59 protein-coding genes and 4 pseudogenes (1 of these 63 only partly in view) are annotated in these 54719 nt (G+C 70.7%); 28 read left to right on the forward strand and 35 right to left on the reverse strand.

Annotated features, from left to right (window positions below; all coding sequences use genetic code 11):
* The first annotated feature begins 61 nt into the window (after window positions 1-61).
* The 3 genes and pseudogenes from ABD932_RS36375 (at window position 62) to ABD932_RS36385 (ending at window position 5349) form a co-directional block, all read left to right on the forward strand.
* A complete protein-coding gene (locus tag ABD932_RS36375) occupies window positions 62-1828 on the forward strand; it encodes a glycoside hydrolase family 35 protein (RefSeq protein WP_345019655.1) in 1767 nt (588 codons plus the stop codon).
* A pseudogene (locus ABD932_RS36380) lies at window positions 1828-4181 on the forward strand (beta-galactosidase). Before ABD932_RS36375 ends, ABD932_RS36380 begins: the two are co-directional and overlap by 1 nt.
* Before the next feature lie 100 nt (window positions 4182-4281).
* Window positions 4282-5349: a LacI family DNA-binding transcriptional regulator gene (locus ABD932_RS36385; RefSeq protein WP_345019657.1), complete on the forward strand. Its 1068-nt coding sequence runs from the start codon at window positions 4282-4284 to the stop codon at window positions 5347-5349.
* 93 nt (window positions 5350-5442) lie between these two features.
* Here ABD932_RS36385 and ABD932_RS36390 read toward each other — a convergent pair whose 3' ends face one another.
* The 5 genes from ABD932_RS36390 to ABD932_RS36410 form a co-directional block, all read right to left on the reverse strand.
* A complete protein-coding gene (locus ABD932_RS36390) occupies window positions 5443-7422 on the reverse strand; it encodes a heavy metal translocating P-type ATPase (RefSeq protein WP_345019659.1) in 1980 nt (659 codons plus the stop codon).
* Window positions 7423-7504: 82 nt separating this feature from the next.
* Window positions 7505-8377 carry a metal ABC transporter permease gene (locus ABD932_RS36395; protein ID WP_345019661.1) on the reverse strand — a complete coding sequence of 291 codons (873 nt, stop codon included), beginning with the start codon at window positions 8375-8377 and terminating at the stop codon, window positions 7505-7507.
* The gene (locus ABD932_RS36400; protein ID WP_345019662.1) at window positions 8374-9180 is read right to left on the reverse strand and encodes a metal ABC transporter ATP-binding protein; all 807 of its coding nucleotides are present in this window, start codon (window positions 9178-9180) and stop codon (window positions 8374-8376) included. The genes ABD932_RS36395 and ABD932_RS36400 overlap by 4 nt, the downstream gene beginning before the upstream one ends.
* Before the next feature lie 17 nt (window positions 9181-9197).
* A complete protein-coding gene (locus tag ABD932_RS36405) occupies window positions 9198-10139 on the reverse strand; it encodes a metal ABC transporter solute-binding protein, Zn/Mn family (RefSeq protein WP_345019836.1) in 942 nt (313 codons plus the stop codon).
* 146 nt (window positions 10140-10285) lie between these two features.
* Window positions 10286-11032 (reverse strand): SOS response-associated peptidase, encoded by a 747-nt coding sequence (locus ABD932_RS36410; RefSeq protein ID WP_345019664.1) that lies wholly within the window; start codon window positions 11030-11032, stop codon window positions 10286-10288.
* 121 nt (window positions 11033-11153) lie between these two features.
* Between ABD932_RS36410 and ABD932_RS36415 the strand changes: the two genes are divergently transcribed.
* From ABD932_RS36415 to ABD932_RS36425, 3 genes are read left to right on the forward strand one after another with little or no spacing between them, the layout of a single operon-like run.
* Window positions 11154-12521, forward strand: coding sequence for an MFS transporter (locus ABD932_RS36415; protein ID WP_345019666.1), 1368 nt, complete (start codon window positions 11154-11156; stop codon window positions 12519-12521).
* Window positions 12518-13903: an alpha/beta hydrolase family protein gene (locus tag ABD932_RS36420; protein WP_345019668.1), complete on the forward strand. Its 1386-nt coding sequence runs from the start codon at window positions 12518-12520 to the stop codon at window positions 13901-13903. The genes ABD932_RS36415 and ABD932_RS36420 overlap by 4 nt, the downstream gene beginning before the upstream one ends.
* A gap of 52 nt (window positions 13904-13955) precedes the next feature.
* Complete coding sequence (locus tag ABD932_RS36425) at window positions 13956-14816, forward strand: PaaX family transcriptional regulator (protein WP_345019671.1); 861 nt, start codon at window positions 13956-13958, stop codon at window positions 14814-14816.
* A 442-nt stretch (window positions 14817-15258) separates the two neighbouring features.
* On the opposite strand, the gene ABD932_RS36430 is transcribed toward ABD932_RS36425, so the two are convergent.
* From ABD932_RS36430 to ABD932_RS36445, 4 genes are read right to left on the reverse strand one after another with little or no spacing between them, the layout of a single operon-like run.
* A complete protein-coding gene (locus ABD932_RS36430) occupies window positions 15259-16644 on the reverse strand; it encodes an NAD-dependent succinate-semialdehyde dehydrogenase (RefSeq protein WP_345019672.1) in 1386 nt (461 codons plus the stop codon).
* A complete protein-coding gene (locus tag ABD932_RS36435; RefSeq protein WP_345019674.1) occupies window positions 16641-17078 on the reverse strand; it encodes a cupin domain-containing protein in 438 nt (145 codons plus the stop codon). The genes ABD932_RS36430 and ABD932_RS36435 overlap by 4 nt, the downstream gene beginning before the upstream one ends.
* A gap of 22 nt (window positions 17079-17100) precedes the next feature.
* On the reverse strand, window positions 17101-17403 hold the full coding sequence (locus ABD932_RS36440) for a putative quinol monooxygenase (protein WP_345019676.1): 303 nt from the start codon (window positions 17401-17403) through the stop codon (window positions 17101-17103).
* Window positions 17400-18479 carry an Ldh family oxidoreductase gene (locus ABD932_RS36445; RefSeq protein ID WP_345019678.1) on the reverse strand — a complete coding sequence of 360 codons (1080 nt, stop codon included), beginning with the start codon at window positions 18477-18479 and terminating at the stop codon, window positions 17400-17402. Before ABD932_RS36445 ends, ABD932_RS36440 begins: the two co-directional genes overlap by 4 nt.
* Before the next feature lie 136 nt (window positions 18480-18615).
* On the opposite strand from ABD932_RS36445, the gene ABD932_RS36450 reads away from it, so the two are divergent.
* From ABD932_RS36450 to ABD932_RS36460, 3 genes are all read left to right on the forward strand, one after another.
* Window positions 18616-19485: an NmrA family NAD(P)-binding protein gene (locus ABD932_RS36450; protein ID WP_345019679.1), complete on the forward strand. Its 870-nt coding sequence runs from the start codon at window positions 18616-18618 to the stop codon at window positions 19483-19485.
* 136 nt (window positions 19486-19621) lie between these two features.
* Window positions 19622-20305, forward strand: coding sequence for a nucleoside deaminase (locus ABD932_RS36455; RefSeq protein WP_345019681.1), 684 nt, complete (start codon window positions 19622-19624; stop codon window positions 20303-20305).
* 279 nt (window positions 20306-20584) lie between these two features.
* Window positions 20585-22540, forward strand: a complete 1956-nt coding sequence (locus ABD932_RS36460; RefSeq protein ID WP_345019683.1) for an ATP-binding SpoIIE family protein phosphatase — start codon at window positions 20585-20587, stop codon at window positions 22538-22540.
* Between the two features lie 9 nt (window positions 22541-22549).
* Here the strand turns inward: ABD932_RS36460 and ABD932_RS36465 are convergent, their stop codons facing one another.
* The 3 genes and pseudogenes from ABD932_RS36465 to ABD932_RS36475 all read right to left on the reverse strand — a co-directional run bounded on the left by ABD932_RS36465 (window position 22550) and on the right by ABD932_RS36475 (window position 24162).
* Window positions 22550-23074: a substrate-binding domain-containing protein gene (locus ABD932_RS36465; protein ID WP_345019685.1), complete on the reverse strand. Its 525-nt coding sequence runs from the start codon at window positions 23072-23074 to the stop codon at window positions 22550-22552.
* An 82-nt stretch (window positions 23075-23156) separates the two neighbouring features.
* Window positions 23157-23492, reverse strand: a pseudogene (locus tag ABD932_RS36470) (nitrate reductase); the annotation flags it as partial.
* A 193-nt stretch (window positions 23493-23685) separates the two neighbouring features.
* Window positions 23686-24162: an SRPBCC family protein gene (locus tag ABD932_RS36475; RefSeq protein WP_345019686.1), complete on the reverse strand. Its 477-nt coding sequence runs from the start codon at window positions 24160-24162 to the stop codon at window positions 23686-23688.
* Between the two features lie 200 nt (window positions 24163-24362).
* On the opposite strand from ABD932_RS36475, the gene ABD932_RS36480 reads away from it, so the two are divergent.
* The 4 genes from ABD932_RS36480 to ABD932_RS36495 all read left to right on the forward strand — a co-directional run bounded on the left by ABD932_RS36480 (window position 24363) and on the right by ABD932_RS36495 (window position 28259).
* On the forward strand, window positions 24363-25889 hold the full coding sequence (locus ABD932_RS36480) for an FAD-dependent oxidoreductase (protein WP_345019688.1): 1527 nt from the start codon (window positions 24363-24365) through the stop codon (window positions 25887-25889).
* A gap of 432 nt (window positions 25890-26321) precedes the next feature.
* Complete coding sequence (locus ABD932_RS36485; RefSeq protein ID WP_345019690.1) at window positions 26322-26999, forward strand: HemK2/MTQ2 family protein methyltransferase; 678 nt, start codon at window positions 26322-26324, stop codon at window positions 26997-26999.
* Entirely contained in the window at window positions 26983-27228 is a 246-nt protein-coding gene (locus tag ABD932_RS36490; protein WP_345019692.1) for a CDGSH iron-sulfur domain-containing protein, read from the forward strand. Before ABD932_RS36485 ends, ABD932_RS36490 begins: the two co-directional genes overlap by 17 nt.
* The gene (locus ABD932_RS36495) at window positions 27225-28259 is read left to right on the forward strand and encodes an iron-containing redox enzyme family protein (protein WP_345019694.1); all 1035 of its coding nucleotides are present in this window, start codon (window positions 27225-27227) and stop codon (window positions 28257-28259) included. The genes ABD932_RS36490 and ABD932_RS36495 overlap by 4 nt, the downstream gene beginning before the upstream one ends.
* A gap of 168 nt (window positions 28260-28427) precedes the next feature.
* Here the strand turns inward: ABD932_RS36495 and ABD932_RS36500 are convergent, their stop codons facing one another.
* A complete protein-coding gene (locus ABD932_RS36500; RefSeq protein WP_345019838.1) occupies window positions 28428-29090 on the reverse strand; it encodes an ANTAR domain-containing response regulator in 663 nt (220 codons plus the stop codon).
* 231 nt (window positions 29091-29321) lie between these two features.
* On the opposite strand from ABD932_RS36500, the gene ABD932_RS36505 reads away from it, so the two are divergent.
* The 4 genes from ABD932_RS36505 to ABD932_RS36520 all read left to right on the forward strand — a co-directional run bounded on the left by ABD932_RS36505 (window position 29322) and on the right by ABD932_RS36520 (window position 31401).
* Window positions 29322-29732 carry a hypothetical protein gene (locus ABD932_RS36505; protein WP_345019696.1) on the forward strand — a complete coding sequence of 137 codons (411 nt, stop codon included), beginning with the start codon at window positions 29322-29324 and terminating at the stop codon, window positions 29730-29732.
* Window positions 29733-29815: 83 nt separating this feature from the next.
* Complete coding sequence (locus ABD932_RS36510; protein WP_345019698.1) at window positions 29816-30535, forward strand: DUF6766 family protein; 720 nt, start codon at window positions 29816-29818, stop codon at window positions 30533-30535.
* A gap of 156 nt (window positions 30536-30691) precedes the next feature.
* Complete coding sequence (locus ABD932_RS36515; RefSeq protein WP_345019701.1) at window positions 30692-30919, forward strand: DUF6480 family protein; 228 nt, start codon at window positions 30692-30694, stop codon at window positions 30917-30919.
* Window positions 30920-31014: 95 nt separating this feature from the next.
* Window positions 31015-31401 carry a hypothetical protein gene (locus ABD932_RS36520; RefSeq protein ID WP_345019703.1) on the forward strand — a complete coding sequence of 129 codons (387 nt, stop codon included), beginning with the start codon at window positions 31015-31017 and terminating at the stop codon, window positions 31399-31401.
* 64 nt (window positions 31402-31465) lie between these two features.
* Here the strand turns inward: ABD932_RS36520 and ABD932_RS36525 are convergent, their stop codons facing one another.
* From ABD932_RS36525 to ABD932_RS36545, 5 genes are all read right to left on the reverse strand, one after another.
* Window positions 31466-32767, reverse strand: a complete 1302-nt coding sequence (locus tag ABD932_RS36525; RefSeq protein WP_345019705.1) for an MFS transporter — start codon at window positions 32765-32767, stop codon at window positions 31466-31468.
* Window positions 32764-33909 (reverse strand): PLP-dependent cysteine synthase family protein, encoded by a 1146-nt coding sequence (locus tag ABD932_RS36530; protein WP_345019707.1) that lies wholly within the window; start codon window positions 33907-33909, stop codon window positions 32764-32766. The genes ABD932_RS36525 and ABD932_RS36530 overlap by 4 nt, the downstream gene beginning before the upstream one ends.
* Before the next feature lie 142 nt (window positions 33910-34051).
* The gene (locus ABD932_RS36535; RefSeq protein WP_345019709.1) at window positions 34052-34489 is read right to left on the reverse strand and encodes a hypothetical protein; all 438 of its coding nucleotides are present in this window, start codon (window positions 34487-34489) and stop codon (window positions 34052-34054) included.
* 177 nt (window positions 34490-34666) lie between these two features.
* Complete coding sequence (locus ABD932_RS36540) at window positions 34667-35146, reverse strand: hypothetical protein (protein ID WP_345019711.1); 480 nt, start codon at window positions 35144-35146, stop codon at window positions 34667-34669.
* Between the two features lie 138 nt (window positions 35147-35284).
* On the reverse strand, window positions 35285-36121 hold the full coding sequence (locus tag ABD932_RS36545) for an endonuclease/exonuclease/phosphatase family protein (RefSeq protein WP_345019713.1): 837 nt from the start codon (window positions 36119-36121) through the stop codon (window positions 35285-35287).
* 967 nt (window positions 36122-37088) lie between these two features.
* Between ABD932_RS36545 and ABD932_RS36555 the strand changes: the two genes are divergently transcribed.
* On the forward strand, window positions 37089-37649 hold the full coding sequence (locus ABD932_RS36555) for an SRPBCC family protein (protein WP_345019715.1): 561 nt from the start codon (window positions 37089-37091) through the stop codon (window positions 37647-37649).
* Window positions 37650-37671: 22 nt separating this feature from the next.
* Here ABD932_RS36555 and ABD932_RS36560 read toward each other — a convergent pair whose 3' ends face one another.
* Window positions 37672-38199 carry a TetR/AcrR family transcriptional regulator gene (locus ABD932_RS36560; RefSeq protein ID WP_345019717.1) on the reverse strand — a complete coding sequence of 176 codons (528 nt, stop codon included), beginning with the start codon at window positions 38197-38199 and terminating at the stop codon, window positions 37672-37674.
* A 25-nt stretch (window positions 38200-38224) separates the two neighbouring features.
* Between ABD932_RS36560 and ABD932_RS36565 the strand changes: the two are divergent.
* A pseudogene (locus ABD932_RS36565) lies at window positions 38225-38647 on the forward strand (peroxiredoxin-like family protein); the annotation flags it as partial.
* 50 nt (window positions 38648-38697) lie between these two features.
* Here ABD932_RS36565 and ABD932_RS36570 read toward each other — a convergent pair.
* The 7 genes from ABD932_RS36570 to ABD932_RS36600 all read right to left on the reverse strand — a co-directional run bounded on the left by ABD932_RS36570 (window position 38698) and on the right by ABD932_RS36600 (window position 42347).
* Window positions 38698-39027, reverse strand: a complete 330-nt coding sequence (locus tag ABD932_RS36570) for a TfoX/Sxy family protein (RefSeq protein WP_345019719.1) — start codon at window positions 39025-39027, stop codon at window positions 38698-38700.
* Window positions 39027-39485, reverse strand: coding sequence for an SRPBCC family protein (locus ABD932_RS36575; RefSeq protein ID WP_345019840.1), 459 nt, complete (start codon window positions 39483-39485; stop codon window positions 39027-39029). The genes ABD932_RS36570 and ABD932_RS36575 overlap by 1 nt, the downstream gene beginning before the upstream one ends.
* A gap of 383 nt (window positions 39486-39868) precedes the next feature.
* Window positions 39869-40540 (reverse strand): CDP-alcohol phosphatidyltransferase family protein, encoded by a 672-nt coding sequence (locus ABD932_RS36580; RefSeq protein WP_345019721.1) that lies wholly within the window; start codon window positions 40538-40540, stop codon window positions 39869-39871.
* 123 nt (window positions 40541-40663) lie between these two features.
* Entirely contained in the window at window positions 40664-41107 is a 444-nt protein-coding gene (locus tag ABD932_RS36585; protein ID WP_345019723.1) for an SRPBCC family protein, read from the reverse strand.
* A 2-nt stretch (window positions 41108-41109) separates the two neighbouring features.
* Entirely contained in the window at window positions 41110-41460 is a 351-nt protein-coding gene (locus ABD932_RS36590; RefSeq protein WP_345019724.1) for an ArsR/SmtB family transcription factor, read from the reverse strand.
* Window positions 41457-41915, reverse strand: a complete 459-nt coding sequence (locus tag ABD932_RS36595; RefSeq protein WP_345019726.1) for an SRPBCC domain-containing protein — start codon at window positions 41913-41915, stop codon at window positions 41457-41459. Before ABD932_RS36595 ends, ABD932_RS36590 begins: the two co-directional genes overlap by 4 nt.
* Before the next feature lie 261 nt (window positions 41916-42176).
* Window positions 42177-42347 carry a hypothetical protein gene (locus ABD932_RS36600; protein WP_345019728.1) on the reverse strand — a complete coding sequence of 57 codons (171 nt, stop codon included), beginning with the start codon at window positions 42345-42347 and terminating at the stop codon, window positions 42177-42179.
* Between the two features lie 26 nt (window positions 42348-42373).
* Between ABD932_RS36600 and ABD932_RS36605 the strand changes: the two genes are divergently transcribed.
* The 4 genes from ABD932_RS36605 to ABD932_RS36620 are packed head-to-tail and all read left to right on the forward strand — an operon-like array spanning window position 42374 to window position 43954.
* Window positions 42374-42604, forward strand: a complete 231-nt coding sequence (locus tag ABD932_RS36605) for a hypothetical protein (protein ID WP_345019849.1) — start codon at window positions 42374-42376, stop codon at window positions 42602-42604.
* Window positions 42492-43481 carry a radical SAM protein gene (locus tag ABD932_RS36610; RefSeq protein WP_345019730.1) on the forward strand — a complete coding sequence of 330 codons (990 nt, stop codon included), beginning with the start codon at window positions 42492-42494 and terminating at the stop codon, window positions 43479-43481. The genes ABD932_RS36605 and ABD932_RS36610 overlap by 113 nt, the downstream gene beginning before the upstream one ends.
* 2 nt (window positions 43482-43483) lie before the next feature.
* The gene (locus ABD932_RS36615; RefSeq protein ID WP_345019732.1) at window positions 43484-43645 is read left to right on the forward strand and encodes a hypothetical protein; all 162 of its coding nucleotides are present in this window, start codon (window positions 43484-43486) and stop codon (window positions 43643-43645) included.
* A 21-nt stretch (window positions 43646-43666) separates the two neighbouring features.
* Window positions 43667-43954, forward strand: coding sequence for a hypothetical protein (locus ABD932_RS36620; protein WP_345019734.1), 288 nt, complete (start codon window positions 43667-43669; stop codon window positions 43952-43954).
* Window positions 43955-44253: 299 nt separating this feature from the next.
* Here ABD932_RS36620 and ABD932_RS36625 read toward each other — a convergent pair.
* From ABD932_RS36625 to ABD932_RS36640, 4 genes and pseudogenes are all read right to left on the reverse strand, one after another.
* Window positions 44254-44682: pseudogene (locus ABD932_RS36625) on the reverse strand (IS30 family transposase); the annotation flags it as partial.
* A gap of 21 nt (window positions 44683-44703) precedes the next feature.
* Entirely contained in the window at window positions 44704-44865 is a 162-nt protein-coding gene (locus tag ABD932_RS36630; RefSeq protein ID WP_345019736.1) for a helix-turn-helix domain-containing protein, read from the reverse strand.
* 195 nt (window positions 44866-45060) lie between these two features.
* Window positions 45061-45684, reverse strand: a complete 624-nt coding sequence (locus ABD932_RS36635) for a LysE family translocator (protein ID WP_345019738.1) — start codon at window positions 45682-45684, stop codon at window positions 45061-45063.
* Between the two features lie 28 nt (window positions 45685-45712).
* Window positions 45713-46453, reverse strand: coding sequence for a metallophosphoesterase (locus tag ABD932_RS36640; protein WP_345019740.1), 741 nt, complete (start codon window positions 46451-46453; stop codon window positions 45713-45715).
* A 173-nt stretch (window positions 46454-46626) separates the two neighbouring features.
* Here ABD932_RS36640 and ABD932_RS36645 point away from each other — a divergent pair, with 173 nt between their 5' ends.
* Entirely contained in the window at window positions 46627-47244 is a 618-nt protein-coding gene (locus tag ABD932_RS36645; RefSeq protein WP_345019742.1) for a CGNR zinc finger domain-containing protein, read from the forward strand.
* A 418-nt stretch (window positions 47245-47662) separates the two neighbouring features.
* Here ABD932_RS36645 and ABD932_RS36650 read toward each other — a convergent pair whose 3' ends face one another.
* From ABD932_RS36650 to ABD932_RS36660, 3 genes are all read right to left on the reverse strand, one after another.
* Complete coding sequence (locus ABD932_RS36650; RefSeq protein WP_345019744.1) at window positions 47663-47812, reverse strand: Tn3 family transposase; 150 nt, start codon at window positions 47810-47812, stop codon at window positions 47663-47665.
* A gap of 99 nt (window positions 47813-47911) precedes the next feature.
* Complete coding sequence (locus ABD932_RS36655) at window positions 47912-48754, reverse strand: Tn3 family transposase (RefSeq protein WP_345019746.1); 843 nt, start codon at window positions 48752-48754, stop codon at window positions 47912-47914.
* Between the two features lie 495 nt (window positions 48755-49249).
* Window positions 49250-50215 (reverse strand): pirin family protein, encoded by a 966-nt coding sequence (locus tag ABD932_RS36660; protein ID WP_345019748.1) that lies wholly within the window; start codon window positions 50213-50215, stop codon window positions 49250-49252.
* A gap of 113 nt (window positions 50216-50328) precedes the next feature.
* Here ABD932_RS36660 and ABD932_RS36665 point away from each other — a divergent pair, with 113 nt between their 5' ends.
* The 3 genes from ABD932_RS36665 (at window position 50329) to ABD932_RS36675 (ending at window position 51704) form a co-directional block, all read left to right on the forward strand.
* On the forward strand, window positions 50329-50820 hold the full coding sequence (locus tag ABD932_RS36665; protein ID WP_345019752.1) for a MarR family winged helix-turn-helix transcriptional regulator: 492 nt from the start codon (window positions 50329-50331) through the stop codon (window positions 50818-50820).
* Entirely contained in the window at window positions 50817-51281 is a 465-nt protein-coding gene (locus tag ABD932_RS36670) for a MarR family transcriptional regulator (RefSeq protein ID WP_345019754.1), read from the forward strand. Before ABD932_RS36665 ends, ABD932_RS36670 begins: the two co-directional genes overlap by 4 nt.
* Before the next feature lie 75 nt (window positions 51282-51356).
* Complete coding sequence (locus tag ABD932_RS36675) at window positions 51357-51704, forward strand: tetratricopeptide repeat protein (RefSeq protein ID WP_345019756.1); 348 nt, start codon at window positions 51357-51359, stop codon at window positions 51702-51704.
* A gap of 103 nt (window positions 51705-51807) precedes the next feature.
* Here the strand turns inward: ABD932_RS36675 and ABD932_RS36680 are convergent, their stop codons facing one another.
* Window positions 51808-53208: a PepSY-associated TM helix domain-containing protein gene (locus tag ABD932_RS36680; protein WP_345019758.1), complete on the reverse strand. Its 1401-nt coding sequence runs from the start codon at window positions 53206-53208 to the stop codon at window positions 51808-51810.
* A 162-nt stretch (window positions 53209-53370) separates the two neighbouring features.
* Here ABD932_RS36680 and ABD932_RS36685 point away from each other — a divergent pair, with 162 nt between their 5' ends.
* Window positions 53371-54018, forward strand: coding sequence for a peptide deformylase (locus tag ABD932_RS36685; RefSeq protein WP_345019760.1), 648 nt, complete (start codon window positions 53371-53373; stop codon window positions 54016-54018).
* A gap of 58 nt (window positions 54019-54076) precedes the next feature.
* Here the strand turns inward: ABD932_RS36685 and ABD932_RS36690 are convergent, their stop codons facing one another.
* Window positions 54077-54719: the final stretch of a dihydrolipoyl dehydrogenase family protein gene (locus ABD932_RS36690; RefSeq protein WP_345019762.1), read on the reverse strand. Its footprint extends 791 nt past the window's final position; only the last 643 of its 1434 coding nucleotides appear in the window; its start codon lies beyond the right edge, outside the window; it ends in the stop codon at window positions 54077-54079.

Below are 54719 nucleotides of genomic sequence, written 5' to 3' on the forward strand. Positions count from 1 at the left end.
CCGCCCCCCCCATCCCGCTGAGCCTCACCCCCGTCCGCCCGAACCGAAGGGAACTCCCCGCGTGTCCGCTCTGACTGCGTCGTCCGACGGTTTCCTGCTCCACGGCGAGCCGTTCCGGATCGTCTCCGGCGCCATGCACTACTTCCGGATCCACCCCGACCAGTGGGCCGACCGGCTGCGCAAGGCCCGTCTGATGGGGCTCAACTCGGTGGAGACGTATGTGCCGTGGAACCTCCACCAGCCCGATCCCGAGGGGCCCCTCGTCCTGGACGGCTTCCTGGACCTGCCTCGCTATCTGAGCCTCGCCCGTGACGAAGGTCTGCACGTCCTGCTGCGCCCGGGGCCTTTCATCTGCGCCGAGTGGGACGACGGCGGCCTGCCCTCCTGGCTGATCGCGGACCCCGACATCCGGCTGCGCTCCAGCGACCCGCGCTTCACCGAGGCGTTCGACCGCTACCTCGACCTCCTGCTGCCCCCTCTGCTGCCGTATCTGGCCGCGGCGGGCGGCCCGGTGATCGCGGTGCAGGTGGAGAACGAGTACGGCGCCTACGGCGACGACAAGGCCTACATGCTCCACGTCGAACAGGCCTTCCGGGCCAGGGGCGTCGAGGAACTGCTCTTCACCTGCGACCAGGCCGACCCCGAGCATCTGGCCGCCGGAACCCTCCCCGGTGTCCTGGCGACCGCCACCTTCGGCAGCCGTGTCGACCAGAATCTGGCGGAGCTGCGCCGGCACCAGCCCGAAGGCCCGCTGATGTGCGCGGAGTTCTGGATCGGCTGGTTCGACCACTGGGGCGGCCCCCACCATGTGCGGGACGCCTCCGACGCGGCCGCCGACCTGGACCGTCTGCTGTCCGCGGGTGCCTCGGTCAACATCTATATGTTCCACGGCGGCACCAACTTCGGCTTCACCAACGGCGCCAACCACAAGCACGCCTACCAGCCCACCATCACGTCCTACGACTACGACGCGGCCCTCACCGAGTGCGGCGACCCCGGCCCCAAGTACCACGCCTTCCGCGAGGTCATCGCCCGCCACGTACCGGTCCCCGAGGAGCCCGCCCCTGCCCCGGCGCCCAAACTCTCGCCCCGCGCCGTCGAGTTGAACCGTCGCGCGCCTCTGCTGACCCATGTGAAGGCCCTCGCCGAGCCCGTCCGCACCGAGCACCCGGCGACGATGAACGACCTGGGCCTGCAGACCGGTTACGCCCTCTACCGCACGACCTTCGACGCCACGGGCGACGGACTGCTGCACTTCGCCGGCGGTGTCGGCGACCGCGCCCAGGTCTTCGTCGACGGCGCCCCCGTCGGCGTACTGGAACGCGAACGCCACGACGAGACCCTGCCCGTCCGCGTCCCGCACCCCGGGTCCACGCTGGAGGTCCTCGTCGAGAACATGGGCGGCGTCAACTACGGCCCGCGCATCGGCGCCCCCAAGGGCCTGCTCGGCCCCGTCACTTTCAACGGCACCGCCCTGCACGGCTGGGACTGCCACCCCCTGCCCCTGGACGACCTGAGCGCGCTGCCGTTCGCCCCGTCCGACACTCCCACGGCCGTCGAACCCGCCTTCCATCACGGCACGTTCGACGGCGACACCCCGGCCGACACCTTCCTCGCCCTGCCCGGCTGGACCAAGGGACAGGCCTGGGTCAACGGCTTCCACCTGGGCCGTTACTGGAACCGCGGCCCGCAGCGCACCCTCTACGTCCCCGCCCCGGTGCTGCGCCCGGGCACCAACGAGCTGGTCCTCCTGGAGCTCCACGGCACCACCGCTGCACGGATCCGGCTCACCGACACCCCCGACCTCGGCCCGGAGAACACCTGGTGATGCACGTGCTGCGCGTTCCCACGCCCGCCGCTCCCCCGCTGACGGGCCACCTCCCCTTCACCGACGCGCCCGGCGTCCCCGACCCGATCGAGGTCACCGGCCGCTGGCTCACCCGAGGGGGCCGGCCCTGGTTCCCGGTCTCCGGCGAGTTCCACTACTCCCGCTGCCCCGCAGGCGAGTGGGAGGAGGAACTGCTGAAGATGAAGGCGGGCGGGGTGACCGCCGTCGCGAGCTACGTCATCTGGATCCACCACGAGGAGATCGAGGGCCGCGTCCGCTTCGACGGCAACCGCGACCTGCGCCGCTTCGCCGAGCTGTGCGCCCGGCACGGCTTGGACTTCATCCCCCGCATCGGCCCGTGGTCCCATGCCGAGGTGCGCAACGGCGGACTGCCCGACTGGCTACTGGCCCGCGACTGCACACCCCGCACCGACGACCCGGCGTATCTGGAGCCCGTGCGCGCCTGGTTCACGGCCATCGCCGAGCAGTTGCACGGCCTCGACCGCGGCCACGGCGGCCCGATCATCGCCCTCCAGATCGAGAACGAGCTCTACGACCAGCCCGGTCACCTGCTGACGCTGAAGCGGATGGCGAAGGAGGCCGGACTGAGCGCGCCCATGTGGACGTCGACCGCGTGGGGCGGCGTCCAGCTCCCGCCCGACGAGCTGCTTCCGCTGTACGGCGGCTACCCCGAGGCCTTCTGGACCGAGGCGGACGGCGGCTGGCCCGACACCTGTCGCAAGCACTTCTTCTTCACCCACCAGCGCAACGACGAGGGCATCGGCGCCGATCTGCGGCCGACCACCGTCCGGGGCGGCGGCCCGGACGCCCTGGCGGACCGATTCCCGTGGGCCACCTGCGAGCTGGGCGGCGGCATGGCGGTGGCCTACCACCGGCGGCCGCGCCTGGACGCCGCCGACATCGGCGCGCTCGGCCTCACCAAGATCGGCTGTGGCTCGGTGTGGCAGGGCTACTACATGTTCCACGGCGGCACGAATCCGCTCGGCGAGCGGACCACCCTCCAGGAGTCCCACGCCACCGCCTACCCGAACGACCTGCCCGTCCTGACGTACGACTTCCAGGCGCCGCTCGGCGAGTACGGCCAGTACCGGCCCTCTTACGACGAACTCCGCCTCCAGCACCTGATGCTGGCCGACTTCGGCCACCTCCTCGCCCCGATGGAGTCGGTGCTTCCGGAGCGCCTGCCCGACGGTCAGCACGACCGGGAGACCCTGCGCTGGGCCGTGCGCGGCGACGGCACCTCCGGGTTCCTCTTCGTCAACAACCACCAGCCGCACGAGCCCCTGCCGGATCGGCCGGACATCTCCTTCGCGGTCGAACTCCCGGTCAATGCCCCGGTGTTGACGCTGCCCAGCGCTCCGGTGACCGTGCCCGCGGGCGCGTACTTCTGCTGGCCGCTGCGGCTCGACGTCGCGGGCGTCCGGCTGGAGTGGGCGACCGCACAGCCGGTGTGCACGGTCGACCTGGAAGGGCGGACGGTCCTGGTGCTCGCCGCCACCGACGGCATCGCGCCCGAACTCGCCCTGGACACGGGCACGGTGACGTCCGTCAGCGCGCCGACCGGGGACATCGCCGACCTCGACGGCCGGATCCTGGTGAGCGGTCTGCGGCCGGGCACCGACGCGCTGGTCGAGGTCGAGGCGGCGAACGGGGGGCGGATCGGGCTGCTGGTGCTGGACGCGGCGACGGCCCGTACCGTCTACCGGGGCGCCGCATGGGGCGCCGAGCGGCTCGTGCTCTGCGCGGACGGGGTCGTGTTCGACGGCGACGAGGTACGGGTGCACAGCACTGCCGTACGGCCGTCGTTCGCCGTACTGCCCGCGCCGGAGCAGCCGTTGGTGGTGGACGGGGAGACGGTGGCCGGCGAGGCGGACGGGGTGTTCGTCCGCTACAGCGTGGGGGCCGTTGGCGTGCGGCTCCCGAGGCGGCGGTGACCTCGGTCCGGCCCGCGGGTCCGGCGCCCGAGCCCGCGACGGGTGTGCTCGGGCGGGCGAGCGCCCCAGCGGACAAGTACTTCGACACGGTGGCCGCCGAGTACCTCGTCGACGTACCGGAGGACCTCCCGGAGGGGAGCGTGCTGCGGCTGCGGTGGAGCGGCGACGTGGGGCGGGCGTACGTGGGCGACAGGCTGGTCGCCGACCAGTTCTTCTCGGGGCGGGACTGGGACATCGGACGGCTCCCGGCGGGGGCGGCGCTGCGGGTGCGGGTGCTGCCGCTGCACGCCGATGCCGAGGTGTGCGTGCCGCAGGGTGCCGGTGACGCGGCGCGGACGGCCGCCGTGGCCCATGCCGAGTGGGTCGTCGGCCGTACCTGGTCGGTCCGGTCGGGCTGAGGCGGCGCCTGTGCGGGATCCCGCCCCGTGCGCCTGCCTATGCTGGGGATCTGCCGGGGCGGGACTCCACCGCCGTGCCGACGTCGAGGAAGCAGCCATCATGACCCGAAGCTCCGCCGACGGCTCCGCTCCGAGAGGGCGCAGCAGACGGAACTTCGCGGGCGCGCGGCCCGTGATGGACGACGTGGCACGGCTGGCCGGGGTCTCCAAGCAGACCGTCTCCCGCGTCCTCAACGACCATCCGTCGGTGCGGCCGGAGACCCGCGAGACGGTCCTGACGGCCATGCGGACGCTGGGCTACCGGCCGAGCCGCAGCGCCAGGTCGCTGGCCAGCGGGCGGACCCGGATGGTCGGCGTGATCTCCTTCGACGCCGCCCGCTACGGCCCCGCCAGCATCCTGACCGCGATCAACACCGCGGCCCAGGAGGCCGGTTACCTGCTGAGCTCGATCGCGCTGGACACGGCCGAGCCCGACACGGTGGTCGAGGCGGTGAACCGGCTGTCGGCCGAGGGCGCGGACGGCGTGATCGCCATCGCCCCGCAGCTGTGGGTGGGCAAGACGCTGGCCGACACCCGCCTCGACACCCCGCTGGTCGTGCTGGAGAACGGCCTCGCCGCCGACACCCAGCAGGTCACCGGCGACTCGCGGACCGGGGCCCGCAAGGCCGTCGAGCATCTGCTGGGCCTGGGCCACCGCACCGTGTGGCACATCGCGGGCCCGACCGGCTGGACCTCGGCCGATCACCGGACGGGCAGCTGGCAGGCGTGTCTGGAGGCGGCCGGAGTCGAGGTACCGGCCCCGCTGATCGGCGACTGGAGCGCCGACTCCGGTTACGAGCTGGGGCGACGGCTGGCCGGACGCCCGGATGTCACAGCCGTGTTCGCCTCCAACGACCAGATGGCCCTCGGCCTGCTGCACGCCCTGCACGAAGCCGGACGCTCCGTCCCCGGCGACGTCAGCGTCGTGGGCTACGACGACATCCCCGAGGCCGCGCACTTCCTGCCCCCGCTGACCACCGTCCGCACGGACTTCGCCGAGATCGGCACACGTTCGCTGCGCCTGCTGCTGGACCGGCTCGACGGGACCGATGAGCCGCTCCGGGTCGACTCACTGGTCCCGGTCGACTTGGTGGTCCGCCGCAGCAGCGGCCCGGCGCCGGGGCACTGACGACGCCCTCCTGACCAAGGGGGGTTGGGGAGACCGTGCGTCACCGCGGATGAGCCCGCGCCCCGTCAGCCTCCCCCTTGAGTCCGCACCCCGTCAGCCGGTCCCGTCGGTCGCCGCCCTCTGCCAGGCCGCGTCCCGCAGCAACCGCAGCCCGTTCAGGCCGACGAGGACCGTGGAGCCCTCGTGGCCCGCGACGCCGAGCGGTAGGGGCAGCGTGCCGAGCAGGTCCCAGGTGACGAGGCCGGCGATGAACACCCCTGCGATGACGAGGTTCTGCACGACCAGTTTCCGGGCGCGGCGGGAGAGGGCGACGGTGGTGGGGACGGCGGCGAGTTCGTCGCGGACGATGACCGCGTCGGCGGTCTCCAGGGCCAGGTCGGAGCCCGCCCGGCCCATGGCGACGCCTATGTGGGCGGCGGCCAGGGCGGGCGCGTCGTTGACGCCGTCCCCGACGACCATCACCTTGCGTCCCGCGCCCTCCAGCTCCTTCACCGCGTCCATCTTGTCCTGCGGCAGCAGCCCGGCGCGCACGTCCTCGATACCGGCCTCGGCCGCCAGATGGGCGGCGGCGCGCGGGTTGTCGCCGGTGAGCAGGACCGGGGCGGTGCCCGTGAGCGTGGTGAGGGCGGCCACCGTGGCGGCGGCGTCGGGGCGCAGCCGGTCCGCGACGGCGAGCAGTCCGGCGGGGGTGCCGTCGACGACCACGAGGACGGCGGTCCGGCCGGACGCCTCGAGTTCCTCGGCCGGTTCCACGACCGCGCCGTCGGGGTCGTCCAGCAGCCGGGCCGGGGCACCGACCTCGACCGTACGGCCTTCGACGACGGCCTTCACGCCGATTCCGGGCGCGGACGTGAAGTCCTGTGCGACCGGCAGGTCGAGACGCCGTTCGCGTGCGGCGTCCACCACCGCCCTGGCCAGCGGGTGTTCGCTGGGGTGCTCGGCGGCCGCGGCGAGCGTCAGGAGCTCGCCCTCGTCCAGGCCGCCTGCGGGCAGCGGCCGTACGTCGACGACACGTGGCGTGCCCTCGGTGAGCGTGCCGGTCTTGTCCAGGGCGACGGTGTCGACCTGGCCGAGGCGTTCCATCACGACCGCCGACTTCACCAGCACACCGTGCCGGCCGGCGTTGGCGATGGCCGACAGCAGGGGTGGCATGGTGGCCAGGACCACCGCGCACGGCGAGGCAACGATCATGAAGGTCATGGCGCGCAGCAGCGCCCCGGAGAACTCCTCGCCGAACGCGAGCGGGACCCCGAACACGGCGAGCGTCGCGGCCACCATGCCCAGTGAGTAGCGCTGTTCGACCTTCTCGATGAAGAGCTGGGTGGGCGCCTTGGTCTCGGACGCCTCCTCCACCATCCGCACGATCCGGGCGATCACGGAGTCGGAGGCGTCGCGTTCGACGCGGACGCGCAGTGCGCCGGTGCCGTTCAGGGTGCCCGCGAAGACCTCGTCGCCGGGCTCCTTCGGCGCGGGCAGCGGTTCACCGGTGATGCTCGCCTGGTCGACCTCACTGGTTCCGGCCAGCACCCGGCCGTCGGCTCCGACGCGTTCACCGGGCCGTACGAGGACGGTGTCGCCGACCGTCAACTCCTCGACGGCGACGGCCTGTTCGGTGCCGTCGGGGGCGAGCCGGGTGGCCGTGGCGGGGGCCAGGTCGAGCAGGCCGCGTACCGAGTCGGCGGTGCGGGCGGTGGCGAGGGCCTCCAGGGCGCCCGAGGTCGCGAAGATGACGATCAGCAGGGCGCCGTCCATCACCTGCCCGATCGAGGCGGCGCCGAGCGCGGCGACGACCATCAGCAGATCGACGTCGAGGGTCCTGTCCTTGAGTGCCTTGAGCCCTTCCCAGCCCGGTTCCCAGCCACCGGTGGCGTACGACAGCGCGTACAGCGGGCCCCAGGTCCAGGCGGGTGCCCCGGCGAGCTGCAGGGGCAGCGCGAGCAGGAACAGTGCGGTGGCCGCGACGGCCCAGCGGACCTCCGGCAGCGCGAGCAGCCTGGTGCGCCGCCGGGGCACGGAGCAGGCCCGCGCGGACGCGGCCCGGTCGGCCGACGGCGGGGTGAGCGTGGAAGTCATGCACGGCACGATACAGGAACGAATGAATACCCATTCATGTCTTCATGCCACGTGAGGGAGGAGCCGGGCTCGTGGCCGCACGTCAGGTGGTGGCTCGCGCGGCTCCCCACCGCCGGATCCGGTGGCGGCCCACCCATCGGCAGACCACGTAGATCGTGAACGAGATGGTGGTGACATACGGGCTGATGGGGATGCTGCCGCCCAGGGCCAGCAGGATGCCGCCCTCGATGGAGGCCACCGCGAAGAGGACGCTCAGCGCGGGCAGCAGCACCGGTGAGGCGGTGGCCCGGCCCGCGGCGGCCGCGGGCGTGACGACGAGGGTGAGGACCAGCAGCGCCCCGACGACCTGCACGGAGAGTGCGACCGCGAGGCCCAGCACCAGCATGAACGCGAACGACAGCGCCCGCACCGGCACGCCCCGCGCCTCGGCCACCTCCGGGTCGGCGCCGGCGAAGGTGAGCGGTCGCCACATGACCGCCAGCGCCGCGAGCACCACGGCCGACGTGCCGAGGAGCCAGGACATCTGCGGGGTGTCGACGGCGACGATCTGCCCGGTGAGGATGCCGAACTTGTTCGCCGCCCGGCCCTTGTACAGCGCGAGGAAGAGCACACCGAGGCCGAGACCGAACGGCATGACGACGCCGATCACCGAGTTGCGGTCCCGGGCGCGCGAACCGAGCAGGCCGATGGCGCCGGCGGCGATCAGAGAGCCGACGATCGAGCCGCCCACGATGTTCACCCCCAGCAGCAGAGCGGCCGAGGCTCCGGCGAACGACATCTCGCTGATCCCGTGCACCGCGAAGGGCAGGTCCCGCATGAGGACGAAGACCCCGACCAGTCCGCCGACCAGGCCGAGCGCGGCGCCGGCGACGAGGGAGTTGCGGACCAGGGCGAGCAGTTCGCCGTAGTGGTCGAAGTTGAAGATCTGCTGCCAGATTCCGTCGGCGATCGTCATGGCCGTACTCCGTGCCGCGGTTCGGGGTGGTGCGGCGGCCGGCCCACCTCGTCGGGCACGCCCACCACCGTGATGCGGTCCCGGACGCGGATGACATCGACCTGGGTGCCGTAGAGCCGCGACAGCGCCTCCGAGGTCAGCACCTCGTCGGGGGCGCCGACCCGGAAGCCGCCGCGGGCGAAGTACAGCACGCGGTCCACGAGTCCCAGCACGGGGTTGATCTCGTGGGTCACGAACACCACAGCCGTGCCGTGGGAGCGGCGCCGGGCGTCCACCAGTTCCGTCACGGCCCGCTGGTGGTGCAGGTCGAGGGAGAGCAGCGGTTCGTCGCACAGCAGGATCCGCGGGTCGGTCGCGAGCGCCTGCCCGATGCGTACGCGCTGCCGTTCGCCGCCGGAGAGCAGGCCGACGGGGACGTCCGCGTAGACGGCGGCGCCGACCGAGGTGAGGATCTCGTCGACGCGGCGGCGTACGGCGCCCGCGCGCGGCCGGGGTCCGAAGCGGTGGCCGTCGATGCCGAGGCGGACCAGGTCCCGGGCGCGCAGTGTCGCGTGCGGGGACAGCGTTCCCTGCTGGGGGACGTAGCCGATGTCCCGGCTGCCGCCTCGGGGCGGACGGCCCAGGACCGTCAACGTGCCGGCGGACAGCTGCCGCTGCCCCAGCAGGGCGCGTACGAAGCTGGTCTTGCCCGATCCGTTGGGGCCGAGCACGGCCAGGAACTCGCCCGGCGCCACGTCGAGATCGAGGCCCTGCCACAGGGCCCGCTCGCCGTAGGAGAGAGCCGCGCCACGCAGGCTGATCACGGCTCCGGGGTCCGGCCTCACTTGGCGAGCGCGCTCGCGAGCGCGTCGACGTTGGCGGTCATCCAGCCGACGTAGTCCTTGCCCTTGGGAAGGGTTTCGGTCACGGGGACCACCGGGATTCCTGCGGCCTTCGCCGCCTGCTCGGCCTTCTCGGTCTGCGGGCCGGAGGTCTGCTCGTTGTAGACCAGCGCCTTGACTTTCCTGGCGCTGAACAGCGCCAGTGTGTCCCGCAGGGTCCTCTCGGAGACGTCGTCGCCCTCCTCGATGGCTTCGCTGAACGCTTCGGGGGTCGCGTTCCGGAGCCCACTTGCCTCCAGCATGTACAGCGGCACGGGCTCGGTGATGGCCACCGCGTCACCGCTGTGGTCGGCCTTGATGCGGGCTTCCTTCCGCTCCAGCGGCGCCAGCTTCGCCTTGAAGGCCTTCGCCTTGTCGGTGAAGGTGGCGGCATCGTCCGGATCGGCCTTGGCGAGGGCTGCGGCGATGCGGTCGGCGAGCTTGGCGGCCGTGGGGAAGTCGTACCAGACGTGCTCGTTGAGCTCCCCGCCCGCCGGGGCGGTCCTGCCGGAGACGTCGACCGCGTTGATCACCTCTGGGGACGAGCCACCGCTCTTGAGCATGCGGTCGATGAAGTCGTCGTAACCGCCGCCGTTCTCGATGACGACCTTCGCCTTGGAGAGCGCCAACTGGTTCTGCGTGCTTGCCTCATAGGAGTGCGGGTCCTGGTCGGGGTCGCTGATGATCGAGGTGACCGCCACCTTCCCGCCGCCTATCCGCTCGGCCATGTCCCCGTAGACGTTCGTCGAGGCCACGACCGGGATGACGGAGGCCGCGGCAGGACTCTGCGAGGCGTCGGTCCCGCCGCCGGAGTCGGACGAACTGCCGCAGCCCGCAAGGAGGATGAGGCAGGCGCCGGTTATCAGCGGCGGCGCGAGACGTCGGTACGAGGACATGGGCATGGGCATGGAACCCTCCGGGGCAGGGCGAAATGGTCCGCCGAGCTCCATCCGTCCCGGCTTCGGCCCACGCTAGATGAAAACGGATGTCAAAAGCGGCTCCCGGCCGTCCACCGAGGCAACCCTTACCGAGAACTCACCTTCCGAGGTCAGGGAGCGGCGACCTCGTCCAGGAGCTGGGGGCCGTTGTTGCGGACGCTGTTGACGGCCGGCGAAACGGGCCGGGCGTCCAGGTGGCCACCCGCCGGCGGGGTGAGCAGGGTGCGCAGGTCGTCGGTGCTCCGATGCCGGGGATCGAGCCAGGCGTCGTAGTGCTCGGGAGTGAGCGCGAGGGGCATGCGGGGGTGAATGCGGCCCGCCGCGTCGGTGGCCTCGGTGGTGATGATGGTGCAGGTCATCAGCCAGGCAGCGGGGTCGTCGGGATCCTTGATCCCAGGATCGCGCCAGTACTCGTACAGCCCGGCCAAGGCCATCACCTGCCCGTCCTCCGGGTGGATGTAGTACGGCTGCTTGCGCACCTTGCCCGACTTGGCGTCCTTGACCTGCTCCCACTCGTAGAAGCCGTCGGCGGGCAGCAGGCAGCGGCGCGTGACGAACGCGCGGCGGAAGGCGGGCTTCTCGTGCACGGTCTCCACCCGCGCGTTGATCAGCCGTGCACCGGTCTTCGCATCCTTCGCCCACGAGGGGACCAGACCCCATCGCAACGGCCGCAGCCTGCGGCGCGCCGGGGCGTCCTCGTCGGCGCCGCGCGGGGTGCGCTCCAGGACGGCCCACACCTCGTCGGTCGGGGCAACGTTCCAGCTCGGCGCCAGGGTCTCCTCCGGATACCAGTCGGCGACCTGGAACATCTGGGCGAGGTCCTGGGGGCTGCGGGTGGAGGCGTAGCGGCCGCACATACGGCCACTGTGCCACGGCGCGGCGGGCGGGACCCAGCACCCAATGTTGTGCACTTTCTTGACGGCAGTAATCAGAGAGCCTACCTTCACGGTGTCCTTCCCCCGGTCAAGGGAGACCGCGATGCCCCCGTCCCCCGCCGCATCACCGTCACCGGCACCCTCCGCGCACCCCGAACACACCCGCCAACTCCGCCGTGTCGCCCTCTCCGGGCTGCTCGGCACCGCCGTGGAGTTCTACGACTTCCTCGTCTACGGCACCGTCGCCGCCCTCGTCTTCGGCGAGCTGTTCTTCCCCGGCGCGGATCCCGCCGTCGGCACCATCGCCGCGTTCGGCACCTTCGCCGCCGGCTACCTCGCCCGGCCGATCGGCGGCATCCTCTTCGGGCACTTCGGCGACCGGCTCGGCCGCAAGTCGATGCTGCTGCTCACCATGGGTCTGATGGGCGGCGCCAGCTTCCTCATCGGCCTGCTGCCCACGTACGACACGATCGGTGTCTGGGCGCCGGTCCTGCTGATCACCCTGCGCGTCGTCCAGGGCATCGCCATCGGCGGTGAGTGGGGCGGCGCCACCCTGATGGTCGTCGAGCACGCCGGGGAGCGGCGCCGCGGCCTGTGGTCCAGCTTCACGCAGATGGGCGCCCCGCTCGGCTCCCTGATCTCCGCGGCCGTCGTCGCCCTCGTCTCGACCCTCCCCAAGGACCAGTTCGCGGCCTGGGGCTGGCGCGTACCGTTCCTGCTGAGCGTCGCCCTGCTCGGCGTCGGGCTCTTCGTCCGGCTCAAGGTGGTGGAGAGCCCGCTGTTCGCCGAGGTGAAGAAGGACCGTGCCGAGGCACGGCTGCCGATCCTCGACGTACTGCGCCGCCCGCGTCCCGTGCTGCTGGCCTGCTGCGTCGGCATCGGCGCCTTCACCGCCCAGTCCCTGCTGACCAGTTACCTCATCGCGTACGCCACCGGCATCGGGTACCCCCGCCCGCAGGTGCTGACCGCGCTCACGGTCTCCGCCGCCGTCGCCCTGGTCGTGCTGCCCTGCGCCTCGGCGCTCTCCGACCGCGTCGGCCGCCGTCCGGTCGTGCTCGCCGGAGCCCTGCTGTCGGCCGCGACCGCCTTCCCGGTCCTCGCGCTGGTCGACTCGAAGTCGTCGGGCGCGCTGATCCTGGCCGTCGTCCTCGGCCACGGCATCGCCCAGTCCCTGATGTACGGCCCGCTGGGCGCCCTGTTCAGCGAGATGTTCGGCACCCGGGTCCGCTACACCGGCGCCTCCCTCGGCTACCAGGGCGCCACCCTCGTCGGCGCCGGCTTCTCCCCCATGATCGCCGGAAGCCTGGTCGCCGGCAGCGGCAACAGCACCCCCGTCGCCCTGCTGCTGTGCGGCGGCTCGCTCATCACCGCGCTGACCGTCTGGTTCGTACGCGAGACCAGTCGTACGTCCCTCTCCGGCGCCGACACCGAAGTCGCCGACGCTCCCCGCACGGAGGAGATCACCGCATGACGACCGGCACCCGCACCCGCACGTCCCTGGTGGCCGCCCTCCTGCTCGCGGTCACCGCGCTGCCCACCTCGGCCGTCGCCGCCACCGCGGACACCACCCACGTGGACGGCCGACTCCCCTCGGGCGCCACCTACGTCATGGACGTGCCCGCCACCTGGAACGGCACCGTCCTGCTCTTCAGCCACGGCTACGCGACCGGCCCGGCGAACCCCGCCCAGAACGCCCCGGACGACGCCACGAAGGCGCTCCTCCTCCAGCGGGGCTACGCACTCATCGGGTCCTCCTACGCCACCACCGGCTGGGCGGTGACGGACGCGGTGCCCGACCAGCTCGCCACCCTGTCCGTGTTCACCGAACGCTTCGGCTCGGCCTCCCGGACCATCGCCTGGGGACGGTCGTACGGCGGACTGGTCACCACGGCCATCGCCGAGCGCGACCCCGGCCGCATCGACGGTTCGCTCTCCCTGTGCGGCCTGGTCCACGGTGGCGTCGCCAACTGGAACAACACCCTCGATCCGGTCTTCGCCGTCAGGACTCTCCTCGCGCCGGACTCCGACGTCCCGCTGGTGAACATCGCGGACCAGGCGGCCGCCGACGCGGCGGCGAACACCCTGACAGCCGCGGTCGACTCGGCGCAGACGACGACCGCGGGGCGGGCCCGCATCGCCCTCGCGGCGGCTCTGCACAACATCCCGGTCTGGAACCAGCCCACGCAGCCCCGGCCCGCCGCGACCGACTGGGACGCCCAGCAGGCCAACCAGTACGAGGCCGTCAAGGGCCTGCTGAAGATCGCCGCCTTCAACCGGCGGCAGGAGGCCGAGGTCCGGGCGGGCGGCAACATGTCCTGGAACACCGGTGTCGACTACGCGAAGCTGCTCGGCCGCTCCTCCGTCCGCAAGGAGGTCACCGAGCTGTACAAGAAGGCCGGCCTGTCCCTGCGCGCCGACCTCGCCACCCTGAACCGCGCCCCGCGCATCGGCGCCGACCCGGCCGCCGTGGCGTGGATGAGCGCAACGAGTTCCTTCACGGGCAGGCTGACCAAGCCCCAGTTCTCCGTCCACACCATCGGCGACGCCCTCGTCCCCGTCCAGACGGAGAGTGCCCTGAAGCGGGCGGTCACGGCCGCGGGGTCGGGGCCCCTGCTGCGGCAGGCCTACACCGACAACGCCGGCCACTGCACCTTCAGTCCCGCCGAACAACTCGCCGCCCTGCACACCCTGGAGGACCGCCTCACCACCGGCAACTGGGCCGGCACCGACCCGGCGTCCCTCAACTCCCGTGCCACGAAGGCCGATCCGACCACGCCGACCCGCTATGTCCCCTACCGCCCGACCCCGTACCTGCGCCCTTACGACCTTGCCCACCCCGCCGACGGCCGGTGAAGCCGTACGACCGCCCGCCGCGCCCTCGGCGGGCGGTCGTACCCTTGCCTCCGTGGAGGACGACGACATCCTGGACAGCCAGGACACCCGGGACAGCTCGGAGGGCCCGCAGCAGCGCCCCCAGTCGCTCATGCTCGCCTTCTTCGGCAACCACGTCCTGGAGGAAGGCGACCTGTGCGTCTACTCGGGCAGCATCATCGACGTGCTCGGCCGGGTCGGGATCGGTGAACAGGCCGTACGCTCCACCCTCACCCGCATGGTCAACCGCGGCCTGCTGATGCGCCAGCGCGAGGGCCGCAAGATGTTCTTCGGTCTGACCCCGCAGGCGACGCGCGTCCTGCAGGACGGCCGTGCCCGCATCTGGCAGCAGGGCGCGGTCAACGACGACTGGGACGGCTCCTGGACCCTGCTCGCCTTCTCCCTGCCCGACTCCTGGAAACGCCAGCGCCACGACCTGCGCTCCCGGCTCACCTGGTCCGGGTTCGGCGCGCTGTACAGCGGGCTGTGGATCGCTCCGGGGAACGTGGACGTCGCCGCCGTCGTGTCGGACCTGGGGTTGGCCTCCCACGTCAAGATCTTCCACGCCCAGGCGGACGTGGCCACCGACATCGAGCTCATGATCCGCGACACCTGGGACCTGGAGAGCATCGCCGCCCGCTACGTCACCTTCGACAAGCGCTGGACCGCCCACCTCGACGCCGGATCCGGGGACGACCCGATCGGCACCCGTCTGCGGCTGGTCAGCGAGTGGCTCTGGACCATCCGCACGGACCCCCGGCTGCCCGCCCGCCACCTCCCCCCGGACTGGCCGGCCCACACCGCCCAGGAGACCTTCCGCCGCGTCGCCGACCAGACCGCGCGGCCCGCGCACCGGATGGCCGGCGACCTGCTGGAGACCGCCCGCTTGCGGTAGACGAGGTTTCAGCGGCGACGTCCGGCACACGGTCTGTCGCCTTTCGGAGGGGGCGGCTTCAGCAGGTCCCTGGTGCGTGGCCGCCGGACGTGCGGGCGAACTCGGCGGGTGTACCCGGCGACGCTCTCCTCGGCCGCCTCGAACGCCCGGTGCAACGTCCGTACGGAGACGTTGAGTTCGCGGGCCGGCATCGACGGGGTTCGGTGCCGTCGGCCTGCTGCCGCAGCACGCCCTTGACCAGTTCGCTCAGTGGACCAGCGGTCGGAGTGGGCCGCGGGAAGGATCAGTACCTTCGCCGCCGTGCGCCGCGCCACCTAGAACGTCGACGGACCACCGTGCCGGACCATGAAGTGCCCGGTCGGCACGGTGAGTTCGGGTCACGCCGTCGGCTGAGACTCCACTCGCGGCGCCGCCCACTGACCGACAGCGGACGGCCCGTCGGTCAGGTGCTGATCCAGTACGCGCGCGTGTTGGTGAACTCGCGGATGCCGGCCGCGGCGAGTTCACGGCCGTAGCCGCTGCGCTTGGTGCCGCCGAAGGGCAGGCGTGGGTCGGAGGCCACGATCGCGTTGACGAAGGCCGCTCCGCTGGTGATCCGGCGGGCGAGGGCGGCGCCACGGCCGGGGTCGGCCGTCCAGACGCTCAGGCCCAGTCCGTACGCGGTGGCGTTCGCGAGCCGTACGGCGTCCTCGTCGTCCTGGGCGACGGTGAGGGCGGCCAGCGGGCCGAAGGTCTCCTCGTCGAAGGCGGGCATACCCGGGCCGGTGTCCGCCAGGACGGTCGGCCGGTAGAAGAAGCCGTCACCCGGGAGCGGTGTGCCTCCGGTCAGCAGGCGGGCGCCGGCGGCGACGGACTCCTCCACCTGCCGTTGGATCGACGACCGCAGGTCGGGACGGGCGAGCGGGCCGATCCGGGTGTCCCGTGCCCGCGGATCGCCGATGTGGAGGGCTTCGACGCCGGCCACGAACGCGGCGGTGAACGCGTCCGCGACGGAGGCGTCGACGATGAACCGCTTCGCGCACACACAACTCTGGCCCGAGTTGGTGAAGCGCGCCTTCACCGCGGCCTCGGCGGCCGTCTCGACGTCGGCGTCGTCCAGGACCACGAAGGCGTCCGAACCGCCCAGTTCCAGCACCGACTTCTTCGCGGCACGCCCGGCCGCCGAGCCGACGGCCGCACCCGCCCGGTTGCTGCCGGTGAGGGTGACGGCGGCGACACGGTCGTCCTCGATGAGCCGGGCGGTCACGTCGGGCACATCCTCGTCGGCGATGACCAGTGCGGTCACCAGGTCTTCGGGGAATCCCGCCTCGACGAAGAGGTCCTGCAGGGCGAGCGCGGTGCCGGTGACGTTGGAGGCGTGCTTGAGCAGGATGCCGTTGCCCGCCACCAAGGAGGGTATGGCGCAGCGCATGACCTGCCAGAGGGGGAAGTTCCACGGCATGACGGCCAGGACGAGACCGACGGGCTCATGGGCGACCCAGGCGTCGGCGCCCTCGATGTCCACGCGTTCGTCGGCCAGGATGCCCGGTCCGTGCCCGGCGTAGTAGTCGGCGGTCAGCGCGGACTTTTCCACCTCGCCCTCCGCCTCCCCGACCGGCTTGCCCATCTCGGTGACGGCCAGGCGGGCGAGGCTGTCCTTGTGTTCGCGGAGGGTCTTGGCCAAGTGGCGGGCGCGAGCAGCCCGTTCGGTGACGGGGACCAGGGCCCAGGCACGGGCGGCGGCGTGAGCTCGCGCTACGGCCGTCTCGATCCGTACGGCGTCCCAGGCTTCGTACTCGGCGAGCGGCTGGCCCGTGGCGGGATTCACGGTGCGGATGGTGACGCTCATGAAGTGGGAGCCCCTCCCTTGTCGTTCGCCGAGAGGTGCTCGAAGGTCTCGCCGGTGGCGGTGATGGTACGAGTCACGTCCCGGCCGCCGTAGACCCAGTAGATCCGCATGACGCCCTCGCCGCGGTTGAAGAACCGGTGCGGTATACCGGCCGGGACCCAGGTGGCCTGGCCGGCCTCCAGGTCGAAGAACTCGCCGTCGATCTCCGCGGTCGCCTCGCCCTCGAGGATCAGGACCGACTCCTCCACGTTGTGGCTGTGCAGGGGCAGGCCGGTGCCGGGCTGGAAGACGGTCTGTCCGGTGGTGATGACGGCCTGCTCGGAGTTCCACTTGCCGACGTAGGGGATGGTGGCCACTCCGCCGCCGCGGTCGAAGCGCTCGACCTCGTCGGGGTGGATCAGCAGGTTCGGCGGGGCGGGGCGCTGGGTGCACATCGGGTCTGCTCCGATCAAGGGGTCAGGAGTGGTGGAAGAGGCGGCGGGAGAGCGTGTTGACCTGGCTGCCCGGCACGACGTACTTCGCCGCCGCCTCGCGCCAGACCTTGAAGTGGGGCGCTGCGCGGTGGGCGGCTACGGCGGCCTCGTCGTCGTAGATCTCGTGGAAGACGAAGTGGTGGTCGTCGTCCAGATCGCACACGACGTCGAAGTAGCGGCAGCCGGGCTCGTCGGTGAAGGAACGCTCGGCGTTCTCCCCGATGGCTTGGAGGAAGTCGTCGCGGCAGCCGGGGACGACCTGGAGGGACACGGTCAGAGCGATCATGCGGGAAGCTCCTCGGGACGACTGACGGGAACGGGGACGGGCAGGGGTACGGCCGTGGCGTGGGCGATGCGTTCGAGGGAGGCCCAGGTTTCGTCGGCGAGTGTGATGCCCTCGGTGCGCAGGCGTTCGGCGGTGCGGATCTCCGGCTCGCCGGGGACGAAGACCTCGGCCGTGCCGGGAGCCGTGGGGGTGGACTTGGCCTCCTCGATCAGGGCCTCCATCCGTGCCGCGAACTCGGCCGGGTCGGCCATCGCCGCGATGTCGACACAGATCAGCAGGTGCCCCACGCCACTGCGCCCCGTGGGACGGTACGGACCGACGACCGCCGAGCCGAAGGCACTGCCGGTCAGCACGCCCGCCAGCACGTCGAACATGAAGGAGATGGCGTAGCCCTTGTGGCCGGCCATGGGCAGGATCAGGCCCTCGATCGCGCGACGCGGGTCGGTGGTCGGCACTCCGTCCGCGTCCGCCGCCCAGCCGACAGGGATGGGCTCGCCGCGCTCCCGGGCATGATGGATCTTGCCGCGCGCGACAGCGGTGTTGGCGATGTCCATCACGACCGTCCCGTAGCGGCCGCCGGGCGCGGCGATCGACCACGGGTTGGTACCGACCCGCTTCTCCCGGCCACCCCACGGCGCCATCGCCGCACTGGCGTTGGTGGCCAGCAACGCCACACAGCCCTGCCCGGCGGCCTTGCGGGTGAAGTACGCGGCCGTCCCGAAGTGCCCGGAATTGCGCACCGCGACCGCGCTGATCCCATGGCGGCGGGCACGCTCCACGCCCAAGGTCACCGCACGCTCGGTGAGCACCTGGCCGAGGCCGTCGCGGCCGTCCACGACGAGAACGGCGCCGTTGTCGCTCACGGTCTCCGGGGCGGCTACGGGCGCCGTCGCGCCGCTCGCGAGACGGTCGAGGTACCACGGCAGCCGCAGCATCCCGTGGGACGGGTGCCCCCATAGCTCCGCGGTCACCAGGGTGTCCGCGAGCAGACGGGCGTCCGCGGGGGGCACGCCGTGCGCCTGGGTGGCGGAAGCGGCGAACCGGAGCAGGTCGGCAGCGCCGACGGTGTACGGCATGAGGCTCCTCGCATCCAGTCAAACTGTATCCAAGCCTGTATACAGCAAATGCTGTGGCTCTGTATACAGCAGTCGGGCCCCTCCCTTCCGGGGCTTGCGGACAGAAACTGTCCGCAAGTCTCCCTACGGTCGCCCCATGACCCAGACACAGACACAGACACAGAAGATCCTTGTCACCGGCGCCACCGGAACCGTCGGTCACCAGGTCGTCGTCGAACTGCTCGCCCGCGGTCACGCGGTCCGCGCCCTCACTCGGGACGCGGCGAAGGCCGACCTCCCGGCCGGCGTCGAGGTCGTCCAGGGCGACCTGACCGAACCCGACAGCCTGATTCCGGCCCTGGACGGCGTCACCGGCCTCCACCTGATCACCTTCGGGGGTCCCTACTTCGCCCCGCTGGAGACCGGCCCGCGGATTCTCCAGCTGGCCCGTGCGGCCGGCGTGCGCCGGGTCACCGTGCTGCACGGCGGTGGCCCGTCTCTCCTGGAGGACGCCGTACGGGCGGACGGCGGTGTGGACTGGACCGTACTCATGCCGGTCGAGTTCATGGCCAACGCCTTGGAGTGGACGGACGGGATCCTGACCTCGGGCGAGGTCCGCGAGCCGTTCGTCTCCCGGCTGAGCGCCATGGTCCACGAGGGCGACATCGGAGCGGTCGCCGCGGCCGCGCTCACCGAGGAGGGCCACGGGGGCCAGGAGTACGTGATCACCGGACCCGAACTGCTCACCGTCGCCGACAAGGTGGCCGCGATCGCCGACGCCCGCGGCCGGGAGATCTCCCTGGTCGAACTGACCGAGGAGCAGGCCGTCGAGCAGTGGCGGGCGGCGGGCCACCCGGAAGACGTGATCGGCTTCCTGCTCGAGGCGTACGGCAACACCCCGGAGGTGGGCCGCACGGTGGTCGACACCGTCGAGAAGATCACCGGCCGACCGGCCCGCACGTTCAGCCAGTGGGCCGCGGAGCACGTGGGTGCCTTCAAGTCCCAGCCGGGCGGGGTCACGCCGTAGTCCCGGCGTGCGGCGGGGGCGGACGCGGAAGGTCCACATCACAGGTGCCGACCGCGTCCGCCGGCCACGACCGGGAGACGTTCGGTGATCATTCGCATACCCTGCGAAGTTGTCGGCGGCGGGTAGGGAGAAGCGTATGGACTCGGGCAGGCGCCAGTTCCTTGGCAGGTGGGGAGCCGTGGTGACGGGAGTCGCGGCGCCGTTCACCCTCCCTGGCCAGGCATTCCCCGAGAGCCATGCCCACCCGGACCTCGGCGCCGGTGCGACGGCCGCTGCCACGGACCCCCAGTCCGACAGCGGCACCCGCACCGACAATGGCACCCGCACGGGCACCGGCACCGGTCACGACCGGTTCATGTGGCTGGCCATCGCGCAGGCCCGGAGAAACCCCAAGTGGCCGTTCGGCGCGGTGATCGTCGGCACCCGCAGCGGCGAGGTGCTGGGGCGCGGGGTCAACACCGGGGCGGACAGCCCGGTGCTGCACGGTGAAGTGGTCGCGATGAACGACTACGTGCGGCGGCAGGGCAACCAGGGCTGGGCCGACACCACGCTCTACACGACGGGTGAGCCCTGCTCGATGTGCATGAGCGCCCTGGCGTGGGCCAATGTGCGGCGCGTCGTCTGGGCCAGCTCGATCGACGAGATCCGCAGCACCGACATCATCCAGATCGACCTGTCCGCACGGGAGGTGGCCGCCGCGGCACGGTCCTTCTACACCCCGCAGTTGCTCCTGGGCGGCGTCCTGGCTGAGCACACGAACTACCTCTTCCGGGAGGCCCAACGACTGCGCCAGAGGTTCCCGGACGCGTCAGCGGTCTAGTCGCACACGCGCCTCGGCCCACCGTCACTGTCATCGCCACCGGTCAGCGTGACGGCCGGCGCCACCTTCGAGGACACCGTCCCCACCGACTTTCTCCCCCGACCCAAGGGGCCATTCGGGTGACATCCGGGTACAGTGAGGCAGATCGCCGCCCTTGCGAGCTTTGTCCTAATGACGTCATAAAGCACACATCGTCAACATTCTACGGGGACCCCCTAGCGATCGGCTCCATCCCGCATGTCCACCCATCCCGCACCTCCCGAGGTTCCATCGCCCGGCGTGCTCCAGCCCCGGAGCGGCGCCGTCCTGACGATCGACCGCACATGGCGGGTCACGTTCTTCAACAGACCCGCCGAACGCCTTCTGGGCCTGTCGGACGAACTGCTCGGTCGCGTGCTCTGGGATGCGGTGCCCCACCTCCGCACGACAGGTGTGAATGTCGCCTGTCGACAGGCCACCACCACCGGCAAACCGACCGGTTTCAGCGTCGACTGGCCCCGAGACCAGCGCTCGCTCCGCATACAGCTGTTTCCCGTCCCCACCGGTATGGCTCTCTGGTTCACCGACGTCACCGGGCGCCGGCGAAGGGCGGAGGAAACAGCGGCCGAGAACACGGCCGCGAAGTACGCCGAGAGAATTGTCGAGCTGACTCAGGCTCTGGCCATGGCGGTGACGGGGCTGGACGTGGTCAACGTCGTCGAGGATCACGCTCAGGAACTCTTCGGTGCCGACGCCGTCAGCTTCTGGTGCCGCGACGAGGAACATCTGAATTCCTTCGGAAATGCCGGGAACTCACTGGAATTCGTCAACCGGATGAAGGGGACCCTGCCGCCGCCGCTCGATCAATGCCCAGCCGGCCGGACACTGATCGAACGTGCCCCGACGTTCATCTCCTCACCCTCGGAGTACATCGGCCGGTACCCGCACATGGCCGACGTACCGACCGTCAGCGGCAAGCAGGCCTGGGCGTTCCTTCCCCTGCTCACCCCCGACCGGCCGATCGGAGTGTGCGTCTTCTCGTACGGCCGGCCCCACGAGTTCACCCCCGAGGAACGCAACCTCTTCACGGTGCTGTGCGGCCTCATAGCGCAGGCCCTGGCCCGGGCGCGTCTCTACGATGCCGAGCACCGCCGGTCCCATGAACTCCAGCGCGGCCTCCTCCCCCGGGTCCTGCCGTCCCTCCCCGGTGTCACCACGACCGCCCGCTACCTGCCGGCCGGCGATGGCGCCGAGGTCGGTGGCGACTGGTACGACGTGATCCCACTGCCGTCGGATCGGGTCGCCCTGGTCATCGGTGACGTGATGGGCCACGGTCTGCGCGAGGCCGCGATCATGGGCCAACTGCGCACCGCCGTCCGCACCCTCGCCGACCTCGGACAAGCGCCGGACGAGCTCTTCTACCACCTCAACAGCCTGGTCAGTGACCTTGGTGACGAGTACTTCGCCACGTGTCTGTGCGCTGTCTACGACCCCACCAGCCGCCTGTGCACCCTCACCACCGCCGGCCATCCCCCACCCGTGATCGTCCATCCCGACGGCACCCACTACTTCGCCGATCTGCCCGACAACCCGCCCCTGGGCATCGCAGCCCTGCCTTACGAGACAACAACGCTCGAGCTTCCCGAAGGCAGCCTGCTGGCGCTCTACACGGACGGACTGGTCCAGGGCCCGAACGGCGACATCGACGCGGGGATGGCCGAGCTCTCCCGACGGCTCGCCAGAACGCCGGACCCCGCAAGCACCGATCTCGACACGCTGTGCGGCAGCCTGCTCACCGACTTGTCCGGCGCGTCGCGTTTCCCGGACGACGCCGCCCTGCTGCTCGCGCGCACCCGCGCTTCCGCCCCGCGGGACATCGCCTGCTGGCAGTTGCCCGAAAACCCCAGAGCCGCTGGTCAAGCACGCAAACACGTGCGGGATCAGCTCACGGCCTGGGGCCTCGAAGAGCTGGTGGTGACCACCGAACTCCTCGCCAGCGAACTGGTCGGAAACGTCATTCGCCACGCCAGAGGTCCGATCACCCTTCGCCTGCTGCGCAGCCGGGCCCTGATCTGCGAGGTGTCCGACCGCAGTCTCACCATGCCGCGCATACGCCACGCGGCGGACACCGACGAGGGCGGCAGAGGGCTCCAACTGGTCGCCGCGCTCGCCGACCGTTGGGGCGCGCGTTACACGGAATCCGGCAAGTGCATCTGGACCGAGCAATCCCTCACGGGCCCGGACGCCGGCGTGTGACCAGTGCCGTCACACGGCCTGAGAGTCCCTGGTGGTGCTGCCCCTGACGACCAACCGGTGCGGCGCCCTCACGTCCGCCGGCGGAGATGCCGTACCCGCGAAGATCCCGACCAGCGTACTGACGGCCATCTGCGCGATCCGGGCCTTGTCGGGCGCGATCGTCGTGAGACCTCGGACTGCGCGCCCCGCCACGAGCAAGCGGGGCGCGCAGCGGGCGCGTTGGTCAGGTCCGTTGATCAGGCGCGTGGCGAGGTCGGGGCTGAACACTCCGGCGGGGACGGTGCCCCCGGGTTCCGCCCGATCGGCCGCTGGTTCGTTCGGCACCGCTCTCATTGCCGGTCCCCCTCGGATGCTTCGGTGCTCTGGCGAGCCATCGCCGGCCTGCCGCCCGTGGTGGGTGGGGCGGATCGTGGGTCGGCCGGGGCGGAGGCCGTGGTGGTCGGTGCCGGGCAGAGGGCGCCCTCGGCACGCTCGACGAGGGTCAGGCGCGCGGCGGCGGTCTTGAACAGCGGCTGTTCGGAGACCGGGTCCCATGCTCGGCCGCCCCGGCTGCGGGGTCCTGCAGATGAACGGCCAGCCCACCGCCCAGAACACCCGCGAGTGCGGCGCCAACGGCCACCAGGTGCCCGCCCTCGCGGATCAGCGGGGTGGTCAGCCGGTCCCGGGAGTGGTCGGCCTGCCAGGCGAACAGGTCCTTCGGCCCGAGCCGGCCACGGTTCACCCGGTCCTGCGGACGACCGCGTACCCCGACGATCCGCCCGCCTGCGACGCCAATGTCCATCGCGTCCCCGCTGGAGTGCAGGAGCGAGGCCGTCTGCACCCATCGCGCCACGCTGTCGGCCGGCACGCCGGGATCCAGGAACGAGTCGACCCGGACGGGCCACCCCAAGTGCGGGCCGTACGGCGTGCGCTCGCCCCAGGGCCGCGCGATGCGGTCCACCTCGGATTGCATGGCCGACCTCCACGCTTTCACTCCGGTCTGTCCTGCGTACGCCCGCCCCGCCCCGTGCTTCCGCTCCCACGGACCGTGTTCCGTTCCGACGCGCGTTCCCAGGCGCTTCCGACGGCACGCTGTCCCGGCCGGCCCCCATGGGAGGGGGACCGGCCGGGATGGTGCTCCGTCGGCACGCGAGCCTGTCGAACCGTCAGAGGGTGGTGCCCGGGTCCTCCGGGCGGATGCGTCCGCGCCAGCCGCCGCCGGTACCGCCGCTCCCCTCGACGTAGTCCTTGAAGCGGCGCAGATCACCCTTCACCCGGCGGTCGATCAGGCCCAGCGCGTCCGCACCCTTCTCGACGACACCGGTCGGCTCGACGTCCAGCGTGAGCTCCACCCGGGTGTGCGTGTCGTCCAGTCGCTCGAACCTGACCGACCCGCGCTGCTGGGTGTCACCGCCGATGGACCGCCAGGTGATCCGGTCGTCCGCCATCTGGTCGACGATCTCCGTGTCGAACTCGCGCTGCACCCCACCGATGCTGGTGGTCCAGTGGTTGTGCCGGTCGTCGAGCTGCCTGACCTCTTCGACGCCTTCCATGAAGTTCGGGAAGTCCTCGAACTGGGTCCACTGGTCGTACGCCCGACGCACCGGTACGTCCACGTCGACCGTTTCCTTGACCGTGCTCATCGATCCCTCCTGGTCCGCTCCTGGCCGATGCCCGACCGCGGTGGCGGGCCGACCTTCTGTGCGTGTGCGAGACACCGGGTACCCGGGAAGCCCGACGTAAAAGACCACGAGCCGCGTGATCCGGAGATCTCCGCGGCCGGCACTCCGGCCGACCTGGCGCGGTCCGCGTGTCACCTCGCCGTGACGGGCACTCGGGGGCCATGAACGCTGAGAGAGAGTTCCGAGGCTCCTACTGGCTCGAAACCGCGCCGCCCGGCGCCGCAGCTCCCCCACCGGCCGGTGACCTGGCCGTCGACGTCGCCGTGGTCGGCGGCGGCATCGCGGGACTCAGTACGGCCTGGGAACTGGTACGGCAGGGACGCGAGGTGGCTGTCCTGGAAGCGGGGCGCCTCGCCGCCGGCGTCACCGGGCACACGACAGCCAAGCTCACCGCGCTGCACACCCTCGTCTACGACCACCTGCGCCGCACCCGCGGCCCGGAGGGCGCACGGCTGTACGCGCGCTCGCAGTCCGCCGCGATCCGGCACGCCGCCGACATCGTGGAGGAGTTGGACATCGACTGCGAGTGGGAAGAGGCGGCGGCCTTCACGTACGCCGAGAACCCGCGGCGCGTCGGGGAGCTGCGAGCGGAGGCGGAGGCGGCACGTGAGGCGGGACTGCCGGCCGAGTTCGTCACGGAGTCGGAGTTGCCCTTCCCCCTCGCCGGGGCGGTCCGGGTGAGCGGGCAGGCCCAGTTCCATCCCCGGAAGTATCTGCTGGCCCTCGCGGACGACCTGCGTCGGCGCGGCGGCTCCGTGTACGAGGACACTCGGGTCGTCGGACTCACCGAGGGCGAACCCTGCGTGCTGTCGACCGACGCGGGTGTGTCCGTGCGTGCCCGCGAAGTCGTGATCGCCACGCACTACCCCGTCTTCGACCGGGCCCTGCTCTTCACCCGGCTGTCCACGCGGCGGGAGCTGGTCGTCGCCGGGACCATCGACGAGGAACGGGCCCCGCGCGACATGTACATCACCCCGGAGCAGGCCACGCGCTCCGTCCGCACGGCGCCCCTCGGCGACGGCGAACGCCTGCTGATCGTCACCGGGGAGCACTTCACCCCCGGCACCGCCGACGTCGAGGAGCGGTTCGCCCGGCTGTCCGCCTGGGCCGATGCCCGCTTCCCCAAGGTTTCCTTCACTCACCGATGGGCCACCCAGGACAACGACTCCACCGACTCCGTCCCGCTGGTCGGGCCGCTCCACCCGGGCAGTCGCCACACCTATGTGGCGACGGGGTTCGGCGGCTGGGGTCTCAGCGGCGGCATCATGGCGGGCCGCCTGCTCTGCGACCTCGTCAGCGGGCGCGAGGTCGAGTGGAGCGGCCTCTACGATCCTCGCCGGCTGGCCTCCGTGGTGCGTGAGGGCGGGACGTTCCTGAAGCACCAGGGCCAGGTGGCCCGGCACTTCGTCGGCGACCGGATACTGCCACTGACCGGGCCCGCGCCCGAGAACATTCCCCCGGGCTACGGCGCCGTGGTGCGCCGGGGCGGAGCTCAGTGGGCCGTTCATCGCGACGAGAAGGGCCGGCTCCAGGCGGTCTCGGCCCGCTGCACCCATCTCGGCTGCATCGTCGCCTTCAACCACGCGGAACAGGCGTGGGAATGCCCGTGCCACGGCTCCCGGTTCGCCCCGGACGGCCGGATCCTGCAGGGTCCCGCCGTACGGCCGCTCAAGAAGCGCGACCTCTGAGCGGCGCGACCTCCGAGCGGCGCGGCGTTTCACGACCCGCGCCCCGGGAACCCGGTCGCACATCATCGCGAGCCGACTCCGTCCCACGGCGGGTCCGTCAGTCCGCAGGGCTGCGTGCTCCAGAGCAGAGAGAAGATGAAGCGCCGTGACCGCGCCCACTGCCCCGAGGAAAGCCTTGAAGGTAGCCGAGACCGGCTGGACGAAGGCCCGTCACCTGCGCGGCCAGGCCATACGCACATGCGTTTCCGCCGTCGAGGACGGCAATACCCCACCCTCGGCCCCGACGAGCACGACGAGCACCGAGCGGAACATCGTCCGCGGCGAGGACTGAGCAAGCGCACCACCAGTGATCGCTCCGACGTCGGGCGTACCGGGCAACCCGGGCCAGGCCGTGTTCACGCCGTTGGAGGCACCCGGCGGAGGAAGGCACCCATGACAGCCGACGCCCTCATCACGGCCGCTCTGCCCCGATACTGGGTCCCCCCGGGCGTCTATCCCCCGCAGACCGACACCCGGCTCCTGGAGCGGGCGATGCATCGCGAGGGAGTCACGGCGGAGACGGACGTGCTGGATCTGGGCACCGGAAGTGGTGTTCTCGCGGTGCAGGCGGCCCGCCTCGGCGGACACGTCACCGCTGTCGACATCTCCTGGCGGGCCATCGCCACCGCCTGGCTGAACGCCCTGCTGAACGGCCAGACGCTGCGTGTGCGCCACGGCGACCTGGCGACGGCGGTGCCCGGCCGGCGCTTCGACCTGGTGATCGCCAACCCGCCCTACGTACCCGCCCCCGGCCCCAGGCCGCCCAGGGGCCGCGCCAGAGCCTGGGACGCCGGAACGGACGGACGCCTGCTGATCGACCGCATCTGCGACAGCGCACCGACGTTCCTGCGGCCGACAGGAACGCTGCTGATCGTCCACTCGCACCTGTGCGGCGTCGGCGCCACGCTGACCCGGCTGGCGGAAGCCGGCCTGCGCGCGGAGGTCGTCGACCGGACCCTGCTGCCCTTCGGACGCGTACTGCGTTCACGGCTCGCCTGGCTGCGCGAGCAGGGGCTGACGGCCGAGGGGACGACGGAGGAGCTGGTGGTGATCCGTGCCGAACACACCTGAACGCCCGAACACTCCTGAACGCCCTCGCCGCGTCCGCGTCCGCGCCCAGCGCGACGGTCCCCTGCTCATCGAGGGGCCCGTCGAAGTAGTGGACGAGAACGGCGAGGTGACGGTCTCTCAGCGCTTCGCCGTGGCCATCTGCACCTGTCGCCGCAGCCGTATCTTCCCCTGGTGCGACACCAGCCACCGCCGCCGCGAGAGGCGACCCGGCGAGGACGGGGCCGCATGAACCACTCCCGCCCCCGGCAGCAGTCACGGCACCGGCCACCACCCTTGCCCGAGCCGCGCGGCGAGCTCTCCGAGGCGGTGACGGGCCTCCTGCGGCGGCCGGGCCCAAGGAGCATTCCGTCCCCGGCAGGCTGTTCTCCGTACGGCGACGACCTGCAGCTCGCCCTCTACGTCCTCTACGAGCTTCACTACCAGGGCTTCCAGGGCGTGCCCGACGCCCTGGAGTGGGACGGCGGTCTGCTCGCCTGCCGCGGCGCGATCGAGGAACGCTTCCTGGGCGCGCTGTTGCGTGACGTGCCGGTCGACGGCACGGACACGGCTCGGAGGGCGCTGGACGAGCTCCAGGTCGAACCGGCGGACGGCTCCGGCGGTGTCTCGCACTTCCTCCGCGACGAAGGCAGCCTCGACCACCTGCGTGAATACGCGGCGCTGCGCTCGCTGTACCACCTCAAGGAAGCGGACCCGCACGCCTGGGTCCTCCCCCGGCTGTACGGGCGGGCGAAGGCGGCCATGGTCGCCGTGGAGTTCGACGAGTTCGGAGCGGGCCGGGCCGACGAGATCCACGCGCAGTTGTTCGCCGACCTCATGGCGGACCTGGGGCTGGACACGGCGTACGGACGCTATGTCGACGAGGCGCCCGCCGAGGTGCTGGCCACCGTGAACCTGATGTCCCTGTTCGGTCTGCACCGGGCGCGGCGCGCGGCGCTCGTCGGGCACTTCGCCGCCGTGGAGGTGACCTCGTCCCCGGCCTCGCGCCGCCTCGCCGAGGCCCTGCGCCGGGTGGGCGCGGGACCGGCGGCCGTCCGGTTCTACGCCGAGCATGTGGAGGCGGACGCGGTGCATGAGCAGGTCGTACGGCACGAAGTTGTCGGCGGGCTTCTGGAGGACGAGCCTCACCTGGAGGCCGACGTGGTCTTCGGGATCCGCGCGACCGTCCATCTCGAAGACCGTCTGGCGACCAGGCTGCTCAGCGCCTGGCGCGAGGGCGGGACGGCGCTGCGCGGGACGAGGTCGCCGAACCCGCCGTGGTGAGTTCCTCAGAGACCGACGGACGAATGAGCGGACCGGGCTACTGATGTGTGTGCGGCGTCCGAGCAGGGGACTCGGTGGTCAGGGCGGGTTCCAGCAGCGTTCCCCTGGGGACTGGCCCGGCCCAGGCTTCTCTGGTTCAGCCAACGTGCTGGAGGAGCCGCCAGCCCGTCACGAGAGGCTGCCCTGCTCGCAGACCATGCGGGCGACCTCTCGGAGCTTGACGTTCTTCTGCTGTGAGTAACGGCGCAGCACGTCGAACGCCTGCTTCTCGGTGAGGTGATGGCTTCCCATGAGGATGCCCATGGCCTCGCCGATGGCGTGGCGAGTGGCGACGGCCCGTTCCATCTGAGCGTGGTAGCGGGCACTGGAGAAGGCGACCGCCGCGTGCGAGGCCAGAAGCCAGCCGGCCACCTCGCTGACCTGGGTGAACGCACCCGGCTTGCGGGAGTAGAGGTTCAGCGCGCCGAGGTCTTCGTCCTCGGTGAACAGCAGGAAGCCCATCATGCTGCCCACCCCGAGACGGCGTGCCTGAGCGGCGTAGGCGGACCATTCCCGTTGCCCGTCGGTGAGATCCGAGATGCGAAAGACCCGCTCTCCCTGCGAGTTGCGTGCCGCATCGAAGCAGGGCCCTTCACCCAGCTGTTCCTGTAGCCGGTCGCTGTCGACAACCAGAGAGTGGGTGGGGGCGAGCGTCTCCACCCGTTTGCCGCGCAGCACGAGAATGCCCGCCGCGTCACAGCCCTCGACCAGCTCCGTGGCCGATGCGGTGATCCGCTCCAGTGTGGCGTCCACCGAGTCCTGTGCCAGGAGATCCCGCGCCATCGACGCCATCTGCTCTGCGAACCGACCCCAGTCCACTTCGCCCTCCGCTGCTCGTCCCGCCCGGGCAAGCCTCATACCCAGCTTTATACGCGAGCCTCGCATGGACATCGCGCCCGAGACCTTCCCCGACCGAGCACAGCCGGACGTACGCCCCGCCGGTCGGCCGGGTGAGCGAATGCCGGGGCGCGGTTGCCTCTCGCTCGGGGCTCGTTGCGGTGTACTGCGGTGGGAGGTGGGCCCATGGCCGGGCGAGCGTGCGGTGTGGCGGTGTGCGCCCTGCTGACCATCGGCGGCCTCGGCGGGTGCGGCACGGTGGCGGAACGGGAGGACGACGTACGCGACACCGCGGCCGCGTTCCAGGCGGCGCTGGGTGAGGGCGCGTACGACCGGGTGTGCGCCGCTCTTGCGCCGGGGACCGTGGAGGAGCTGGAGCAGTCGGCGGGCAGCCCGTGTGCGCAGGCGCTGCGTGAGGAGTCGCCGGCACCGGGCGGGGCCGTGCGACGGACGGACGTGCACGGCAACCAGGCAAGGGCGGTGCTCTCCTCCGACACCCTGTTCCTCTCCCACTTCACCTCGGGCTGGAAGGTCGTGGCCGCCGGTTGCGAGCAGCGTCCGCGGGAGCCCTACCAGTGCCGGATCAAGGGCGGGTGAGGTGTGAGGGTCATGTTCGCTGTCGTCCTCGGGATCATCGTGGTCGGTCTCGCCTTTCTGGCGGCCCTGGGGCTGTTGCACCGATGACCGAGCAATCGTCCCGGACCACCCCGCCGAAGCACCGGGGCCTGCCGGGCTTCCTGCGGGACAACGGGCTCGGCCTGTTCTTCCTCGGGACGTTCCTGCTCGCACTGGTCGGGCAGGCGGTCGCCGGTCACGCGGACTTCAACAACCAGCTGGCCGCCGACCAGCTCCAGCAGGTCGAGTTCGGCGAGTACCTCACCACCTCCGACTTCGCCGTCGACGTGTCCGAGAACTGGCAGTCGGAGTACCTGCAGTTCTTCCTGTACGTCGGCGTGACCGTCTGGCTGGTGCAACGCGGCTCCCCGGAGTCCAAGGAGCTGCACAAGGGCGGCACCGAGTCCGACGAGGAACAGCTGGTCGGCGAGTACGCCAAGGAGAGCTCGCCCAAGTGGGCCAGGGCCGGCGGCTGGCGACAGGCGGTGTACTCGCACTCGCTGCTGCTGGTCATGGGGACGATCTTCCTGCTGTCCTGGCTGGTCCAGTCGATCACCGGCGTGGCCGCCTACAACGAGGAGCAGCTACGGCAGCTGCAGGCCCCGCTGAGCTGGGGCGACTACCTCGGCGCGGCGGATTTCTGGAACCGCACCCTGCAGAACTGGCAGTCCGAGCTGCTCGCCGTCGCCTCGATGGCCGTGCTGTCCATCTACCTGCGGCAACGGGGCTCCCCGGAGTCGAAGCCGGTGGGAGCGGCGCACGGCGCGACGGGCGTGGAGGGCTGAGGACGGGCGGGATCCCGCGAGGACCGGTGAGCGCTTCCTGACCGGTCGGGATCACCGGTTCGCGGAGTCGGCGTGAGGGTACTCGGGGGCCACCGTCGTACGCCGACGCATGCAGCGACGACCTGGTCACAGCGAGATCGGAAGGGAGCGTGCGTCATGACCACTCCTGATCCCGACCCGAGGCGAACCCCGGGAATCGAACCGGGCGGCGGCGTGTCCCCCGGTGAGACACCACCCGCCGAAGGAGGCACCCACGGTATCTCGCATCCGGAGCCGCCCGAGCTGCGCAAGGGATGGGGGCCGATGCCGCTCGTCCTGATCATGGTGGTCGTGGCGTTGGTGGCGATCGGGTTGATCGCCATGGCGGTGGCCCTGATCGCGTAGTGCTTCCCGCGCACGCTTGTCGGGCGATCACATCCGAACCATTTCCTCGAGGGGCGACGCACGGCATCGCCCCAGCCGAACAGGCAGGTCCTCCCATGACGAAGAAGCCACACGCCTCAGAACCGCCACACGGCCAGGGCCCGAGCCGTCACCAGGGCACCGGACAGCACGGCTGGTCGCCCGACGTGGACGAGACGCGCCAGCAGGACAACCCGAGCGCCCACCGCTCCTTCCACACCGCCGAGCACGGTGGCGGAAAGGGACCGGGACGGACGAAGTCCAAGGAGGAGACGAAGTCCGTACCGGGCGACACGGTGCGCAGCACCGGCGCACGCGGCGAGGAGTACGCCGGCGGCGACGAGAAGGGCCGCAGGGACACGGGTCGCAGGGGCCGCTCCCAGCGCCCCAGCGGCACCAAGGACGCCGAAGCGACGACGGGTGTGGACCCGCAGGACCCGCCCTCCAGGCGCCGCCCGGGCTAGCCGACCGACCCCAACAGGGGCGGGGCACCATGTGGTGCCCCGCCCCTGGCCTAAGGTCAGCAGGTCAGAGGGTGGCGGGAAGCGGCTCGGCGGCGGGTGGCGGCGCCAGTCGCTCCGTGCGGTGCAGGCCGTAGAGGGCAGCCGCACATACCAGTCCGAGCGCGCAGAGCGTGATCCACGGCAGCGCGGACATACCTGCCACGCGGGCCGCGTCGAGCGCGGCGCCCGTGCCCAGGTTCCCGACGGTGATGCCGATGCCGCAGATCGTGTTGTACAGCCCGTAATGGGTGGCGACCAGGCGCTCACCGGACAGACGGACGATGGTGTCCATCTCGAACGGGTAGGCGATCATCGTGCCGATGGCCAGCAGCAGCGCGGCGAGCGTCGGTGGCACCGCCGCGAGCAGCCACAACCCGATCCCGGCCGCCGGTACGGGCACGGCCGTGGCCATCAGCAGCGGAACGAAGGCAAGGCCCATCACGGCCAGCCCCCGGACCAGTGCCTGCCCGGGTTCGTACCGTGCCTTGCACCACGCCGTCACCCGGGTCTGAGCGAGGATCGTGCTCAGCCCGGTGACGGCGAAGAGCACCGCCACCGCCGCCGTGCCGAACTCCCCGTCGCCACCGAGCCGACGCACCTCCAGCGGCAGCGCCAGATACACCTGGAAGGACAGCACGTACGAGCCGACCATGGCGAGGGAGAACAGCAGGAACGGCCGGTTGGCCAGGATGCCGCGCCACTGGGCGAGCACACTCTGCCCGCTGTCGGGCCGCTGCCGCCCGGCCTCCTCGGCCCGCCGGGCGGGCAGTGCGCGGATCTGTACGACGCTCAGCAACGCGAAGATCCCGGCCGCCACCAGGCAGGTGACCCGGAAGTCCACCCCGGTCAGCACCATGCCCACCAACGGGCCCAGCAGGATGCCCGCCTGGTAGAACACGTTGAACAGCGCGAACGCCTCGACCCTGCGCTCCCCGGCGTCGGCCGCGAGGTACGCCCGCACGGCCGGGTTGAACAGTGCGCCGGCGAGCCCGGTGGCGGCGGAAGCGGCGAGCAGTGCGGGAAGGGAGTCGACGAGCCCGAGCGTCGCGAAGCCGAGGGTGCGCAGCACACACCCGGCGACGATCATCGGCTTGTAGCCGATCCGGTCGGCGAGCGTCCCGCCGACCAGGAACATGCCCTGCTGGCTGAAGTTCCGTACGCCAAGGACGAGTCCCACGATCCAGCCGGCCAGCCCGAGCGTGCCGGAGAGGTGGGCGGCCAGGTAGGGCATCAGCATGTAGAAGCCGAGGTTGATGGTGAACTGGTTCACCATCAACAGCTGGACGCTGCGTTCGTAGGACCGGACCTGGGTGAGCAGCCCCTTCACCGGACCTCCTCGGCGCAGTCCGACTCGGCGCCCGGAGCGGCGTCCTTGGCGCCGTCCTGTTCCGTGCCCCGCAGGGTGAGGGGATCGATCACCGTGGTGCACCGGCTCCAGCGGGTGACCTCCTTCTCGTCGAGACGGCCGATCAGCTCGGGTTCCGGCGCCGGCGGGGAGTCCAGCAGGCCGTGGGCGGCGCAGTAGTCGTCGTCGTAGACCGTCCCCAGGTATCGCTGCGGGCCGTCGGGGAAGACCGCGACGATCCGTGCGTCCGCGGGCATCGTCCGGGCCAGCCAGCCGGCCACCAGCGCGACCGCGCCGACACTCCATCCGCCGGTGGCGTAGTGGGAGGTGGCCAGTTGGCGGCACGTCCACACGGCCTCGCGCGGGGCGACCCAGTGCACCTCGGAGAACTGCTCGTAGGCGACGTTGCGGGGGTAGATGCTGGAGCCGAGTCCGCGCATCAGGCGGGGCCGGGCGGGCTGGCCGAAGATCGTCGAACCGGTCGTGTCCACGCCGACGACGGTCAGCTCGGGGTAGAGCTGCCGCAGGACCCGGGAGACGCCGGCCGAGTGGCCGCCGGTGCCGACGCTGCACACCAGCACGTCGATGTGGCCGATTTCGGAGGCGAGTTCGAGGGCCAGCGGGGTGTAGGCGGCGACGTTGTCGGGGTTGTTGTACTGGTCCGGGCACCAGGAGTCGGGGTGCTGCTCCAGCAGCCGCTGCACGCGCTCACGGCGGGCCTGCTGCCAGCCGCCCGTCGGATGCGGCTCGGAGACGACGTTGACCTGGGCGCCGTACGCCGTCAGCAACCGGGTCATGGACAGCTCCAGTCCCGGATCGGTGACCAGGGTGACGGGGTGGCCGTACACCATCCCGGCCAGCGCCAGCCCCAGACCCAGGGTCCCGCTGGTGGATTCGATGATCCGTCCACCGGGCCGCAGGTCGCCACGGGCGCGGGCCCGCTCCACCATGTGCAGCCCCGGACGGTCCTTGATACCGCCGGGGTTGAACCCCTCGAGCTTCGCCCAGAAGCCGCGCCCGGCCGGGGCCAGCGGCTCCGACACCCGCAGCAGCGGGGTGTTTCCCACCAGCCCGGACAGGGCGGAATGGCCCGTGTTGAGCGCGGCCTTGGTCAATGACTGCATGTCTGTGTTTTCACTCTCGCTCGATGAACGCACGGGTGCGGATTCGTCTCGCGCCCCAGCCCGGACAGGGCGGACCTCCGGTCCGCGTTCGGGGCATGGGTGCGCGGCAGCCGACGAAGGCGGTCGGCTGCGAGCGAGTGGTCTAGATCCGCCACCGACAGGTGCGGACGAGCGCCGCGCGGCCGGTGCGTGCGCTACGGCGTCTGCGGGATGCGTGCCGTGCGAAGGGCAACGCCACCGTCACGGACACGACGACGAGTACCACCACGGCCGGTGCGCCGAGGGGAAGGTCCTCCACCGACTGGGCCCCGGTACGGACGATCAAGTCGGCGGCACAGTCCTCGGCCCGGTGAGGGTGAGGGCCGTGGGGCCCGTGCGGCTCGCCACCCGCGGCCGTCACCGAGGAGACGACCGGGGCGGACGCCGGCTCGTGCGCGTCCTCGGACACGCCGTGAGCGAAGGCGCACAGCATGAGCGCCATCAGAAGGGCGCCGCGGAGCGCCGAGACGAGTCGGCGCCGCCGGGACGAGCCGCAGGGGGCCCAGGGGGCGTGCGTGAGCATGCGGGAATGTGTCGGCACGGGTCCTCCGCGCTACTGCCACATCTCCGACGAGGGCGGAGTGAGGCGCGGGCATGAGTGAGGGCAGGACGGCATCGACGGATGTGACGCCCCATCATGAACCGGGATACGACACTCGTCGTGCGACACCAGCCGAACCGGTGACGACCGGCAGGCCGGTTGGCGGAGTCCCCGCTTCTACACCCGCTGCACCATGGAGGCCGCTCTCAGAGCCGCGGACGAGACCCTGTCCATCGGTCCGCCGAAGGCGGACACCCGCACGGCTGCGGCGTCGTCGGCACTGGTTGATTCGCGAACCGACGCGGCAAAGCAGGGCGGAACCACACCGGAGCCCTGCTGCGGCTGCCCGGATGCGCACTGCTCGCCAGGATGTGACGCCTCATGACCACCCTGGTGATCGTCCGCTTCCGCGGCGAACAGCGGCCCGGTCTCGACGGCCGCGCCGCGAACGTCATCATCCGAGAACGCGGCAGGGGCTGCGGCGCTGGTGGCGAGGTGTCCCCTGACGCTCTCGACGTGCACGGCATGGGTCACGAGGACGCCGAACAGGAGCACGGCCAAAGCCAGAACGCGCAGCAACGGACCCACATCCGAGGGGGTCCTGACCATGCGCCAGGTCGACCGAGCCGTAACCATGCCGTGATCGTAGCGGTTCATCGGCAGCGGTCGTCCACCACTTCTGGAACGCGGGTTCGGTACACGGGGCGATTGGCTTGTTTGCGGCGGCGAGTGTGCGGTGGCTTTCCCGGGTGCGCGGCTCTCGGGATCACCGGCCGAACCGGCCGGGATGTCCGCTCAGGTCAGGTCCACGTCGGAGTACAGCGGGTGGTGGTCCGAGGACTCGGTGGGACGCACACGGTGCTCGAGCGGGACGATGCCTCGCAGGAAGACGTAGTCGAACTTGCTCTGCCAGTCGGTGGTGGTCTCGCACGCGCCGGCGGACGGGGGATGACACCGGGGGTCCGCATCCGCGGCCAGTGCCCAGATCGGGGCGAGTTCGGGTGCGTCCGGCACGGCGTTGAAGTCGCCGAGAACGATCGCACGGTCGTGCCGGGCGACTTCTGTGGCGAGTACGCCGGCCTGGTGTGCTCGGACCGCCTCCTGACGCCGCTGGGCGAGGTGCGTGTTGAAGACCCGGACGGGCCGGCCGTCCACCTTGGTGGTGACTGCCATGTACCCGCGGTCCTCGGATCCTCCGTCGGGGTATTCCACGCTCTCGCGGTCTGTCATCGGTGCCGCCGAGAGGACCGCCTGGCCAAAGGCCCCCGGACTCCACGGCACTCCCCCGCAACGGCCCCAATCCCGCAGAACCGACCCGTACTCGACGTGGTAGACGAGCCCGTGCAGGCTCTCCAGATACTCCCGGATCATCTCGACGTCACGCACGCACGCTTCCTGCATGCCGATGACCTGGGGCGCATACGTGGCGATCTCCGCCGCCCGGTCGACGTTGCTCACCTCGCAGGGGTTGCAGATGTTCCACGTCATGACCCGGTTCGGTACGACATCCCGGACGGCTTCGACGGGCACTGCCCCGGCGAAGAGGCCGCTCGGCGCACTGGGACCGATGAGCACCATGCAGACCGCGACCATGGCGCCCGCAAACAACCGCGTGCCCCTTCCGAGCACCATCGCCTCCTCTGAGTGGATACATCTGGCATCTGACGTCTCCACCGACGTCTCCATGCACGAGGTTATGGGACGGGGTCGGCGGCAACACATGCGGTGTTCCGGTTCTCGTCCAACATCTGCAACTCATCGGCGAGTTGGCGGACGCGGTCCTCCGTTCCAGAGAGTGGACGCCCCTTGGCGAAGCGCCTGCGGCTGCTGCAGGAATGGCCCATGATTCCCGAGCCCTTGGTGCGACGCCTGGTCATCGACCTGTGCCGACGCCCGGGCTCGTGTTGTCGCTGACCCGACCTCTTCCCACACGACCCGTCGGCCGGTGAATTCACCTGGGAGGTCCCTGCACAATGCCGGACTGCCCTCGTCCGACGGCGTACTGCACGTCCTGGAGGATCCGGTGATTCGCGGTTGATTCCTGCTCAGGTTCCGCGCCTGTTCAGGGCGACCCTCGCCGGTGAGACGGCGGGCCATGAGGTCGATCATCGGGAGGTGAATCACGGCTTCGGAGCGGTGCAGTTGCGTCTCGCAGCCACGGGCGAGCCTCGGTGCTGTACGAGCCATCTGATCCGCGATGGCGATCGGCGCGTGCTCCACGCACGAGGCCTCATTGCTGTTGCCGCCGCCGGACACGGCGTTCGAGACGCGGCTGGTCCCGACACCGCGGGTCGACCGGTACGGGATGATCACGGTGAGGGTGTGCCGCTACCCGACCGAAGCCCTCGACCAGGCCCGGGCGGAGCGACGCGCTACATGATCCCTTGGGGCGCGTCGCGCTCGGAGCGGAGAAGGGTGGGGGTGAGGGCGACGCCTTCGACCTCACCGCTCCTGCCCTCCACCGTCATCGGCTGCTCGGGTCGTTTGGCCAATCCGCGGGCTGACGGTGAGTGTGCTCACCGATCACCGGTGTCGGCTGGCCCTAGCGTCGGCTAGGTACGGCACCGGGCCGGAGCGTCGAGAAGGAGCGGGACATGGCGTGGCCGACGAAAGTGGCGGTGGTGGCTGCGGTGGCGGCGGAATCGCGGCCGGGTATCTGGGACTGGTCAGCGGGGCGCTGCCGTTGGACCTGGGCGTAGGCCGGCGCAGTCGCCCGCTGGGGCCGCAGACGGTGGACATCGAGGCTCCTCGCGAGGTGGTCTTCGATGTGATCGCCCAGCCCTATCTTGGGCGGTCCATGCGGGCGATGCGGGAGAAGGTGCGGGTGCTGGAAGGCGGCAGCGACATGGTGCTCGCCGCGCACCACACCCCGGTGGCGGGCGGGCGGCTGACGGCGACGACGGTGGAGACGGTGCGATTCACGCGCCCCGAGCGGGTCGACTTCCGGCTGGTACGCGGCCCGGTCCCGGCCGTCACGGAGTCCTTCGAGCTCGGCGAGCACGGGTTGGGGACCCGGCTGGAGTACACCGGTGAGCTTGATACGGACCTGTGGCTCCTTGGCCAGTGGTGGGGTGGCCTGGTAGCCCCTCGCTGGGAGGCGGCGGTCGCCGGATCGCTTGCCGCCGTGAAGGAAGAGGCGGAGCGCAGAGCCCGGCGATAACCGGTGCAATGGCGGCGGGTCGTCAGGGCGTCGACCGGGCGCCGAGTGCGGCGAGGGCGGTGGTCACCGTCCCGTTCAGGTCGTGTGCGTCCGCGCCGGCGCGGGAGCGGAGGTTGACGCCGTATGCGAGCAGCGCCAGCGGGTCGGCGCAGGCGCCGGGATCGGAGCCAGGGGCAAGCTGTCCCTGAGCATCGGCGGTGACGAGCACCGAGTGCGTCGCGTCCCGCAGCTGTTGGTGATGCCGGTCCAGGACGGCGCGCGCCTCGGGATCACTGTTCTCGGCCCCGGTATGCGCGTTGGAGACCGTGCAGCCCCAGCGGGCGTAATCTCCCGAGCAGCGCGCCTCGATCAGGCCGGCGAAGAACCCGGAGATGGCCGGCAGCCCCCGCTCATCCTGCGCGAGGCGCCGGAACACCGGCTGAGGCCTCTGCTGCACGTAGCGACGCAGCGCGGCGAGGTAGAGCTCCTGCTTGCCGCCGAACGTGGCGTACAGGCTTGAGCGGTTGAGCCCGGTCGCGGTGACGACGTCCTGGATGCCGGTCGAGGCCACGCCCTGCCGCCAGAACAGTCGGACCACCGTCTACCGGGGCGCTTGGTGCCCGTACTGCAACATCGCCCTGCGCGCCCTCCAGCAGCACCACGACGCCATCACCGCGCGCGGCGCCCGCCTGGTGGCCGTCTCCCCTCAGGTCCCCGACGAGTCCCTGTCCCTGACCGAGAAGCACGAACTCGTCTTCGACGTGCTCAGCGACCTCGGCTGCGGCACCGCCAAGCAGTTCGGCCTGGCCCTCGACCTCCCAGGCGACCTCGCCGCCGTCTACGACAAGCTCGGCTTCGACCTCCAGCGCATCAACACCGGCCACCCGCGCACGCTCCCGATGCCCGCCACCTACGTCATCGACCGCGCCGGCACCATCCGCTGGTCCTTCGTCGACACCGACTACACCGGCCGCGCCGAACCGTCCGACATCCTCGCCGCTCTCGACTCCTTGGACTGACCCACCGGGACGGGTCGGCGGCACACGGATTGTGCGCAGCGAGACGGCTCCTACTTGGGCGGCAGGGTTGCCGCAAAGGCGTATCCCTCGTCGATCCACGCACCTAGGGCGTCGTCCTCGGCGACGGCGGAGCCCGCGACCACGACCCAGCCGTGCATCGGGCGGCCCGTCATGTCGAAGATCCGCGCTCCCGGCCGGGCCAGCGCCGCGTCGGTGGCGTCCGGGCCGACGCGGACCATGAGATCGTCGCCGGTCACGCCGACGGCCATGTTGCCCCGGTACAGGAAGGCGATCCCGCCGAACATGCGCTTCTCATCGACACCGGGATCCGCGCCGAGCCGCTCGCGGATCCGCTCGGCCAGTCCCTCGTCGTACGCCATCAGGCACCCCCTTGCTGCTCGGTGAGCCTGCGTTCGAGGTCGCGCAGGTCCTTGGTGAGGGAGGAGCGGACCTGGCGGGAGAACAGGGGTGCGGCCAGGCGGAGGAGGCCGCCGGGTCCGCCCCGGACGCGGATGGCGGCGACGGTACCGCGCGGGTGCGGCTCGAAGGAGTACGTGACATGCATCGGCATGGGAGCGACCACGGAGACCATGTCCAGCAGCCTCGGGGGCTCGTACACGGCCACGCGTAGGACGTAGTCGATGCGCCGGCCGAGGAAACGAGCGGTGCGGGTGACCTCGGCGTCCGTCCCGAACCCGCCGTCGTCCGCCTGCCGTGTGAGCTCCGCCGTACGGATGCCCTGCGTCCACTCGGCATCGTGACGCCAGTCCATGGCGTACCCGGCCACCCTCTCGGGCGGCAGCGGAATCACGCGCCGCACCGTCACGTCGATGGTCATCGCCTCGCCGCCTCGTGCTCGTGCGTTCATGCCCCGGGTTCTGGTTCGGCCGGTGCCGTGTCGCTTCCAGAATGGCCGTGATCGCCGGCGGGCGCGCCCCGCCGGATCCGGTGCGGCATCCGTGTCGATGCCTCGCTCCGGTAAGCCGGTCGGCCCGGTCACGTGGGGACCCGGCCCCGGGAGGCGATCGGGCTGATGCTGCGCGGATACACCGCTCGTACCGCCGTGCCCGTCGCCTGTCCGTGCCGCGCCCATGTCTCGGCGGCGCTCCGGTGACGATACGCCCTGAAGTCTCCGGTACGGCCGCCACGCACCCCGCACCGTTCGGTTCACCGCTGCCCCAGGCCGACGGTGGACGGGTCGAGGGACGTGGCAGTGCCGGGTCAGCCGCGCAGGACGTGCCGCGCGGCGACGACGACCTGCATCGCGGCGGCAGGGCGCAACAGCGCGGGCCGGGGCCTGTCGGGCATGCTGCCGCGACGCACACCGACAGCGGTGACCGCAACCACGGGCACCATCCACGCCGCGAGCGCCGCGGCCCGCACCGTACGACTGGGTTCGTGCCGCACGACGAGCCAGGTCCAGAAGGCGGCGTCGGCGAGGGAGTCGGCGTAATCACCGAACGGGGACATGGTGCCCTGGCGGCGGGCCAGGCGGCCATCGGCCAGGTCGAGGGCGATCGCCAGCAGGCCCGACCAGCGGCTGTGCCCGAGGGCGGTGGTGGGGAGATTGCCCCGCAGCAGGGTGATCACATCAGCCTCGGAGAGCCGGTCGCGGTTCTCCAGCAGGCCCAGATGCAGGACGTTGAGGTTCCAGCTGGTGGCCACCCACGTTTTGGAACCGGGGCCTCGGGCGGACGTGAACAACAGCCCGTGCAGGGCGCCCACTTGCGCGAACGCAAACGGACGCCGGACCGCCTGCCGCACCGACCGGTGAGCGGCCAGCAGCAGGAAACGGCCGACGGCGCCCGGTCTCCACCGGCCGCCCCGGAGCATCTCCAGCAAGGCGTCGGTCGCCGCGCGGCTGTCGGTGAGCTCCCATACAGGTACGGACACGGCCGACGGTCCTTCCATGTGCCTGAGGCCTGCTGAGTTCACCGTAGGCGGCCGACCCGGTCGGGGAACGAGCGCGCTCACCGATCAGCACTCCGGGTGGCGCCGAGTGCTCCACTCCCGCCACTAGTGCCAGTCGCTGATGCGGACGTCGTCGGGCGCCGGCCTGCCGCGGCCGGTCTCGACGAACTCCTTGAGGCTCATCAGAAAGATCGCCCACTTCGTGCTGCAGTGGTGCATGAACTCGACCGGCTCGCGCCAGCCCTCGTGCTTGAACAGGACGATCGTGTACTCGTCGCGCCGGCTGAGGCTCCAGTCGATCTCGGTCCCGATCCACTCCGCGGGGCCGTCCGTGACGCGCCACCGCACCCGGCCGGCGGGGTCAAGCTCAAGGATCTCCATGTCGAAGCCGCCGACGTCGCCGAATCGGAACGCCAGCCGACCGCCGACCTCGCTCTTACCGGTGGTGTCGGTCGTCCACCAGCCGGCGATACCCTCAGGCGTTGCGATGGCCCGGTAGACGTCGTCCAGCGATGCGACGGCGCCGATCCGATGCAGGATGTCGACCATTGTCATTCTCCTTCGGTGATGGTGCGGCTGCGTTCGATCGCCTCCGCGATGTGCTTGATCCGACGCAGTCGGGCATCCCAGGTGGCACCGACCGCGGCCAGTTGCGCGGCCGCGCGGGCGAGCTGCGCCTCATCGACCCGGTAGCGCCGCTCGCGCCCGGCCGGCTCCGCGCGGACCAGCCCGACCCGGTCGAGGACTGCGAGGTGTTTCGACACGGCCTGCCGCGTGAGGGGCAGGCCCGCGCTGAGTGAGGTGGCCGTGCCGGGTCCGGACGCGAGGAGCAGGTCGATGAGCGTGCGCCGGGTCGGGTCGCCGATCGCCGACCACAGCTCGTCGTCGACGGGCGTGCTCACGGGGTCGACACCAGCCGTGCGATGTATGTGCCCAGCCGGGGGATGTAGTGGTCCCAGGCGCTCGCGTGATCGCGGTATTGCTCCTCGAGGACGGCGATCTCCCAGCCCATCTCCCGGAACCCGGTCTCGGTCATCCGCACCCGGGTCCCCTGCTCCGTCGGCTCCAGGTCGAAGGTGACCAGCAGCGAGTCCCCGCCACGTTCGCCGTCGGAATAGCACCACCGGAACGAGAACCGCGAGGGCGGGTCGACCTCGACGACGGTGAGCGCGACGGTCATCGTCTCGCCGGTCGCCTCGTCGCGCCAGAAGAGCTCACCGGGCGCCCCTTCAACGGGCTCGAAGCGGGCGTCGTCCGGCCACCACTCCTGCATGTGCTCCGGTCGGCTGATGACCTCGAAGACCACCTCGGGTGATGCGTCGACGTGGATGTCGCGTTCGATGCTGCCGTACTCCATACCCGAACCCTTTCGCAACCTTTGGTTGCATGTCAGCGTACTCCGAGAGCCCATCACACGCAACCATTGGTTGCAGATCGATGAGGGCCGTCCAGTCCGTTGCCCGCACTCAAGGCCGAGGCGAGCGACCGGACGACCGCCGCTGACGCCCGGCACGCTCGGTGAGCGCGCTTGCAGTTCCCGGCCGCTGTACGGCCGTAGCGTCGCGGGCATGGTGCTACGGCTCGTGCTGGGGGCGATCTACACGGCGATGGGGACCGGTCAGCTTGCCTCCCTGGGCGAGATGCCGGCCATCCTCGGCGGGTACGGCCTGGTGAACGATGCCGCCGCAACCCTGCTGACCGTGGTGCTGATCGTCGGCGAGTTGGTCTGCGGGGTGTGGTTCCTGGCCCGTCCGAGGTCGGCGGCGATCGCCCCGGTGTGGGTGTACACGGCCGTGTCACTGGTGTGGGGTGCCCTTGCGGTGCAGGCGTTTCGTACGCGGGCTGGCGGTGGCCAACTGCGGCTGTTTCGGGAACTACCTTCCGCAGCGGCTCGGCTGGTTCGTACTGGTCCAGGACACGCTGGCCCTCCTGTATGCCGCCGTACTGCCGCGTTGCACCCGCCGGTCCGGGGCCTGGCCCGGCCAACGTGAGAGCACCGGTGACCAGGCGTACGACAACGGCCAGACGAAGGCGAGGACACGATGACGGCGAACCCTCCGGTGCGACCGGGCCCGTCGGCAGCGGCAGACGGCGCCCATGCGAAACAGGACCGGGAGGAGGTGTTCATCGAGTTCACCAAGTCCATCTGCCCCTGGGCATCATCGAGGTCAACACCGGCTGCAACCTGGATTGCCCGATCTGCTTCGCCGACTCCGGACGCCAACCCGACGGCTACTCGATCACCCACGAGCAGTGCGCGGCGATGCTGGACACCTTCGTGGCCTCCGAGGGCGAGGCGGAGGTGGTGATGTTCTCCGGAGGAGAGCCCACCATCCACAAGCACATCCTCGACTTCATCGACCTGGCCCAGGCCCGCCCGATCAGGAACGTCACCGTCAACACCAACGGCATCCGCCTCGCCACCGACACGAACTTCGTCGCCGAACTCGGTAAGCGCAACCGGACGCCCGGCCGCTCCGTGAACATCTATCTGCAGTTCGACGGCTTCGAGGAGCGCACGCACCTGGAGATCCGCGGCCGGGACCTGCGCACCCTCAAGCAGCGGGCGCTGGACACCTGCGCCGAGGCCGGACTGACCGTCACCTTGGTCGCTGCTGTCGAACGCGGCCTGAACGAGCACGAGTTGGGCGACATCATCGAGTACGGCATCGACCACCCGGCCGTCCGCTCAGTGGCGTTCCAGCCGGTCACGCACTCGGGACGGCACGTGGAGTTCGACCCGCTCCAGCGACTGACGAACCCGGACGTAATCCGGCTCATCAACGCCCAGCGCCCACAGTGGTTCACCAAGGGCGATTTCTTCCCCGTGCCCTGCTGTTTCCCCACCTGCCGCTCCGTCACCTACCTCCTCGTGGAGGGGAACCCGGCAACCGCACCGTCATCCCCATCCCGCGCCTGCTGAACGTGGAGGACCACCTCGACCACGTCACCAACCGCGTCCTGCCCGACGCCGGTATCCGCGAGGCCCTGGAGAAGCTCTGGTCGGCGTCCGCGTTCATGGGCACCGCCACGACCGAGGAGAAGCTCCGCGCCACGGCGGAGGCCCTCGACTGCGCGGACGCCTGAGGCATCGACCTGCCCGAAGCGGTGAAGGACCTGAACGACAAGGCGTTCATGATCGTCGTACAGGACTTCCAGGACCCCTACACCCTCAACGTCACGCAGCTGATGAAGTGCTGCGTGGAGGAGATCACCCCGGACGGTCGGCTCATCCCGTTCTGCGCCTACAACTCCGTCGGCTACCGGGAGCAGATCCGCGCGGCGATGTCCGGAGTCCCCGTCGCCGCCGTCGCCCCCAACGCCCTGCCCCTCGCCGACCGGCTCACCGACACCCCGTATGGCTCGAAGACCGCACACCCGGAAGGGAGGCCGTGATGGCCGACGACGACCTCAAGGCGTGCTGTGCGGCGGCGTACTCCTCCGACGTGGTCGCCCTGCTCCTCGGCGACTCCTACCACCCCGGCGGCACCACCCTCACCCGCCGCCTCGCCGGCGCCCTCGGCTTGACCGCGCAGAACCGGGTCCTGGACGTCGCCTCCGGCCGCGGCACCACCGCCCTGCTCCTCGCCGACGCCTACGGCGTGCGGGTGGACGGCGTGGACTACTCCCCCGCCGGTGTAGCGGCTGGTGCGCTCGACGAGCGTGGCCACCACCGAGGGCCGGGTGCCCATCACGAGGTCGCCCTCCCAATGACCGGGGACCTTGTGGTCGTCGACCTCGGTGGGGCGGGCGGTGATGGACACCATGCCGCGGATGATGCCCCGCCTGCTAGGCCGACGGGCGATTTTCGGGCGGCGCATGGGCCGGGCTGACCGCAGGCGCTGAGTGAGGTTGCGGTCGATTGCCTGGCGGCGACGAGGGTCGTAGAGCGAGAGGTAGATCGCTTCGTGCGCGATCTGCATGGCGGTGTCACCAGGGAACTGGCGTCGCAGCCACCCTGCGATCTGATCGGGAGACCAGCACAGAGTCAGCTTGGCCTCCACCAGGGCGCGCAGAGCCGGTCGTTGGGCGAGCTTTGCCTGCTTGGGCCGGCGCCCGCGCGCGTAGGCGCCCTCATCGGCGGATGCGGCACGGTAGCGGTTCCGGCCGCCGTTGCGGACGATCTCGCGGGAGACGGTCGAAGGCTATCGGCCCAGCCGCCTGGCCAACTGCCGGGCGGATTCCCCGGCGGCGATGCCGCGGGATATCTCTTCGCGCTCGCTGCCGCTCAGATGCCGCTCTGCTCGCTGCTGCAGGACGAGGCGGACGCCGCCGCTCTGGTGCAGGAACCGACGGGCATTCTGCATCGGTGCCCCGAGCGCTCGCCCGATCAAGCTGAACGACTGGTCCCCGCGCCAGCGTCTCCAGATCTCATCCTGCTGAGCCGGCGAAAACCCGTAGTCACGCACCTGTGCCTCCACGATCACATGATCATCCGTGAGTGGTGCGTTGATCACTTGAGGGTGCCATCGTTTGCCGACACTCAGGAGGTGGCTCTCGGCCTACGTCACGGCGCTCCGAATGCCGAGAGTGATGAGGACCGCTGACGTGGCCTTGGCGGCAATTCGCTTGAAGCGGGGTGTGTGCAGGGCGTGTGAGGCACGCAGGATGAGGAAGGTCCAGACGGCGAGCCAGAGTGCGATCAACAGCGCGTGGGCGGTGGCCAATGTGAGGATCTGCCCGTCGAAGGGCTGGCGGGGTGCGATGAACTGGGGGACCAGAGTCAAGTAGATGGCTGCCGCCTTCGGGTTGAGGACGTTGGCGAGCAACGCTTGGGCGTAGACAGAGTCCGCCCCCTTCAGCCGGCGTTGGCGGTAGGAGACGGGTGCCGCGTTCGGTGCGGCGGAACGCCATGTCCATATGCCCAGGCCGATGAGGTAGACGGCACCGATGAGCTTGACGGCGGTGAAGGCCAGGCTGGAGTGCATGACCAGGGCTGACAGTCCGGCTATGGCGAGAGCGGCGTGGATGTACAGGCCGGTGACTGTGCCGAGGATGACGGGAAGAGCCTGACGGCGGCCGCTGTCGGTGACGTGTTGGATCAGCAGGGCCAGGCTGGCTCCGGGGGTGGCGATCAGGGGAAAGACCGCCACCAGGAACCCGGCGACGGCGTAGGGATGGACCACGATGCCTCCGGATCGTGCGAGCGGGGGATCAGAGCACGACGCGGTAGTGGGTGGTCAGGCGCCGGTCGTCGGACAGGATGTGGAACGCAAGGCCGGGCGGCTGGTCGCGGTCTGCGGCCTGGCCGCCCTCCCAGGGCATGCGCAGGGTCCAGGTGATCGCCGGTCCGACGATCAGCGGACGCGAGGCGAAGGTCGAGGCGGCCGCGGTGTGGGCGTGGCCCGTGAGGACGGCGGCGACCTGCGGGTGCGCGTCGAGCAAGTCGGCCAGTTGTCCGGGCTCTTCGAGCATGCCGGAGTCGGGCAGAGGGTGATGGAGTTCGACCGGCGGCTGGTGGAAGGCGATCAGTGCCGCGGTGTCCTGTGGCAGCGCGCTGAGGGTGGTGTCGATCCAGGCGAGTGTTTGGGCGTCGAGGCGTCCCTCGTCGCGGCCCGGGATGGTGGAGTCGCACATCAGGATGGCGGTGCCGGCGATGTGGTGGGCCTGATTGATGGGGCCGTGGTCGGGTGCCTCTCCGAGCAGGACCTTGCGGTAGGCCGGTCGCGCGTCGTGGTTTCCGGGGCAGGTGAGCACAGGGAAGGGGGCAGTCAGGATCCGAGCTGCTTCCTCGTACTCGGCCTCCTCGCCGTGATCGGCGATGTCCCCGGTGACCAGGATCGCGTCAACCGGGTGGGGCAGGGCTCGCAAGTAGTCCATGACGCGGGTGGCGCGTCGGGTTGCCCTCTCGCTGCCGTCCAGGTGCAGGTCGCTGATCTGTGCAAGCAGCGCCATTCCGCAGTCGCCTCCAATGGCAGGCTCAGCCGCCGTCCTGTGCCAGGGCAGGTGTCTCCACCCACTCCAGTCTCTAACGGAAGTTTTTTATTTTCCGTTAGGAACCTTAGGGTGCGCGTGGGGATGTGATCAAGTGGCTGACGACCGGCCACCGTGATGGAAGGGGATGCCTTGTGGAGCGCTGGCTGGCATTGGAACTGGCGAGCACGATTCGCCACGACGGAGATGGCGGCGTCGCCGATGACCTCGCCACGGTCCAGGGAACAACGCACTGGATCCAAGAGCAGGGGGATCTGCTGGCCGGCCACATTCCGGCTGGAGAACTCGCAGCGGATGAAAACCTCAGGCTCGGGATCATCGAGCTTCGGCAGGCAGTCCGGGCCCTGTTCGCCCGAGTGGTCAGTCCCGCTCCCCCCAGCCCGGCGGACGCCCATCGCCTGATGACTGCCGACCAGGCAATGGCCCACCTCAACACGGCTGCCGCGCGGGAACCGGTCGCCCCGCAGATCGACTGGCCCGCCGAAGGAGTCCCTACCGCCCGACTGCTGTCTGCGGAAAACGATCCGTACGTTCGGCTTGTCGCGGCCCTGGCCCGAGCCGCCATCGACTTTCTCAGCGGCCCGCAGTGCACGCAGTTGAGATCCTGCACCGCGCCCCGCTGCGTGCGCTACTTCGTCAAGAGCCACGGGCGGCAGGAGTGGTGCAAGCCGTCATGCGGAAACCGCGCCCGGGCAGCTCGCCACTACAGGCGTCAGCGCACGGCAGTTGATGGCGGTTCTGCCCCGTCCTGATCGCTCAGGGGAAACCCCAGGGCCGTGCCGAAGCGGCCGCGCCATGGATCCCTCCCGCCGTGGGGGACAAGGCGTTCCCCACAGCCGTCGACCGCATCCGCGCCGAGTTCGCCGCTGTCCTGTCCGTCGGCCACTCAGTCAACGACATCTCACGGCCCGGCCCTCATCCACTGACCTGGCGACGCCATGACCGGGGAACAATGCTCCGAGGCACTGACACATTCAGTTTCGAGGTGCTGTGAAGGACCCGGCACGGCGCGACCGAGTTCTTCGAGCGCGGCGTAGGTGGGGTGCTTGGGGGCGCCGCGGGTGAAGCGCCGTAGTACCTGCTCGGCCTCCGCCGTGCCCAGGCGCAAGGCGGTGGCGTACTTGACCATCTGGTCGTACTGCTCGATCAGGTCCCACTTGATGGCCCGGGTCAGGGAGGAGCCGAGCGCCGGCCAGCCGGGCGGGTCGTGTCCGGGCGGTACAGGCGGATGCTGCCGATGTTCTTCAGCCTCGGCAGCAGGCGGAAGTTCAGCAGCTCGGTGAAGGCGAACCCGACCACGCTCGCGCCGTGCGTGTCCACGTAGTTGGACTCGATCTCGGCGTTCTGTGCAGTGCCGCAGCAGTCCGTCGATCATCGCCGCCACTTCCGACGACGAACAGGACTTCAGCTGCGAGTTGATCAGACGTTCTTCCGCTCCACATGCCAGTAGATCATCACACCGTTGCCGCCGTAGCGGGCGTGGTACTCGGTCATGAAGTTCGAGGACCAGGACCCGAACTTCTTCGAGTCCGACGCGCACGCGGTGCCCTGGCCCCACCATGCCGTGTCCCGGGCGGCGAAGGTAGCGTTCACCAGCTTCCGCACGGCGGCCCGCAGGTTGTCGACGGTGATGAAGTGCCGGCGCACGTGCCGCAGCGCCGCCTCACTCTCGCCGTGTTCGCCGGTCGCCACGATGGCACGGATGCCCATGTTCGTACCCAGTGCGAACAGAGCCAACAGGAGGCGTCGTTGGAGGACAGCGCGGTCGATGCGCTCGTACGCGGCGAGGGAGGCGAACTCGTCGGTGAAGCCGGTGTCGAGGTCGGCGTTCTTGAGCACGTCCAGGAGGTCGAGCACACCCCAGCGGCGGACGACCTCCTCCTTCAGGGCCGCCAGGCCGGTGCGCTCGTCCAGCTTCCCCAGCTTCGGCACGGTGATCCACGGATCGCCCTTGCGGGTGGTGGCCTTCACCCCGCCCGCCGAGCCGCCCGCGAGCGCGGCGGACAGCCGGTCCAGGCCATTCGCCATCCGCCGCTTCAGGCTCTGGATCAACTCCTTGGGGTCCTGGGGCTGGCGGATCGCGGCGTAGTGCACAGTGCGGGTGGCCTCGAAGTCGCCGGGCAGGTCGTCCTCCGGGTTACGCCAGCGCAGCCCACCCTCGATGTAGATCTCGCGTGCTGCTACGTCGTGATCTGCGCCCGCCCGGAAGAGCTCCAGGACCGAGAAGGCCACCCGCCGTCGCAGGAGAGCACGGCCGAACACGAAGAGGACGCCTGGTCAGACCACCATGCCGGGCGTACGACCAGCAGACCAAGAACCTGCTAGCCCCTCTCCGACACAGCGCTTTTCGGATCGGACACAAGCGGCACTGCCGACAGACAGCGGTGACATCGGAATCTTGTGGAATCTCAACAAGGCGGCAGTGTGAGCGACGCCGTCCCTCCGCAACGCCTGATCCGACCGCCAGCAGGGTCAGCATCGGTCCGGACACCACCGAACCTGCAAACGCCTACACGTGCGCTGAAGCTGGGAAAAGGACCTCGCATCCCAGCCTGACGAGGCGTCAGCAAAGTCAGCATTAGGTCAGCAAGGGTCCTGCCCAAGCCACCCACAGACAGCCACACCGTGGAATCGCCAACCGCACCGGCCTGAGCCAGCCGACTGTTTGGACGCCTTCCGGCAAGCAGGTGGAAGACAGCGAGAATGGCCCGACCGTCTTCCGACCCGCGGCCACCAATGGTGACGCGTTCCCGCAGGTCAGCGTACTCTTCCCCGCGGTTTCAACGGCACCGGCGGCAGTTCCGGTGCAGGCAGCGGAGCCCCGTCGTACCCCTTCACCTCCCCGAACCGCGAGCCTTCCATCCAGTCCCGGCGGGCCGCCGCGATCTCTTCCTGCGACCGTCCGATCCAGTTCCAGAACATGATCAACTCCTCCTCGAACGGCTCACCGCCGAGAAGCATCAGGTCGGCGTCCGACTCGGCGCGCAGCGGGAGTTCGGTGCGGCCGCAGCCGAGGTAGAGCATCGAGCCGGGCAGCACCGGTACGCCGTCCACGTGAGCCTCGCCGGACATGGACAGGACGGCGTACTCGAAGTCCGGCTCCAGGGGGAGGCGTACGTCCGCGCCGCGGGCCAGGGTCAGGTCGGCGCCGACGATCGGGGTGTACGTCGTGCCGGGTGAGCTCGCGCCGTCGAGGGCGCCGAGGATCAGCGTGGCCCGCAGACCCGGCGCCGTGACGACGGGCAGCTCGGCGTGGTGTTCGAAGTGCGGGTCGGTGTGGCGGTGGGTGTCCGGGAGGGCCACCCAGAGTTGGGCGCCGTGCAGGAAACGGGCGTGCGACCTGGGGCTCTCCTCGGAGTGGCTGATCGCCCGGCCCGAGGTCATCAGGCCCAACTCCCGCGGGCGGATGGTCTGCAGGCTGCCGGTCGAGTCGCGGTGCAGCACCTCGCCCTCGTGTAGCCAGCTCACCGTCTGCAGGCCCATGTGCGGGTGCGGCGGCACCTGCATGCCGGGCTCGTCGGCGATGTCGTCGGGGCCGTAGTGATCGACGAAACACCAGGCGCCGACCATGCGGCGGCCCAGGTTGGGCAGCAGTCGACGAACTTCGGTGGACTCGCCGAGCTTGACGCGGCGAGGGCTGAGAAGTTCGCGTACAGGCTCCGCCACGACGAAACCACGGCCGCCGCAGATGGCGGGCACCGCCTCGCGATCAAGATTGCTCATGGGGCCCAAACTAGCCCTGCCGGGGCCGCCACGTCAGTCCGTCACCCGGCGCTGTCTCGAAGCGGTTCAGAAAATAGTAGCCATGGATATAGTAGCCATGTACCGTATCGGCCATGAGCAAGGGTTCCGAGAAGGCCTCTCCCGGGTTTCTGGTGTGGCGTCTGTCGACGAAGTGGCGGGTCGCGGTCGACCGGGCCGTGACCCCGCTGGGACTCACCCACGCGCAGTACGCGCTGGTGGCCTCGCTGTACGGCATGCAGCGCCGCGGGGAGCGCCCCAGCCAGCGGCGTCTCGCCGACCACACCGGACTCGAACCGCTGTATGTGTCCAAGCTGGCGCGCTCCCTGGAGGCCGCCGGCCTCCTCGAACGCACCCGGGATCCCCGTGACCCGCGCGCGGTGCAGCTGGCGCTGACCGAGCAGGGCCGTGAGCAGACCCGGCAGGCGATCAAGGTCGTCCAGGGACTGCTGGAGCAGCTGCTGGCCCCGCTCGGCGGCCTGGACAGCGGGCGCACCCAGGAGTTCACCCGCGACCTCGCGACCCTGCTCGACGCACCTCTTGACCCGCTCGCCATCGACCGTGAGTCCGACAAGGAGCAGTCATGACCACGACCCCTTCCCCGACCACCCCCACCCCACTGGTCAACCCCCGCGTCATAGCTCTGGCCCACTACGCCGGCCGCTCGCTTCTCGAGCATGTCCTGGCCCGCCACGGCGCGACATTCCAGCAGTCCGTCACCCTCCGACTCGTCGCCGTCGCGGACGGACCGGTCGAGCGCGGCCGCCTGGTCGACGGTGTCGTCGGCGCGCTGAAGATCGATGCCGCGGAGGTCGACTCCGTGGTCGACGAGCTGATCGCCGCGGAACTGGTGGCCCCTCAGGAGCCGTCCCAAGTGCGGATCACGGACGCGGGACGCGAGCTGTACGACAGGACCTCCGCCGAGACCGCCCCCATCACCGCCCGGATCTACGCCGGCCTGTCGACGGAGGATCTGGCCGCCGCCGGACGCGTGCTGACCCTCATCACCGAGCGGGCCGACGCCGAACTCGCCTCCCTGACCAAGTAGCGGAATGACCCAGTAGACCAAGTAGTGGAATATCGAACCACCGCGCTCGGTTGACGGCGCCGAAGGAGGTCACGAGTGGACACGACGTACTACGACCACGGAACACCGGCCGAGCGCTGGGAGCGCGCGCAGTTGTTCTTCGCCGCCAAGGACTACGCCGCCGCCGCGCGCGTCCTCGGCAAGCTGGTCGAGGAGGTGCCGGAGCAGACCGGACCGCGGCTGCTGCTGGCGCGCGCCTACTACCACTCCGCCCAACTGCGCCGCGCGGAGACCGAGTTGCGTGTCATCGTCGAGCGCGACCCCGTCGAGCAGTACGCCCAGCTGATGCTGGGCCGCACCCTGCAACGGCAGGGACGGCAAGCGGAGGCGGAGCCGTACATGCGCCTCGCCTCTGCGCTGGCGGGCGACTTCGAGCAGCTCTGAGCCGTGCGAGGGGCCCGGTCCCCCCGGAACCGGGCCCCAAGTCTTCCAGTCCGCCTACGTCACTTCAGCGGCCGTCACCTACGTCACTCCAGCGGCCGTACGCCTACTTCACTTCAGCGGGCGTCCGCTTCCCCCGCCGACGGGTCACCTCGCCCAGCACGACGTCCACGACGATGAACGCGGCCAGCGAGATACCGAGGAGCGGCACGAAGTAGCCGACCACGGCGACCACCGCCACCAGCGGCACCAGGATCTGCGGAGGCACCTGCTGCCAGGCGCCGCGCGGGATGGGCCGCCCGAAGGCGGAGCCACGGCCGCGCTGCCACCACATGCGGTAGCCCCAGATGATCAGCACGATCAGCGAGAGCGCCAGCAGCATCAGGGCGATCTGGTTGGCCAGGCCGAAGAGGACGCCCGTGTGCAGGTCGATGCCCCAGCGGGTCAGCTTGGCGAGCACCGGGAAGTCGTCGAACCGCAGCACGTCGGTGACCTCGCCGGAGGCCGGGTCGATCGCGACCGAGTCCTGCTTCGTCGGCCAGCTGCGCTGCACCTGCTTCACCACGTACGCGGACGAGTCGTCGGCGGGCGGCACGATCTCCACGGGATCGCCCAGGCCCTCCGCGCGCGCGGCGGCCAGGACCTTGTCGAGGCCGACGCCGTGCTCACCGCTCCCACCGGTGCCGGCGGCGGCGCCGTGACCCCCGTGGTCGCCGCCCGCCGAGGCCGAGACGGACGGGGTGGCCTGGCCGAGGGAGGTGCGCAGCTCGTCGATGTTGGCCCCGGCGTACGCCGACCAGGTCAGGCCGGTCGCCGAGAGGAAGAAGAACCCGATGGCGGCCCAGACGCCGACGGTGCCGTGCAGACCGAGCGTACGGCGGCGTCCGCTGGTGCCCCGCACCTTGCGCAGCGCGCGACGGCGGGTGAACCACAGCACCACGCCGCCGGCCGCGATCACCCACAGCCAGCTCGCCGCCAACTCGCTGTAGAGGCGGCCGTTCTCACCGAGGTGCAGGTCGCGGTGGAACTCGTCGATCCAGGTGCGCAGGGGCAGCGCGCCGGTCGAGCCGTACTGTTCGAGCGCGCCGCGCACCTCAGCGGTGTACGGGTCGACGAAGACGGCGAGCGTGTGCTCGGCGTCGACGCCCTTGACGCCGGAGAGCATGACCCTGGTGGACGCGTCGTCCTGCGGGGAGGGCCGTATCGCCGAGACCGTGCCCTCGGGGTGGGCCTTGCGCGCGGCGGCGACCTGCTGGGATATCGGCAGCTCCTCGTCGCCGACCGGGACGGTCATCTCGTGGGCGTACGCGAACTTCTCGGCCTGGAACGCTCCTGCGTACAGGAAGCCGGTGGCCGCGGCGACGAGCAGGAAGGGAGCGACGAGCACTCCGGCGTAGAAGTGGAGACGCAGGATCAGCGGGCGCAGTGGGGCCCATCTGCGGGACGGCGACGTCGGCGCGTCGGGCTGCGACGCATCCTCCGTGACGGTCGTGGGAGCGGTGGACATCGGCGGCATCTCCGGGGCGTGGGACGGGGAGTGGGGACGTGCTTCTCTCTGCTGTAGCGGTCCAGTAGTCGGACGGAGGGGCCGTCGAGTTCCAGCCACGTTAAGTGGCGTACGTCACATGGGAGTCGGTCGGCCTCAGGGGTGCCGTGGCATGCTGGCGCGATGGCAACTCCGAGCGATCGCGCACCCCTGGCCGAGCAGGTCGAGCAACTCCTCGCCATCGAAGGCCCGTTGGCCATCGTGGCGGCCGGCGAGCCGGTGCTGCGGCGTTCCACCGAGCGCTTCGACGGCCAGCTGGACCCCGCGCTGCTGGCCCGCTTCGTCGAGGCCCTCCGGATCACCATGCACGCGGCGCCGGGCGTCGGCCTCGCGGCACCGCAGGTCGGTGTGCCGCTGCGGATCGCGGTGATCGAGGACCCGGCACCGGTGCCGGAAGAGGTGCGGCTGGCACGCGGGCGGGTGCCCCAGCCGTTCCGGGTGCTGGTGAACCCCTCGTACGAACCCGTGGGCAGTGCTCGTGCCGCGTTCTTCGAGGGCTGTCTGAGCGTCCCGGGCTATCAGGCGGTGGTGGCGCGGCCCGCAGAGGTACGGCTGACCTGCGAGGACGAGCAGGGGCGTGCCGTCGACGAGGTGTTCACGGGGTGGCCCGCCCGTATCGTGCAGCACGAGACGGACCACCTCGACGGCATGCTCTACCTGGACCGGGCCGAGCTGCGCTCGCTCTCCTCGAACCAGGCGGTGGCCGAGTACTGGGCCCAGCCCGCCCCGGGCGAGGCGGCGAAGGCCCTCGGCTTCCGACTGCCGGACTGAGTGCGCCAGTCGGAAGCCATACGTCGGTGGGAAGCCGTACGTCGGTTGGGAGCGTACGTCAGCTGTCCCGGTACGACTCCAGCAGTCGCAGCCACACCTCGCTGATCGTCGGATACGACGGAACCGCGTGCCACAGCCTGCTGATCGGCACCTGACCGGCGACCGCGATGGTCGCCGAGTGGATGAGCTCGCCGACTCCGGGGCCGACGAACGTGACGCCGAGGAGGATCTCGCGCTCCAGGTCGACGACCATGCGGGCGCGGCCGCGGTAGCCGTCGCCGTACAGGGAGGCGCCCGAGACCGAGGCGAGGTCGTAGTCGACCGCGCGGACGCGGTGGCCGGCCTGTTCCGCCTCCGCCAGGGAGAGGCCGACTGCCGCGGCCTCGGGGTCGGTGAAGACGACCTGGGGGACGGCGGCGTGGTCGGCGGTGGCGGCGTGGGCTCCCCAGGGCTCGGATTCGAGGAGGGGGACGCCGGAAGCGCGGGCGGCGATGGCCGCGCCCGCGATGCGGGCCTGGTACTTGCCCTGGTGGGTGAGGAGGGCCCGGTGGTTGACGTCGCCCACCGCGTACAGCCACTCGTTGCCGGTGACGCGCAGGCTGTCGTCGACCTCCAGCCAGGAGCCGGGCTCCAGACCGACCGTGTCCAGGCCGATGTCGTCGGTGCGCGGGGCGCGTCCGGTCGCGAAGAGGATCTCGTCG

This window comes from Streptomyces shaanxiensis (assembly GCF_039537145.1).
GTDB lineage: Bacteria > Actinomycetota > Actinomycetes > Streptomycetales > Streptomycetaceae > Streptomyces > Streptomyces shaanxiensis.

Coding starts and splice junctions, on each gene's coding strand:
- ABD932_RS36595 (WP_345019726.1), bottom strand. CDS start 41,915: ATGGAGTACGGCAGCATCGAACGCGACATCCACGTCGACGCATCACCC.
- ABD932_RS36405 (WP_345019836.1), bottom strand. CDS start 10,139: ATGCCCATGTCCTCGTACCGACGTCTCGCGCCGCCGCTGATAACCGGC.
- ABD932_RS36465 (WP_345019685.1), bottom strand. CDS start 23,074: ATGGGACCCGGTCTCCGAACAGCCGCTGTTCAAGACCGCCGCCGCGCG.
- ABD932_RS36410 (WP_345019664.1), bottom strand. CDS start 11,032: ATGTGCGGCCGCTACGCCTCCACCCGCAGCCCCCAGGACCTCGCCCAG.
- ABD932_RS36665 (WP_345019752.1), top strand. CDS start 50,329: ATGAGCAAGGGTTCCGAGAAGGCCTCTCCCGGGTTTCTGGTGTGGCGT.
- ABD932_RS36630 (WP_345019736.1), bottom strand. CDS start 44,865: ATGCAGAATGCCCGTCGGTTCCTGCACCAGAGCGGCGGCGTCCGCCTC.
- ABD932_RS36545 (WP_345019713.1), bottom strand. CDS start 36,121: ATGGTGCTCGGAAGGGGCACGCGGTTGTTTGCGGGCGCCATGGTCGCG.
- ABD932_RS36680 (WP_345019758.1), bottom strand. CDS start 53,208: ATGTCCACCGCTCCCACGACCGTCACGGAGGATGCGTCGCAGCCCGAC.
- ABD932_RS36475 (WP_345019686.1), bottom strand. CDS start 24,162: ATGAGCACGGTCAAGGAAACGGTCGACGTGGACGTACCGGTGCGTCGG.
- ABD932_RS36505 (WP_345019696.1), top strand. CDS start 29,322: ATGGCCGGGCGAGCGTGCGGTGTGGCGGTGTGCGCCCTGCTGACCATC.
- ABD932_RS36385 (WP_345019657.1), top strand. CDS start 4,282: ATGACCCGAAGCTCCGCCGACGGCTCCGCTCCGAGAGGGCGCAGCAGA.
- ABD932_RS36540 (WP_345019711.1), bottom strand. CDS start 35,146: ATGAACCGCTACGATCACGGCATGGTTACGGCTCGGTCGACCTGGCGC.
- ABD932_RS36495 (WP_345019694.1), top strand. CDS start 27,225: ATGAACCACTCCCGCCCCCGGCAGCAGTCACGGCACCGGCCACCACCC.
- ABD932_RS36480 (WP_345019688.1), top strand. CDS start 24,363: ATGAACGCTGAGAGAGAGTTCCGAGGCTCCTACTGGCTCGAAACCGCG.
- ABD932_RS36520 (WP_345019703.1), top strand. CDS start 31,015: ATGACGAAGAAGCCACACGCCTCAGAACCGCCACACGGCCAGGGCCCG.
- ABD932_RS36570 (WP_345019719.1), bottom strand. CDS start 39,027: ATGGCGTACGACGAGGGACTGGCCGAGCGGATCCGCGAGCGGCTCGGC.
- ABD932_RS36430 (WP_345019672.1), bottom strand. CDS start 16,644: ATGAGCGTCACCATCCGCACCGTGAATCCCGCCACGGGCCAGCCGCTC.
- ABD932_RS36455 (WP_345019681.1), top strand. CDS start 19,622: ATGGACTCGGGCAGGCGCCAGTTCCTTGGCAGGTGGGGAGCCGTGGTG.
- ABD932_RS36450 (WP_345019679.1), top strand. CDS start 18,616: ATGACCCAGACACAGACACAGACACAGAAGATCCTTGTCACCGGCGCC.
- ABD932_RS36670 (WP_345019754.1), top strand. CDS start 50,817: ATGACCACGACCCCTTCCCCGACCACCCCCACCCCACTGGTCAACCCC.
- ABD932_RS36415 (WP_345019666.1), top strand. CDS start 11,154: ATGCCCCCGTCCCCCGCCGCATCACCGTCACCGGCACCCTCCGCGCAC.
- ABD932_RS36585 (WP_345019723.1), bottom strand. CDS start 41,107: ATGGTCGACATCCTGCATCGGATCGGCGCCGTCGCATCGCTGGACGAC.
- ABD932_RS36390 (WP_345019659.1), bottom strand. CDS start 7,422: ATGACTTCCACGCTCACCCCGCCGTCGGCCGACCGGGCCGCGTCCGCG.
- ABD932_RS36640 (WP_345019740.1), bottom strand. CDS start 46,453: ATGGCGCTGCTTGCACAGATCAGCGACCTGCACCTGGACGGCAGCGAG.
- ABD932_RS36485 (WP_345019690.1), top strand. CDS start 26,322: ATGACAGCCGACGCCCTCATCACGGCCGCTCTGCCCCGATACTGGGTC.
- ABD932_RS36420 (WP_345019668.1), top strand. CDS start 12,518: ATGACGACCGGCACCCGCACCCGCACGTCCCTGGTGGCCGCCCTCCTG.
- ABD932_RS36435 (WP_345019674.1), bottom strand. CDS start 17,078: ATGTGCACCCAGCGCCCCGCCCCGCCGAACCTGCTGATCCACCCCGAC.
- ABD932_RS36510 (WP_345019698.1), top strand. CDS start 29,816: ATGACCGAGCAATCGTCCCGGACCACCCCGCCGAAGCACCGGGGCCTG.
- ABD932_RS36685 (WP_345019760.1), top strand. CDS start 53,371: ATGGCAACTCCGAGCGATCGCGCACCCCTGGCCGAGCAGGTCGAGCAA.
- ABD932_RS36610 (WP_345019730.1), top strand. CDS start 42,492: ATGCCGCCGTACTGCCGCGTTGCACCCGCCGGTCCGGGGCCTGGCCCG.
- ABD932_RS36440 (WP_345019676.1), bottom strand. CDS start 17,403: ATGATCGCTCTGACCGTGTCCCTCCAGGTCGTCCCCGGCTGCCGCGAC.
- ABD932_RS36660 (WP_345019748.1), bottom strand. CDS start 50,215: ATGAGCAATCTTGATCGCGAGGCGGTGCCCGCCATCTGCGGCGGCCGT.
- ABD932_RS36395 (WP_345019661.1), bottom strand. CDS start 8,377: ATGACGATCGCCGACGGAATCTGGCAGCAGATCTTCAACTTCGACCAC.
- ABD932_RS36515 (WP_345019701.1), top strand. CDS start 30,692: ATGACCACTCCTGATCCCGACCCGAGGCGAACCCCGGGAATCGAACCG.
- ABD932_RS36530 (WP_345019707.1), bottom strand. CDS start 33,909: ATGCAGTCATTGACCAAGGCCGCGCTCAACACGGGCCATTCCGCCCTG.
- ABD932_RS36575 (WP_345019840.1), bottom strand. CDS start 39,485: ATGACCATCGACGTGACGGTGCGGCGCGTGATTCCGCTGCCGCCCGAG.
- ABD932_RS36500 (WP_345019838.1), bottom strand. CDS start 29,090: ATGGCGTCGATGGCGCGGGATCTCCTGGCACAGGACTCGGTGGACGCC.
- ABD932_RS36445 (WP_345019678.1), bottom strand. CDS start 18,479: ATGCCGTACACCGTCGGCGCTGCCGACCTGCTCCGGTTCGCCGCTTCC.